This is a genomic window from Altererythrobacter sp. MTPC7 (assembly GCF_042851395.1).
Taxonomy (GTDB): domain Bacteria; phylum Pseudomonadota; class Alphaproteobacteria; order Sphingomonadales; family Sphingomonadaceae; genus CAJXSN01.
Genome location: NZ_BTGS01000004.1, coordinates 1 through 55335 on the forward strand (window position 1 = coordinate 1; position 55335 = coordinate 55335).

General features: G+C 64.3%; 53 protein-coding genes (1 of these 53 only partly in view). 31 read left to right on the top strand and 22 right to left on the bottom strand.

The features are described 5' to 3' along the window. Positions 1–114: 114 nt before the first annotated feature. Positions 115–918, bottom strand: a complete 804-nt coding sequence (locus tag ACGHJ7_RS04425) for a metallophosphoesterase family protein (RefSeq protein WP_390474811.1) — start codon at positions 916–918, stop codon at positions 115–117. 264 nt (positions 919–1182) lie between these two features. Between ACGHJ7_RS04425 and ACGHJ7_RS04430 the strand changes: the two genes are divergently transcribed. Next, complete coding sequence (locus tag ACGHJ7_RS04430) at positions 1183–1959, top strand: TorF family putative porin (RefSeq protein ID WP_390474813.1); 777 nt, start codon at positions 1183–1185, stop codon at positions 1957–1959. A gap of 71 nt (positions 1960–2030) precedes the next feature. Continuing rightward, positions 2031–2468, top strand: coding sequence for a VOC family protein (locus tag ACGHJ7_RS04435; RefSeq protein WP_390474814.1), 438 nt, complete (start codon positions 2031–2033; stop codon positions 2466–2468). A gap of 39 nt (positions 2469–2507) precedes the next feature. Here the strand turns inward: ACGHJ7_RS04435 and nhaA are convergent, their stop codons facing one another. Next, on the bottom strand, positions 2508–3722 hold the full coding sequence (nhaA, locus tag ACGHJ7_RS04440; RefSeq protein ID WP_390474816.1) for a Na+/H+ antiporter NhaA: 1215 nt from the start codon (positions 3720–3722) through the stop codon (positions 2508–2510). 88 nt (positions 3723–3810) lie between these two features. Between nhaA and ACGHJ7_RS04445 the strand changes: the two genes are divergently transcribed. The 5 genes from ACGHJ7_RS04445 to ACGHJ7_RS04465 all read left to right on the top strand — a co-directional run bounded on the left by ACGHJ7_RS04445 (position 3811) and on the right by ACGHJ7_RS04465 (position 9917). After that, positions 3811–5223 (top strand): glycosyl transferase family protein, encoded by a 1413-nt coding sequence (locus ACGHJ7_RS04445; RefSeq protein WP_390474818.1) that lies wholly within the window; start codon positions 3811–3813, stop codon positions 5221–5223. Between the two features lie 251 nt (positions 5224–5474). Continuing rightward, entirely contained in the window at positions 5475–6377 is a 903-nt protein-coding gene (locus ACGHJ7_RS04450) for a hypothetical protein (protein ID WP_390474820.1), read from the top strand. Between the two features lie 101 nt (positions 6378–6478). Continuing rightward, entirely contained in the window at positions 6479–7393 is a 915-nt protein-coding gene (locus ACGHJ7_RS04455; RefSeq protein ID WP_390474823.1) for a sulfite exporter TauE/SafE family protein, read from the top strand. Beyond that, positions 7393–8157 carry a TIGR02186 family protein gene (locus ACGHJ7_RS04460; RefSeq protein WP_390474825.1) on the top strand — a complete coding sequence of 255 codons (765 nt, stop codon included), beginning with the start codon at positions 7393–7395 and terminating at the stop codon, positions 8155–8157. Before ACGHJ7_RS04455 ends, ACGHJ7_RS04460 begins: the two co-directional genes overlap by 1 nt. A gap of 77 nt (positions 8158–8234) precedes the next feature. Continuing rightward, the gene (locus tag ACGHJ7_RS04465) at positions 8235–9917 is read left to right on the top strand and encodes an ATP-binding protein (protein ID WP_390474827.1); all 1683 of its coding nucleotides are present in this window, start codon (positions 8235–8237) and stop codon (positions 9915–9917) included. Positions 9918–10176: 259 nt separating this feature from the next. Here the strand turns inward: ACGHJ7_RS04465 and ACGHJ7_RS04470 are convergent, their stop codons facing one another. After that, positions 10177–10914, bottom strand: a complete 738-nt coding sequence (locus ACGHJ7_RS04470; protein ID WP_390474829.1) for a 7-carboxy-7-deazaguanine synthase QueE — start codon at positions 10912–10914, stop codon at positions 10177–10179. A 1-nt stretch (position 10915) separates the two neighbouring features. Beyond that, positions 10916–13687: a valine--tRNA ligase gene (locus ACGHJ7_RS04475; protein ID WP_390474831.1), complete on the bottom strand. Its 2772-nt coding sequence runs from the start codon at positions 13685–13687 to the stop codon at positions 10916–10918. A 152-nt stretch (positions 13688–13839) separates the two neighbouring features. Between ACGHJ7_RS04475 and ACGHJ7_RS04480 the strand changes: the two genes are divergently transcribed. From ACGHJ7_RS04480 to ACGHJ7_RS04495, 4 genes are read left to right on the top strand one after another with little or no spacing between them, the layout of a single operon-like run. Further along, positions 13840–14952 carry an MlaE family lipid ABC transporter permease subunit gene (locus ACGHJ7_RS04480; protein WP_390474833.1) on the top strand — a complete coding sequence of 371 codons (1113 nt, stop codon included), beginning with the start codon at positions 13840–13842 and terminating at the stop codon, positions 14950–14952. Positions 14953–14978: 26 nt separating this feature from the next. After that, positions 14979–15794 carry an ABC transporter ATP-binding protein gene (locus ACGHJ7_RS04485; protein WP_390475192.1) on the top strand — a complete coding sequence of 272 codons (816 nt, stop codon included), beginning with the start codon at positions 14979–14981 and terminating at the stop codon, positions 15792–15794. Between the two features lie 59 nt (positions 15795–15853). Further along, positions 15854–16828, top strand: coding sequence for an MlaD family protein (locus ACGHJ7_RS04490; protein ID WP_390474835.1), 975 nt, complete (start codon positions 15854–15856; stop codon positions 16826–16828). An 8-nt stretch (positions 16829–16836) separates the two neighbouring features. Continuing rightward, positions 16837–17466: an ABC-type transport auxiliary lipoprotein family protein gene (locus ACGHJ7_RS04495; protein WP_390475194.1), complete on the top strand. Its 630-nt coding sequence runs from the start codon at positions 16837–16839 to the stop codon at positions 17464–17466. A gap of 45 nt (positions 17467–17511) precedes the next feature. Here the strand turns inward: ACGHJ7_RS04495 and ACGHJ7_RS04500 are convergent, their stop codons facing one another. Genes ACGHJ7_RS04500 through ACGHJ7_RS04520 form a run of 5 tightly spaced genes read right to left on the bottom strand, consistent with a single transcriptional unit; the run spans position 17512 to position 20738 of the window. After that, on the bottom strand, positions 17512–18207 hold the full coding sequence (locus tag ACGHJ7_RS04500) for an ATP12 family chaperone protein (RefSeq protein WP_390474837.1): 696 nt from the start codon (positions 18205–18207) through the stop codon (positions 17512–17514). Next, on the bottom strand, positions 18204–18413 hold the full coding sequence (locus ACGHJ7_RS04505) for a hypothetical protein (RefSeq protein ID WP_390474839.1): 210 nt from the start codon (positions 18411–18413) through the stop codon (positions 18204–18206). Before ACGHJ7_RS04505 ends, ACGHJ7_RS04500 begins: the two co-directional genes overlap by 4 nt. Further along, a complete protein-coding gene (locus ACGHJ7_RS04510) occupies positions 18410–19087 on the bottom strand; it encodes an HAD-IA family hydrolase (RefSeq protein WP_390474841.1) in 678 nt (225 codons plus the stop codon). The genes ACGHJ7_RS04505 and ACGHJ7_RS04510 overlap by 4 nt, the downstream gene beginning before the upstream one ends. Then, positions 19084–20322, bottom strand: a complete 1239-nt coding sequence (locus ACGHJ7_RS04515) for an RluA family pseudouridine synthase (protein WP_390475196.1) — start codon at positions 20320–20322, stop codon at positions 19084–19086. Before ACGHJ7_RS04515 ends, ACGHJ7_RS04510 begins: the two co-directional genes overlap by 4 nt. Next, on the bottom strand, positions 20316–20738 hold the full coding sequence (locus tag ACGHJ7_RS04520; protein ID WP_390474842.1) for a CrcB family protein: 423 nt from the start codon (positions 20736–20738) through the stop codon (positions 20316–20318). The genes ACGHJ7_RS04515 and ACGHJ7_RS04520 overlap by 7 nt, the downstream gene beginning before the upstream one ends. Before the next feature lie 249 nt (positions 20739–20987). On the opposite strand from ACGHJ7_RS04520, the gene rpsU reads away from it, so the two are divergent. The 7 genes from rpsU (at position 20988) to ACGHJ7_RS04555 (ending at position 25898) form a co-directional block, all read left to right on the top strand. Further along, complete coding sequence (rpsU, locus tag ACGHJ7_RS04525) at positions 20988–21194, top strand: 30S ribosomal protein S21 (RefSeq protein WP_006834591.1); 207 nt, start codon at positions 20988–20990, stop codon at positions 21192–21194. A gap of 129 nt (positions 21195–21323) precedes the next feature. Next, positions 21324–21902, top strand: coding sequence for an FKBP-type peptidyl-prolyl cis-trans isomerase (locus ACGHJ7_RS04530; protein WP_390474844.1), 579 nt, complete (start codon positions 21324–21326; stop codon positions 21900–21902). 8 nt (positions 21903–21910) lie between these two features. Next, positions 21911–22213: an Asp-tRNA(Asn)/Glu-tRNA(Gln) amidotransferase subunit GatC gene (gene gatC, locus ACGHJ7_RS04535; RefSeq protein ID WP_390474845.1), complete on the top strand. Its 303-nt coding sequence runs from the start codon at positions 21911–21913 to the stop codon at positions 22211–22213. A gap of 60 nt (positions 22214–22273) precedes the next feature. Next, the gene (gene gatA, locus ACGHJ7_RS04540) at positions 22274–23758 is read left to right on the top strand and encodes an Asp-tRNA(Asn)/Glu-tRNA(Gln) amidotransferase subunit GatA (RefSeq protein ID WP_390474847.1); all 1485 of its coding nucleotides are present in this window, start codon (positions 22274–22276) and stop codon (positions 23756–23758) included. Then, positions 23755–24024, top strand: a complete 270-nt coding sequence (locus ACGHJ7_RS04545) for a hypothetical protein (RefSeq protein ID WP_390474849.1) — start codon at positions 23755–23757, stop codon at positions 24022–24024. The genes gatA and ACGHJ7_RS04545 overlap by 4 nt, the downstream gene beginning before the upstream one ends. Further along, positions 24024–25520, top strand: coding sequence for an Asp-tRNA(Asn)/Glu-tRNA(Gln) amidotransferase subunit GatB (gene gatB, locus ACGHJ7_RS04550; protein ID WP_390474851.1), 1497 nt, complete (start codon positions 24024–24026; stop codon positions 25518–25520). The genes ACGHJ7_RS04545 and gatB overlap by 1 nt, the downstream gene beginning before the upstream one ends. Positions 25521–25532: 12 nt before the next feature. Next, positions 25533–25898, top strand: a complete 366-nt coding sequence (locus tag ACGHJ7_RS04555; protein ID WP_390474852.1) for a helix-hairpin-helix domain-containing protein — start codon at positions 25533–25535, stop codon at positions 25896–25898. Between the two features lie 105 nt (positions 25899–26003). Here the strand turns inward: ACGHJ7_RS04555 and ACGHJ7_RS04560 are convergent, their stop codons facing one another. Together ACGHJ7_RS04560 and ACGHJ7_RS04565 are read right to left on the bottom strand one after the other, a co-directional pair. Beyond that, positions 26004–26309, bottom strand: a complete 306-nt coding sequence (locus tag ACGHJ7_RS04560; protein ID WP_390474854.1) for a hypothetical protein — start codon at positions 26307–26309, stop codon at positions 26004–26006. Between the two features lie 124 nt (positions 26310–26433). Further along, complete coding sequence (locus ACGHJ7_RS04565; protein WP_390474855.1) at positions 26434–28683, bottom strand: acylase; 2250 nt, start codon at positions 28681–28683, stop codon at positions 26434–26436. Between the two features lie 236 nt (positions 28684–28919). On the opposite strand from ACGHJ7_RS04565, the gene clpB reads away from it, so the two are divergent. The 3 genes from clpB (at position 28920) to ACGHJ7_RS04580 (ending at position 34296) form a co-directional block, all read left to right on the top strand. Then, positions 28920–31502: an ATP-dependent chaperone ClpB gene (clpB, locus tag ACGHJ7_RS04570; protein WP_390474857.1), complete on the top strand. Its 2583-nt coding sequence runs from the start codon at positions 28920–28922 to the stop codon at positions 31500–31502. Between the two features lie 88 nt (positions 31503–31590). Then, positions 31591–32457 carry a methyltransferase domain-containing protein gene (locus ACGHJ7_RS04575; protein WP_390474859.1) on the top strand — a complete coding sequence of 289 codons (867 nt, stop codon included), beginning with the start codon at positions 31591–31593 and terminating at the stop codon, positions 32455–32457. Between the two features lie 15 nt (positions 32458–32472). Then, entirely contained in the window at positions 32473–34296 is a 1824-nt protein-coding gene (locus ACGHJ7_RS04580; RefSeq protein WP_390474861.1) for a tetratricopeptide repeat protein, read from the top strand. A gap of 218 nt (positions 34297–34514) precedes the next feature. Here ACGHJ7_RS04580 and ACGHJ7_RS04585 read toward each other — a convergent pair whose 3' ends face one another. Further along, positions 34515–37427, bottom strand: coding sequence for a TonB-dependent receptor domain-containing protein (locus tag ACGHJ7_RS04585; protein ID WP_390474863.1), 2913 nt, complete (start codon positions 37425–37427; stop codon positions 34515–34517). A gap of 397 nt (positions 37428–37824) precedes the next feature. Between ACGHJ7_RS04585 and ACGHJ7_RS04590 the strand changes: the two genes are divergently transcribed. The 5 genes from ACGHJ7_RS04590 to ACGHJ7_RS04610 all read left to right on the top strand — a co-directional run bounded on the left by ACGHJ7_RS04590 (position 37825) and on the right by ACGHJ7_RS04610 (position 42120). After that, a complete protein-coding gene (locus tag ACGHJ7_RS04590) occupies positions 37825–38997 on the top strand; it encodes an acetyl-CoA C-acetyltransferase (RefSeq protein ID WP_390474865.1) in 1173 nt (390 codons plus the stop codon). 31 nt (positions 38998–39028) lie between these two features. Beyond that, a complete protein-coding gene (locus tag ACGHJ7_RS04595; RefSeq protein ID WP_390474867.1) occupies positions 39029–39814 on the top strand; it encodes an SDR family NAD(P)-dependent oxidoreductase in 786 nt (261 codons plus the stop codon). 61 nt (positions 39815–39875) lie between these two features. After that, complete coding sequence (locus tag ACGHJ7_RS04600; RefSeq protein WP_390474869.1) at positions 39876–40748, top strand: crotonase/enoyl-CoA hydratase family protein; 873 nt, start codon at positions 39876–39878, stop codon at positions 40746–40748. 10 nt (positions 40749–40758) lie between these two features. Continuing rightward, complete coding sequence (locus ACGHJ7_RS04605) at positions 40759–41637, top strand: S-methyl-5'-thioadenosine phosphorylase (protein ID WP_390474871.1); 879 nt, start codon at positions 40759–40761, stop codon at positions 41635–41637. A 6-nt stretch (positions 41638–41643) separates the two neighbouring features. Further along, a complete protein-coding gene (locus tag ACGHJ7_RS04610; protein WP_390474873.1) occupies positions 41644–42120 on the top strand; it encodes a MarR family winged helix-turn-helix transcriptional regulator in 477 nt (158 codons plus the stop codon). Between the two features lie 48 nt (positions 42121–42168). Here ACGHJ7_RS04610 and ACGHJ7_RS04615 read toward each other — a convergent pair whose 3' ends face one another. The 7 genes from ACGHJ7_RS04615 to ACGHJ7_RS04645 all read right to left on the bottom strand — a co-directional run bounded on the left by ACGHJ7_RS04615 (position 42169) and on the right by ACGHJ7_RS04645 (position 49525). Beyond that, positions 42169–43191: a type II secretion system F family protein gene (locus ACGHJ7_RS04615; RefSeq protein WP_390474874.1), complete on the bottom strand. Its 1023-nt coding sequence runs from the start codon at positions 43189–43191 to the stop codon at positions 42169–42171. An 18-nt stretch (positions 43192–43209) separates the two neighbouring features. After that, on the bottom strand, positions 43210–44181 hold the full coding sequence (locus ACGHJ7_RS04620) for a type II secretion system F family protein (protein ID WP_390474876.1): 972 nt from the start codon (positions 44179–44181) through the stop codon (positions 43210–43212). Between the two features lie 93 nt (positions 44182–44274). Then, positions 44275–45561 (bottom strand): pilus assembly protein CpaE, encoded by a 1287-nt coding sequence (locus ACGHJ7_RS04625; RefSeq protein ID WP_390474878.1) that lies wholly within the window; start codon positions 45559–45561, stop codon positions 44275–44277. Between the two features lie 2 nt (positions 45562–45563). After that, positions 45564–46217: a CpaD family pilus assembly protein gene (locus tag ACGHJ7_RS04630; RefSeq protein ID WP_390474880.1), complete on the bottom strand. Its 654-nt coding sequence runs from the start codon at positions 46215–46217 to the stop codon at positions 45564–45566. Positions 46218–46231: 14 nt separating this feature from the next. After that, a complete protein-coding gene (locus ACGHJ7_RS04635) occupies positions 46232–47758 on the bottom strand; it encodes a type II and III secretion system protein family protein (RefSeq protein ID WP_390474881.1) in 1527 nt (508 codons plus the stop codon). Between the two features lie 115 nt (positions 47759–47873). After that, positions 47874–48905, bottom strand: a complete 1032-nt coding sequence (gene cpaB, locus ACGHJ7_RS04640) for a Flp pilus assembly protein CpaB (RefSeq protein WP_390474883.1) — start codon at positions 48903–48905, stop codon at positions 47874–47876. A 134-nt stretch (positions 48906–49039) separates the two neighbouring features. Then, positions 49040–49525: a prepilin peptidase gene (locus ACGHJ7_RS04645; RefSeq protein ID WP_390474884.1), complete on the bottom strand. Its 486-nt coding sequence runs from the start codon at positions 49523–49525 to the stop codon at positions 49040–49042. Positions 49526–49530: 5 nt separating this feature from the next. On the opposite strand from ACGHJ7_RS04645, the gene ACGHJ7_RS04650 reads away from it, so the two are divergent. The 3 genes from ACGHJ7_RS04650 (at position 49531) to ACGHJ7_RS04660 (ending at position 51984) form a co-directional block, all read left to right on the top strand. Beyond that, complete coding sequence (locus ACGHJ7_RS04650) at positions 49531–50592, top strand: alpha/beta fold hydrolase (RefSeq protein WP_390474886.1); 1062 nt, start codon at positions 49531–49533, stop codon at positions 50590–50592. A gap of 17 nt (positions 50593–50609) precedes the next feature. Then, positions 50610–51743: an NAD(P)/FAD-dependent oxidoreductase gene (locus ACGHJ7_RS04655; RefSeq protein WP_390474888.1), complete on the top strand. Its 1134-nt coding sequence runs from the start codon at positions 50610–50612 to the stop codon at positions 51741–51743. 64 nt (positions 51744–51807) lie between these two features. Next, positions 51808–51984 (top strand): YegP family protein, encoded by a 177-nt coding sequence (locus ACGHJ7_RS04660; protein WP_390474890.1) that lies wholly within the window; start codon positions 51808–51810, stop codon positions 51982–51984. An 18-nt stretch (positions 51985–52002) separates the two neighbouring features. On the opposite strand, the gene rnhA is transcribed toward ACGHJ7_RS04660, so the two are convergent. From rnhA to ispH, 3 genes are read right to left on the bottom strand one after another with little or no spacing between them, the layout of a single operon-like run. Further along, a complete protein-coding gene (gene rnhA / locus ACGHJ7_RS04665) occupies positions 52003–52446 on the bottom strand; it encodes a ribonuclease HI (RefSeq protein WP_390474892.1) in 444 nt (147 codons plus the stop codon). A gap of 29 nt (positions 52447–52475) precedes the next feature. Beyond that, the gene (thrB, locus tag ACGHJ7_RS04670) at positions 52476–53444 is read right to left on the bottom strand and encodes a homoserine kinase (protein ID WP_390474894.1); all 969 of its coding nucleotides are present in this window, start codon (positions 53442–53444) and stop codon (positions 52476–52478) included. 10 nt (positions 53445–53454) lie between these two features. Further along, positions 53455–54459 carry a 4-hydroxy-3-methylbut-2-enyl diphosphate reductase gene (gene ispH, locus ACGHJ7_RS04675; RefSeq protein ID WP_390474896.1) on the bottom strand — a complete coding sequence of 335 codons (1005 nt, stop codon included), beginning with the start codon at positions 54457–54459 and terminating at the stop codon, positions 53455–53457. Positions 54460–54545: 86 nt separating this feature from the next. On the opposite strand from ispH, the gene ACGHJ7_RS04680 reads away from it, so the two are divergent. Beyond that, positions 54546–55196 (top strand): hypothetical protein, encoded by a 651-nt coding sequence (locus tag ACGHJ7_RS04680; RefSeq protein WP_390474897.1) that lies wholly within the window; start codon positions 54546–54548, stop codon positions 55194–55196. 91 nt (positions 55197–55287) lie between these two features. Next, positions 55288–55335, top strand: partial view of an arginine--tRNA ligase gene (gene argS / locus ACGHJ7_RS04685; protein ID WP_390474899.1) — the 5' end (the start) only. The gene runs 1713 nt beyond the window's last position; 48 of the gene's 1761 nt are visible here — the first part of the coding sequence; the start codon lies at positions 55288–55290; its stop codon lies off the right edge, out of view.

The window sequence follows — 55335 nt, forward strand, 5'->3', positions numbered from 1 at the left end:
TGCGCCCGATACCAGACCGACATAGCCGCTGCCCACCATAGCGATCTTCATTGCCGGGGTCCCTTGCTGGAAGTCTTTCGATTGATCATGACGCGGCCCATTGGCACGCGGATGTTAAGTTAGCGTGTCGCGGTGCTCGATGGAAATCTCGCCATCCTGTTCGACTGCCTGGATATAACGCCGCGTTTCGCCCTCCAGGACGACAGCGGTAAGACGTCCGAACCGGAAGGCGCCCGTATCGATCCCGATCCGGTTGGGACGCTCGTCCACATCCTCGAAAATGGTATGGCCGTGGACAATGATGTGCGGATGCGGTGCGTCATGGGCAAGGAAACGTTCCCTGATCCACAGCAGGTCGCGCCGCTTCTGCTCTTCCAGCGGGACGCCGGGCGTAATGCCGGCATGCACGAACGCAAAGTCGCCCGCGACCACGAATTCCTCGAAGCCCTGCATGAATTTGCGATGCTTCTTGGGGACCAGTTCGTGCAGCCGCTTCTGCAGACTGGAGATCGAGGCGTCGTTATATTCCTTCTTCGGAATACCGTAGCTCAGGATCGTCTCGCGTCCGCCATGTTTTAGGAAATGGCGCAGGACAGCCTTGTCTTCGAAACTCTCAAGGAACATTTCCTCGTGATTGCCGGCCAGTATGCGGACATTGCGTGATTTCTGCCACTGGCGTGCGCCCTCTATGACCTTGCGGCTGTCGGGTCCGCGATCGACCAGGTCGCCCAGCAGGACGACGGTGGTTTCGGCAGGTCCGCTCGCCTTGTCGTCTTCCTCGATGGCTTCGGCGAGCGCTTCGAACAGGTCGTTGCAGCCATGGATGTCACCGATGGCGTACCAGCGCGTCCCTTCGGGGACACTGGCACCCTTCGCGCGTTCGCGGGGGCGGAATAGGGCTTTGAGAGGTTTGATCATGAATTTCGATGCCAGCGCGGTCACGGGCGCTGATAGGCATTGGCGACCTAGAGCGCAAACGCTGTGCAGAGCCTGAACAACGCAGCTGTCACAAAAAAGCAACGGTTCGCCAGCGAGGAGAAAAGCTGTGCACCGAAATCTTGTGCGGCGCAGCAAACCTGTGCACAAAAGCAACGTCTCGAGTGAGAATCACGCACTAATAAACCGCGTGGCCGCTCGTACGCAGGTGGGACGAAGCACAACCCCAAGCTCCAGGAGCGAGTCATGCTTACGTCCATTCGCGGTTTTTCCGCATCGTCCGCAATCGCGGCAACTCTTTTTCTCGCCGCGCCTTCGATGGCGCAGTCCGTCGTCAATCCGGCCGAAGAGGTCGATGAAGGCAGCAGCAGCGGTCTGTCCGTCTCGGCAAATGTCGCGCTGACCAGCGAATACCGGTTCCGCGGCGTCGACCTTTCCGGCGGCGAACTGGCGATCCAGGGCGGCGTCGATGTCGCCCATGACAGCGGCTTCTATGTCGGTACGTGGGCATCCAGCCTCGACGAGCAGACGGTCGGCTACGGCAGCACCGAACTCGACGTCTATGGTGGATGGTCGGGCAACCTGACCGACGGCCTTGCCGCGGATGTCGGTGTGATCGGTTACCTCTATCCCGACGCCGGCCCGGGCGATTTCGATTACATCGAGGTCTACGGCTCGCTCGGCTACACGCTCGGCCCTGCCGAAACGACTGTCGGCATCGCCTATGCGCCCGAGCAGGATTCGCTCGGCGGCGACGACAATTTCTACATCTATGGCGATGTGGGCGTGGGAATCCCGAACACGCCGATCACACTGACCGGCCATCTTGGCTATACCGATGGTTTCCTGACCTTCACCAATGACGGGAAAGCGTTCGACTGGTCGATCGGGGCCGAAGCCGCGATTGCGGGCACCCCGCTGACGGTGGGCGCAGCCTATGTCGGCGCGGAAGGCGACATTCCGGCAGGTGCGTATGATTTCGTCGACGACGCTTTCGTCGTCACGCTGAGCGCCAGCTTCTAAACGAAGCCAGCGATACTTTCCGGATGGGCGGTCTCTTGTGAAAGGGGCCGCCCCTTCTTTATGGCGCTTCCATGGCCAGATTTCTCCACACCATGATCCGCGTCGCCGATCCCGATGCCGCGGTCCAATTCTTCCGGCTGATCGGCCTGGAAGAAACCCGCCGTTCCGATAGCGAGGGCGGACGCTACACGCTGATCTTCATGGCTGCCCCGGGGCAGGAGGGCGTGGCGGAACTGGAGCTGACCTATAACTGGCCGCCGGAAGACGGAAGCGAGCCCGAGGTCTATGACGGTGGCCGCAATTTCGGCCATCTCGCCTACCGGGTGGAGAATATCTACGAGACCTGCCAGCGCCTGATGGATGCGGGCGTCACGATCAACCGTCCGCCGCGCGACGGGCACATGGCCTTCGTCCGCTCGCCCGACGGGATTTCCATCGAACTGCTGCAGGAAGGCTACCTGGATCCCCAGGAGCCGTGGTCCAGCATGGAAAACACCGGCAGCTGGTAAGACCGACCGTATCGCGGCATTCGCTCCGGGGTTTGTCGCCTACGGTTCGACGAACTCGGTCGGCTCTTCGGGATGCGTCGTGGTCAGGCGCAGGACGGTATAGCCCACGATGGCGGAGATGATCGATCCGCCAAGAATGCCGATCTTCGCCTCGTCGATGAACGTCCTGTTCCCGTCGAACGCCAGGCCGCTGATGAACAGCGACATGGTGAAACCGATGCCGCACAGGATGGTGATACCCCAGATTTCCACCCAGTTCGCACCCTCCGGCGCCTTGGCGATCTTCAGCTTCACCGCTGCAAAGATGATGCCGAAAATGCCGATCTGCTTGCCCAGGAAAAGGCCAGCGGCAATCGCGATGGGTAGCGGGGCGAGGATTTCCTCCATGCCCATGCCAGACAGGTTCACGCCTGCATTGGCGAAACCGAAGATCGGAACGACGAGATAGGCGCTCCAGGGGGCGAGGCCGTGCTCCATCTTCTCCAGCATGGAATGCCCGGTCTTGTCGCGCATGGGAATGGTCAGAGCGGCGACAACGCCCGCGATGGTCGCGTGAACGCCCGAGAACAGGACGGCCACCCAGAGAACGAGCGAGACGAGAACGAAGGGCCACATCCGGCTGACGCCGAAGCGGTTCATGGCGACCATTACCCCGAAAACGACCACCGAGATGGCCAGCCACATTACCTTGATATTGGCGGTGTAGAAGGCGGCGATGACCAGAACCGCGCCGATGTCGTCGACGATTGCGACCGTCAGCAGGAACAGGCGAAGCGAGGCCGGCACCCTGCTTCCCAGGAGGCCGAGGACGCCCATTGCAAACGCGATGTCCGTTGCTGCCGGAATGGCCCAGCCGCGCAGGAGCTGCGCGTCGCCGCCGATCAAACCGACATAGACCAGTGCCGGCACGGCCATGCCGGCCGCAGCCGCCATGATCGGCAGGCGCCGCTGTTCGGGCGAAGCCAGCTGTCCGCAGATCAGCTCGCGCTTCACCTCCAGCCCGACGACGAAGAAGAAAATCGCCATCAGGCCGTCATTGATCCACAGGTGCAGATCGTCGAGCTTCGGGATCGGCGTCCAGGACAGCTTGCCGTAGAAAAGCTGTTCATAGGCCCCGGCCAGCGGGGAATTCGCCACCAGCATGGCTGCCGCCGCGACCAGGATCAGGAGAACACCCGCAGAGGCGTCGCTGACGAACAGTGCGCGGACGGGTGCGAAGGCACGGGCGATAGGTTTGCGGATCGGTCTCAACATCGTTGCTGCCTTTTCCGCAAAGTTACCGGCGTTGCAAGGGCGACCTCGTCTGGTTAGCGTCGTTGCGGGATATAAAGGGGGTCGCACTATGGAACTTGCCGGCTACACGGCCGGGCAATGGCTCGTGCTGGTGCAGCACGAGTTGCTGCTGTTCACGGGTCTGATGTTCCTTGCCGGAGCGATCGACGAATGGGCGGTCGACCTCCTCTGGCTATGGAAAAAGGCGACGGGGAAACTCGATACGCCGCGACTTTCCCACGGTTTCGAAAAATCGTCCGACGCGGCTCGCGGTGCCGCAGTCTTCATTCCCGCCTGGGCGGAGGCAGACGTCATCGGCCTGACCATCCGGCACATGCTGGCTGTCTGGCCTCATCCCTCGCTGAGAATTTACGTCGGTTGCTATCCCAACGATCCCGATACGCTGGCCGCGGCGTCGCAGGCCGCCGGGCGCGATCCGCGAGTTCGGCTCGTGCTGACGGAAGAGCCGGGCCCCAGCACGAAGGCATCGTGTCTCAACCGCCTGTACCGCGCGCTGCTGGATGACGAGAGGCGCGGCGCTGCCCCGGCGGCGTGCATCATCCTGCACGATGCCGAAGACATGGTGGACCGGGCCGCGCTTCCTCTTATCCAGGCTGCGATGGGCGGCGCGGATTTCGTGCAACTGCCCGTGCTGCCCGCGCCGCAACCCGTCTCCCGCTGGATCGGCAGTCATTATTGCGAGGAATTTGCCGAGGCACATGCCAAATCGATGCCTGTCCGCGATGCTCTCGGGGCGTCCATTCCCTCGGCAGGCGTGGGATGCGGGATTGACCGCAAATGGCTTGGCCGACTGGCGGCGCAGCGCGGAAATAGCCTACCGTTTGCAGCGGACAGCCTGACGGAGGATTACGAACTCGGTCTGACCCTGCACGAGTTGGGGGCCGAATGCCGTTTCCTGCGCGTACGTTCGGCGAGTGGTCACCTCGTTGCCACGCGCGCCTGCTTTCCCGCCAACCTCTTGGCCGCCGTTCGGCAGAAGACGCGGTGGGTCAACGGTATCGCCCTGCATGGCTGGGACCGCACGGGCTGGGGACGTTCCCCGTCGGAGATCTGGATGCGCGTTCGGGATCGCCGGGGGCCGATGACGGCTTTCGTGACCGCGCTGGCATATCTCCTTTTGATCCTGGTAGCGGCAGGCCAGATGGCGGCATGGGCCGGTTATGGAGAGCCGTTGCAACTGACCCCGGTGCTGCGATGGCTCCTGCTGGTAAACGCGGCGGCGCTTGCGTGGCGTGCGGTGTTCCGGTTCGCGTTTACCGCGCGCGAATATGGTGTGCTGGAAGGGATGAGGGCGGTGGGCCGCATTCCTTTATCAAATATCATCGCGATCATGGCAGGCCGGCGGGCATGTTTTGCATACTGGCGCGCTCTTCGCGGCGCAGGGGTCGTGTGGGACAAGACGGACCATGCCGGGCACCCCAGCATGGATGACGAAGGCCGCTTCGCACGAGGCGCAGCATGAGGACTGCGGCCTCGGCGCGCAGCGGTCGTCCATTGATGGCGCTGGCGGTCCTGCTGTGTCTGTGGACTGCCGTGAGGGCGTCTCTCTGGCAGTCCCCGTTCCCTGTCTCCTTGCCCGACCTGCCTGTGCGCGGCCTGGACCTTCCGGACCTGATCGCGGCGAAATCCCCTGTTTCCACTTCCGCGAGAAAAGTTGAAGTCTTTGCCGAAAGCGCCGCTGAGCCTTTCCGTTTCGCGACGGCAGGAGACGTGTTGGGGGGTTGGCAAGCGGATGGATTGGCCGGTTCTGACAGTGATTACGTGGCCGAAGCGGATCGAGGCGGGCTGAGCAACGCGTTGCTCGCGGCATCCGCGAACCATCAGATCCTGTTTGCAGCCGGGCTTTCCCGGATTCCTTCGACTACGGACCTGCTGGGCATGCTGGCGAGCCGGAAAGAAGCACGCGCGTGGATTCCTGCCGCAGATCTTCGGTCGGCTGCAACGCGGAAGCGCTGGAGCCTGGACGGATGGGCCCTGTGGCGCGGAAATTCGGCGAGCGAGACGACAATAGCCGGTCCGCGTCCCAGCTACGGCGCCAGCCAGGTGGGGGCCGTCCTGCGTTACAGACTAGCCTCTGCCAGTGACCATGAACCCGCCGCTTTCCTTCGCGCGACTCGTGCGCTTTTCGCCGAAGGCGAGACCGAATTGGCCGCCGGGCTGAGTGCGAAGCCCGCCGCGCGATTGCCCTTGAGGGCACATGCCGAAATCCGCACGACTGTTCGCGCAAGAAGCACGGAAATCCGTCCCGCGGTCTTCCTGACCACCCAGATTGCGCCCATCAGGCTACCGGGGAAGATGAAGGCCACGCTCTATGCCCAGGGTGGGTATGTCGGAGGCGACTTCGCAACGCCGTTCGCCGATGGACAGGCAAGGGTCGATCGTTCGGTCGCTCGTTTCGACCTGGGGAAGGTCAGCGCCGGCGAAGTGAGGATCGGTGCAGGCGCATGGGGAGGCGCCCAGAAAGGGGCGGCGCGGCTCGACGTCGGTCCTTCCGCGACGATAACGCTCGATAGCGCTCCCGTGCCTGCCAGCCTTTCGCTGGACTACAGGGTACGGGTGGCAGGGGATGCAGAGCCGGGTTCAGGTCTCGCGGTCACGCTTGCGACCAGCTTCTGATCGACGGCTGGTCGGGCAGGAATGCCGAACGAATTACCCGGATACGAAGGCGTGAACGCTTCCCACCGCATCATGGCTAAGCTAGTCACGTCGCTGAGCTCATGGATGTCTACCTCCCTATCGCCAATCTCTCGGTCGACGGCATTGTCATCGTCGCGCTTGGCGCGCTGACGGGGATATTGTCGGGCCTGTTCGGTGTTGGCGGAGGCTTCCTGACGACGCCGCTGCTGATCTTCTACGGCATCCCGCCAACGGTCGCCGCGGCCTCCGCCGCCACACAGGTCACCGGCGCCAGCGTTTCGGGCGTTCTTGCCCATGCGCGGCATGACGGAGTGGATTACCGGATGGGCGCGGTCCTTGTCGGGGGCGGTATCCTGGGCGCGGTCTTCGGCGCGCTCCTGTTCCGCTTCTTCCAGTCGGTCGGACAGATCGATGTCGTCATCAACGTGCTCTACGTCCTCATGCTTGGCACGATCGGCGGGCTGATGCTGCGGGAATCGCTCGAATCGATCGTCGCCAGAAGGCAGGGGCAGAAGCCTGTCGCCCGCCGCCGCCGCCACCACCCGCTGGTTGCAGCCTTGCCCTATCGCTGGCGGTTCTATCGCTCGGGCCTGTACATCTCGCCACTAGCGCCGCTTATCCTCGGGACGCTCATCGGCATCCTGACAATGCTGATGGGTGTGGGAGGCGGTTTCATGCTGGTCCCTGCCATGCTCTACATTCTGGGGATGAGCGGGCAGGTCGTCGTGGGCACCAGCCTCTACAACATCCTGTTCGTAACCATCGCCACCACCATGATCCACGCGCTGACGACCAAGGCGGTCGACCTGGTGCTGGCCGCATTGCTGCTGCTGGGATCGGTGCTGGGCGCGCAGTTCGGGACGCGCATCGCCTTTCGCCTGAAACCGGACCTGCTGCGCGTCGTCCTGTCGACCATCGTGCTGCTCGTTGCGCTGCGGATGCTCTACGGGCTGGGCGTGCAGCCGGACGAGATCTATTCCGTGGTGCCGCTATAATGCGCTTGCTGGCGATCATACTCGCGGTTCTTGCCTTCGCCGCCCCTGCCTCGGCGCAGCGCGACCCGATCCTGGTCCCCGAAGTGTCGCAGGACGAGGTACAGGTACGGCAGGGGTTCACCGGGACCGAATTGCTGCTGTTCGGCGCGGTGCTCGACCCTTCCGGCATGCGGGCGGCACGCGATTACGATATCGTGGTCGTCCTGAAAGGGCCGTCCTTCCCCATCCGGGTGCGCGAGAAAGAGCAGATCGGCGGTATCTGGATCAATGCGGAGGACACCGCATTCCGCTCCGCACCGAGCTATTTCGCAGTGGCATCCTCGTCGCCCATCGGTTCCATCGTGGACGAGCGAACGGCCGCCATCTTCGAATTCGGAACGGACTTCATCCAGCTTTCGCCTACCGGCGTCATCGACCCGGCAGAACAGATGCGTTTCCGCGACGGGCTGGTCGACCTGCGCACGCGGCAGGGCCTGTTCAGCCAGGACAGCGGCGGCGTCGAGGTGCGCGAGGGCGTGCTTTACCAGGCGAGGATCGACCTGCCCTCGAGCGTGCAGACCGGCATCTATACCGCGGAAACCTTCGCAGTGACCGACGGCCGCGTCGTTGCCTCGGCGGTCGCCCGGGTAGAGGTTCGCAAGGTCGGCTTCGAGCGGCTGGTCGAGACATTCTCCCAGGCTCAGCCTTTCTTCTACGGTCTGGTGGCCATCTTCCTGTCGGTCGGAATGGGCTGGCTGGCCGGGCGACTGTTCTCGAACAGCTAGGGCCGGATTGCCTTCGTTGACGCAATCTTAACCCTGAACGTCATAGCTCGTCCTGCACATTACTACGGGGCGCAAAGATGACGGACATGGCCAGACACGAGTTCGCAAGCGACGACACGGCCGCACATTCTGGCGGGGAAGCTGCACCTTCTCCCGGCAATGCGATGCAGCCGATCGGTGTCGTTCTGGAAATTGCCGGTTCCGGCTCGCAGATCGCGCTCGATCTCCAGCGGCTCAACGAATGCATGGCGGACGACGATCCGTCCATCGCGCTGGCCGGACAGGTCGGCAGCCAGATCAAGATCCGCGTCGGTAACAGCTGGCTGCTGGCCAGCGTCCGCAACCAGCGACAGGACCGGCGGCAGGGCGGCGGCGTCCTCGCCAACATCGATTTCCTGGGCGAAGGGCTGGAGGAGAAGCTGACCGGCCGCATCCATTCGTTCCGGCGCGGCGTCACGCGGTATCCCGTCCCGGGCGCGCTGATCTATCCCGCGACGACCGCCGATCTTCGCCAGATCTACGCCAGCGATGGCCGTTCCAACATCCAGATCGGCACGGTCTATCCGACCAAGGACATTCGCGCGGGCATCTATATCGACGCCATGCTGGGCAAGCACTTCGCTCTGCTCGGGTCGACCGGTACCGGCAAGTCGACCAGTGCCGCGCTGATCCTGCACCGCATCTGCGAAGCCGCGCCGCAAGGTCATGTCCTGATGATCGACCCGCACGGCGAATATTCCGCTGCGTTCAAGAATACGGGCGTCATCCTCGACGTGTCGAACCTGCAGATGCCGTACTGGCTGCTGAATTTCGAGGAACACTGCGAAGTGCTCCTGACGAGCCAGGGCAACGAACGACAGGTCGATGCCGATATCTTGGCGAAATGCCTGCTGAAGGCGCGGTACAAGAACCGCCTGGCCGAACAGATGGGCAAGATTACCGTCGATTCGCCGATCCCCTATCTCCTGTCCGATCTCTCAGCCGCGATCGCGGACGAAATGGGCAAGCTGGACAAGGCCACCGACACCGCGCCATTCATGCGCCTGCGGACCAAGCTGGACGAACTTAAAAGCGATCCGCGTTACCAGTTCATGTTCTCCGGCATGCTGGTCGGCGACACGATGGCCGAATTCATTTCCAGGATTTTCCGCATGCCCGGCGATGGCAAGCCGATCGCGATCATCGACGTTTCAGGCGTTCCGTCCGACATCACCTCGACCGTGGTCGCGGTGCTCAGCCGGCTGGTGTTCGACTTCGCCATCTGGGGCCGCGAGGAACAGACCCGGCCCATCCTGCTGGTGTGCGAGGAAGCCCATCGTTACGTGCCGAACGAGGCCAATGCCGATGGCTCCAGTGTCGGCAACATCCTGTCGCGCATCGCGAAGGAGGGCCGGAAATACGGAATCTCGCTGGGCCTCATTACCCAGCGTCCCTCCGACCTTGCCGAAGGGGTCCTGTCGCAGTGCGGCACGATCATCTCGATGCGTCTGAACAACGACCGGGACCAGGCCTTCGTGAAAGCCGCCATGCCGGAAGGCGCGCGTGGTTTCCTCGATTCCATTCCGGCGCTCCGCAACCGCGAATGCATCATCTGCGGTGAAGGCGTTGCGATTCCGATCCGCGTGGCTTTCGACAATCTGGAGGAATCCAAGCGACCCGCTTCGGAAGATCCCAGCTTCGTCGAGCTCTGGCGCGACCGGGGCGAGGGCGAAGAGGCCGTGCGCCGCGTCGTCAATCGCTGGCGTTCGCAGGGAAGTTGACCTTGTCTTGACCCTGCGGGCGGGCACGTCCGTGCCCCTTGCTTCCTCGCTCATGCGCCCTAACGGGCACATCGCTGTGGACGCGCGGTCGAGCTTGCGGGCCCTTGCTGCCCCGAATGATTGCAGGCCATCGGACCAACGCTCTGTTCCGACGTGCGACCAGCGCGCCGCGAGGGCGACCGCCCGCCCCGAGATGCTCGGCGCGAAGCGTCGAAACGGCATCGAGGACGAACCGACGGAGGTCGGTTCGACAGATAAACTAAGTGCCGCGTGTGTCGCCGAACAGGTGAATGTGCAGTCGATCGCTCAGCCGGTATCCGTGCTTCAGGCATAGCGGCACGAGCCATTCTTCCCGCTCGCGCAGGGTGCGGCTGTCCGTGCCTTCCGGCATCAGGAAGATGCGTCCCGGCGGAATGGCATGGGCACGCTGGAGGGCTGCCACCTCGACCAGGTCGTCCGGCTGCGCGATCACGAACTTGAAGAAAGCGCGCGGGTCCAGCGCATAGGCATCCAGCCGCTCGGCAATCAGGGCAAGTTCAGCCGGGTTGCCGGAATGGGCCAGCTTGGGGCTAACATTGTACTGGTCGATATGGATGTCGAGCCGGGCAGGGGCGGCGATCGTGCCGTTCGTTTCGATCTCGAACGTCATGTCCGGCAGCGATTCGGCCAGCCCGGCCAGTGCCGGGGCCTGCAGCAACGGTTCGCCGCCGGTAACGACCAGTCGTTTCTGACCGAGTGCCATGATCCGTTCGGCCACCTCTGCGATGGCCAGCGTCCGCTGGTTGGCCTTCCGATCGAACACCCTGCCATCGCGGTGCGGCCTCCCGTCGCCTTCGAAATGCCAGGTATAGGCCGTGTCGCACCATTTGCAGGCGAGGTTGCAGCGCGACAGGCGCATGAACGCGACAGGCATGCCTGCGCTGGGCCCTTCGCCCTGCACGCTGGCGAAGATTTCCGGCCTGCCATCATCGTCGGTGGCAAGGACTAGCTGCGGCATCTCACCCCAGCCGCGCCAGTGCGGCGGTCAGGCGCTGGACCTCGCCCGCGTGATGGGCATGGTCGGCGCGCGCTTTCTCGACCGCCTCCGGTTTCGCGCGGTCGACGAAGTTTGGATTGCCCAGCCGCTTGTCGAGGCTGGCAACTTCCTTTTCGCTCGCTTCCAGCGCCTTGGCGATGCGGGCCTTTTCCGCGTCGATGTCGATGACGCCTTCCAACGGTACGGTCAGGACATCGCTGCCGGCGGTCACCTGCATGGCCGGACCGTCGGGGGCGGGGCCGGCGGTGACGGGCACCAGGCGGGCCAGCCGTTCGATGGCGGCGCTGCTGCGCTCCAGCACGCCTGCCGCAGTTTCGGTAGGATTGTCGATGAAGGCGGGCAGTTTCGTGCCCGGCGAAATGCCCAGTTCGTTCTTCGCGCTGCGAACGGCCGTGGTCAGGTCGATCACCCAGTCGATGGCATCGGTCGCCTGTTTGCTGACGCTGGCGTTCGGCTCGGGCCACTTGGCGGTAATCAGCGGATAATCTGCGCGGTCGCGGCCGTTGACCTCGCCCTGTTTCGACCACAGCTCTTCGGTGATAAAGGGCATGAAGGGGTGCAGCATGACCAGGATCTGGTCCAGCGCCCAACCGGCGACGGCGCGCGTTTCGGTGGCTGCATCTTCGCTTGCACCTTCTGCGAACACGGGCTTGATCAGTTCCAGGTACCAGTCGCAGAACCGGTCCCATACGAAGTGGTAGATCGTGTTGGCAGCGGCATCGAAGCGCAGGTCCGCCATGGCCTCGTCCAGCTTGCGGACGGTTTCGGAAACCTCACCGATGATCCACTGGTTGGCGGCAAGCCGGGCCTGCGGAGCCTCCAGCGTGTCGCTCGCACCGATGCCGTTGGACTGGCAGAAGCGGGTGGCGTTCCACAATTTCGTCGCGAAGTTGCGGTAGCCCTCGACCCGCTTGTCATCCATCTTGATGTCGCGGCCCTGGCTTTCCATCGCCGCCATGAAGAAGCGCAGCGCGTCGGCACCATACTGGTCGATCAGGCCCAGCGGGTCGACGACATTGCCCTTGGACTTGCTCATCTTCGAGCCGTCTGCCGCACGCACCAGTCCATGCAGGTAGAGGCGCGGCCATGGTGCCTGCCCGGTGTTGTAATTGCCCATCATCATCATGCGGGCATCCCAGAAGAACAGGATGTCGAAGCCGGAGACGAGCAGGCTGTTGGGATAGTGCTTTTCGGCAAGCGCGGTCTTCTCCGGCCAGCCGAGCGTGGCGGAGGGCCACAGCGCGCTGGAGAACCACGTGTCGAGCACGTCGGAGTCCTGCGTAAGAGCGACGCCTTCGCCGGCCTGAGCCTGCGCGTCGGCTTCGGACAACGCGACATAAACTTCGCCATCGTCGCCATACCAGGCCGGGATCCGGTGCCCCCACCAAAGCTGGCGGCTGACGCACCACGGCTGGATGTTCTCCATCCAGTTGAAGAACGTCTTCTCCCAAGTCTTGGGGACGATCTCGACCTCGTCCGATTTCACCTGCGCGATCGGTTTCTCAGCGAGCTTCGCGGCATCGACATACCACTGGTCGGTCAGCCAGGGTTCGATCACCACGCCGCCGCGGTCGCCGAAGGGCGTCGCGATCTGGCGCGGCTCGGCGTCGAGTTCGACGTCTTCGCCCTTCTTCGTCTTCGCCTTGTGCGGGATGAGGTGGCCGCTTTCCTTCAGGCGCTTGACCACCAGTTCGCGGGCGCCCCCCTCACTATTGGCGCCTTCGCCGGCAATTTTCTCGGCGCGGAAACGGTGCAGGCCGATGAATTCGTCCGGCACCAGACCGTCGGCGGTCTGGCAGACATTGGCCTCGCTATCGAGCATGTTCAGCATGTCGGCAGGCGCGATACCGGCGCGCTTGCCGACCTCGAAATCGTTGAAATCGTGCCCCGGCGTGATCTTCACCGCGCCGCTGCCGAGTTCGGGATCGGCGTGTTCGTCCGCCACGATGGGCACGCGGCGGCCGGTAATGGGCAGGATCACGTGCTTGCCCACCACGCTGGCATAGCGTTCGTCTGTCGGATGCACGGCCACCGCCATGTCGGCCAGCATCGTCTCGGGCCGAGTGGTCGCGACCTCTATGTAATCGCGCCCATCTGCCAGCGTGACGCCGTCTTCCAGCGGATAGCGCAAGTGCCAGAAACTGCCGGCAATCGTCTGCGTCTCGACTTCCAGGTCGGATATCGCGGTCTTCAGCTTGGGGTCCCAGTTCACCAGCCGCTTGTCGCGGTAGATGAGCCCGTCATTATAGAGATCGACGAAGGTCTTCAGCACCGCGTTCGAGAAGTGCTCGTCCATGGTGAACTGTTCGCGCGACCAGTCCATCGAACAGCCCAGGCGGCGCAGCTGGCGCGTGATCGTGCCGCCGCTTTCCTCCTTCCATTCCCAGACTTTCTTCACGAAGTCTTCGCGGCTGTAATTCGTGCGCTTGTCCCCTTTGGCCTCCAGCTGGCGCTCGACCACCATTTGCGTGGCGATGCCGGCATGGTCGGTCCCCACGACCCACAGCGCGTCCTTGCCCCGCATCCGTTCGTAACGGATCACGATGTCCTGCAACGTATTATCGAGCGCATGGCCGATATGGAGCGAGCCGGTTACGTTCGGCGGAGGATTGACGATCGTATAGGGTTCCGCGTCCGGGCGGTCCGGGCGGAAGAGGCCGTTTTCTTCCCAATGGGAATACCAGCGCGCCTCGATGGACGCGGGATCGAACGTGGTGGGCAGGGATGATGTCATGTGTGTCGGGCTCGCTGATGCTCGCTGTCGGGACCGGAACCGGAATTGGATGGCGCGGCTTTGCCAGCGCCCGATAACGGGTGCAAGCACAACGGTTTTCTGTGCCAATTCCCCTTGTGGCAGCGAGAGAATGGAAGCATAGATTCCCGAAGATGCGGGAATGGGCACAACTTCAGGTCGATACGGGCGATGACGGGGCGCAGCGCGTGGCCGTATCGGGCCCGCTGACGATTTCCTCCATCGCCCTGATCGACAGCCAGTTCCGCGCTCTGGAAGGCGACGTCGCCTCCATCGACCTGTCGGGCGTGACCGATATGGACACGATCGGTGCCTGGACCGTGCACCGCGCGTGCAAGCGGCTGGGAACGGAAATCATCGGCCCCAGCGACAAGGCAAGCAATCTCATCGAAACGGTGGCTTCCGCCGCCAGCGACGCCCCCATGGCGCCAGAACGCCTGCCGGTGGTGGAGCGGGTGCTGGTCGAAGTGGGCGACAAGACGCGCAATGCGTGGGCCGGCACGAAGTCGGTCGTCGGGTTCCTTGGCGTGGTCCTTATCGCGATGAAAGACATTCTTCGCCACCCCAGCCGTTTCCGCACGAAAGCGGTGGTGCACCAGCTGGAACTGGTGGGCGTATCCTCGCTCCCCATCATCGGGCTGATGAGCTTCCTGATCGGTATCGTCGTCGCCCAGCAGGGCGCCGCTCAGCTCGCCCAGTTCGGGGCGGAAACGCTGACGATCAACCTGACGGGCCGTCTCGCCACCCGCGAGCTAGGTGTGCTGATGACCGCCATTATGGTCGCGGGCCGCTCGGGCAGCGCGTTTGCCGCGCAGATCGGCACAATGAACCTGACCGAAGAAATCGACGCCATGCGCACCATCGGGGTCGATCCGGTCGAAGCGCTGGTGATCCCGCGTATCCTGGCCGCCGTGTTCATGATGCTGCTGCTGGGCTTCTTCTCGATCGTCCTGGTGATCGTGGGCGGTGCGACCATCTCCTCCGTGACGCTGGGCATCCCGTTCTTCACCTTCCTCGAGAGAATCCAGGAAGTCGTGCCGACCTACGATCTGTGGGTCGCGCTGATCAAGGCTCCGGTCTTCGGCCTGATCGTGGCGATGGCAGGCTGTTACCAGGGCATGCAGGTCGAAGGGAATTCGGAAGAAGTCGGCACCCGCACGACCAAGGCGGTGGTGCAGGCGATCTTCGCAGTCATCGTGCTCGATGCGTTCTTCGCCGTCTTCTTCACCGAGCTGGGCTGGGCGTGATGTCGGACGAACGCAGCATCGAGGAAATGGACGAAGCCGCCCTCGACGTCATTCCCGAGCTTTACCAGGGCGAACATCCCATCGTCGTCGAAGGGCTGGTGAACCAGTTCGGCGACTTCCGCATCCACGACGAGCTGGACCTGAAGGTCAATCGCGGTGAAATCCTTGGCGTCGTCGGGGGATCGGGCACGGGCAAGTCTGTCCTTATGCGCTCGATAATCGGGTTGCAGACCCCGCGCGCCGGGCGGATCGAGGTGCTGGGGACGGATGTCACCGCCGCAGAGGACGACGAGGATATCGATATCCGCAGCCGCTGGGGCGTCCTGTTCCAGAGCGGGGCGCTGTTCAGCACGCTGACGGTGGGCGAGAATGTCGAGGTTCCTCTGAAGCAGTTCTATCCCGAATTGCGGCCCGAACTTCGCAAGCAGATCGCCCGCTACAAGGTGCTTCTGTCGGGCCTGCCGGAAGAAGCCACCAGCAAATATCCTAGCGAACTGTCCGGCGGGATGAAGAAACGCGCCGGGCTTGCCCGGGCACTGGCGCTCGACCCGCAGCTCCTGTTCCTGGACGAGCCTACGGCCGGCCTCGATCCCGTCGGTGCAGCAAAGTTCGACCGGTTGACGCGCGAACTGGCCGATACGCTTGGCCTGACGGTGTTCCTCATCACCCACGACCTTGATACGCTGCACGCCATATGCGACCGGGTCGCCGTGCTGGCGGACAAGAAAGTGATCGCGGTGGACTCGATCCCCAATCTGATCGCGCTCGACCATCCGTGGATCCAGGAATATTTCAACGGACCGCGTGGCCGGGCAGCTGCCGGCGGGTACGAGAAATCGTGACTAACATCATGAAACAGCACAATTGCCAGACCGGCGAGGGACGGGCATAGCGGGGAACGATGGAAACGCGGGCAAATCATCTGTGGGTCGGGGCGGTTACCTTGCTGCTCCTCGCCGCGCTCGCTGCCGGGATCGTCTGGCTCGCGCGGCTGAACGAAACCAGCCGGCAGGAATATGAAATCCTGTTCGAACAGTCGGTCGAGGGTCTCGCCAGGGGCTCAACCGTGACCTATGCCGGCGTGCCTGTGGGACAGGTACGGGACATCTATCTCGAACCGGCCTCCGACGACCGCAGGGACCGTGTGGGCGTCCTGATCGAGATCAACGAGAGCGTGCGGATCTTCTCCGACACGGCGGCCACGCTCAGGGCCAGCCTGACGGGCGTATCGACCATCCAGCTCGAACGCCTGACGCGTGAGGAAGCGCGCGATGCCGGGGTTACGGCGATCTATGTCCTGAACCCGGAAGAGAGCGAGGAACCGCCGCAGATCATCGCCCGAGAAGGCGGTATCGGAGCGATCCTGGCCAGCGTGCCCGACATCCTCGACAAGACGGAAACTACGGTGGAGCGGCTGAACCAGTTGCTGGCGGTGGAGAACCAGGACCGGATCATGGGCCTGGTCGACAATACCAGCCGCCTGTCCAACAACCTTGCCGACAGCGCGCCGGAACTGCAACGCACCCTGCGCCAGATGCAGGGCACGCTGCGAGAGGCGGAAGGCGCGCTCGCCCAGTTCGAGAATACGCTGGCTTCGGCGGACAGCCTGCTGGGGCAGGAAGGCACCGCGCTGGCGCAGGACCTGCGCACGACGCTTGGCAGCGCGAGAACGGCAGCGGACAGCCTGTCGTCCACGCTGGAACAGGCCAATCCCGCGATCGAGCAACTCAACAGCTCTACCTTGCCGGCAGCCAACGCCACCTTGCGCGATCTCCAGTCGACCAGCCGCGCCCTGCGCCAGGTGACCGAACGGATCGAAAGCGAAGGCGCGACCAGCATCATCGGATCGCCCAAATTGCCGGATTACGAACCGTGAGAGTGACCATGACATCCACCCAGACGCAGCAGCAACGTGGTTTGCGCTCGGCAGTATGCGGCTCGCGCGCCCTTCTTGCGGGACTCGCCGCCCTGTCGCTCTCGGGCTGCATCAGCATTGGCGGGGAAGCGCCGGAAATGCTGCTGACCCTGACGCCGCAAAGCACGCTTGCCGCGGGCCCCGGCCCCAGCGGGCAGGCGGCCAGCGCTCTCCTGATCGAGGAACCCGATGCCGAGCAGCGCATCGCGGTTACCCGCGTGCCCGTGCAGGTCGATGGCTCCAGCGTCGCCTATCTGACCGGTGCGGAATGGGTGGAGCGGCCTGCCCGGCTGTTCCGCCGCCTGCTGGCGGAAACCGTGCGCGCACGCTCGGGCAGGCTGGTGATGGAGCGCGACGATTCCTCCGTTGTCCCGGGCGAAACGCTGCGCGGAACGCTGCGCCAGTTCGGATATGATGCCGCTGGCCGCAGTGTCACCGTTACCTTCGACGCAGTGCGCCGGACCCGGGACGGCACGCTGCAGACCCGCCGCTTCACCGCGACGGAGCAGAATGTGGAGCCGGAAGGCATTGTCGCCGGGGCGGCGCTCAACCGTTCTGCGAACCGGGTGGCACAAGAGGTGGCGGACTGGATCGGCTGACGTAAGCTGGACCGGTTCCTGCGAACAGGGCGGGGCTTGTCGCCCTTATGCCTTCAGGAGTTCGAGGAAGCGGAAGGCGGTCAGGAACGCCTGTTTCTTTTCCTCGCGCACTGCCTCTGCCTCTGCATCGCGGCCCCAGATTTCCGCCTGCATGTCTTCTTCAAGATTGGCTGCATGCCACAGCGCGGCCGGATCGGCCCCGTCCTCCAGAGCAGTCAGCGCCACGCACAGCGATGCGGCCAGCGAGGCGAGCGTGAGGGTGGCGGCTAGCGTAAATGGGTCCAGTTCATCGAGCCGGCGGCGCAGCGCCGCCATCGTCGCATCAGGCTGGCGGGCATGGACGATGCCGGCCACGCGTTCGAATGCGATATTTTCTCTCGATTCAAGCGCCGTGACCAACGGTTCCCAGATTGTATCCTGCCGCCGGGCCAGCGCTTCGCCCGGTGCGGCGCGATAGCAGAGCGTATCTGTCTCGGCGAAAGCCAGCGATTTCGAGACGGCATCTTCCTCTCCGCTCGCCACGCGGTCGATCGAGTAATCCGTCAGATCGCGAAGGGGGAAACTGCGAGGGTCGATTTCCTCACCCTGTGCGGACCATTCCGCTGCCATTGCTTCTGCCAGCGCCCGGCTGGGGACGATCTGCGGCTTCAGGGCCTGCGTCTTGACGGCTCGCCCGTCGAGCGTGACCTGCCAGCCGCCTCCGGCCCGCAGCACATCCGTTTCGCGCCAGAAACGCTTCATGAATCCATTTTCTTCCACTGACGCGTCAGGACCCACGGCAGGGCGAAGAATTCGGCAGCGCCGAGGACCACCAGCGCATACCCGATCAATGGTTCGTCGATCAGGCGCCCCGATACGATCGTGACGCCGAGCAACACCATGACGACCGCGATCACGCGGATGCCGGTCAGTTGGAAATGGCGGCGGCGGGCTTCGTCCTCGGTCACTTCCCCGCTCCGCAAATCAGTCGGTACAATTGACCGGCGTCCCCCGCGATGTCCGACGCGCCAGCGTCCAGCAGAGTGGCGGTGTCGTGATAGCCCCAGGATACGCCTATGGCCCGTACATCGGCCGCGCAGGCCATCTCCATGTCATAGAGGGTGTCGCCGATCATTACCGTGTTTTCCGACTCGGCAAGCGTTTCCTCCATGGCCGTGCGCAGCATGGTGGGATCGGGCTTGGACGGATGCCCGTCTGCGGTCTGCAGGCTGTCGAAGCTGTCTGTCAGGCCGTGCGTCTGAAGACAGTGCTTCAGACCGCGCCGGGACTTGCCGGTCGCGACCGCCAGGCTCCAGCCCTCGGCCCTGAGCCGCTCCACCAGTTCGGCGATGCCTGCAAAAAGCGGCTCCGCCACTTCGCCGCGTTCGCGCGCTTCGCGGAAAGACGTCTTGTAGCTTTCGACGATGTCCGCGACTTTGCTCTCGGCCAGGCTGGGCGCAAGATGGCGCACGGCATGGGGCAGGCTCAGCCCGACGATCTGGCGGATGCTCTGGCGGGAAGGCGGGGCGATTCCGGCGGCTCCGAAGGCGGTTTCCATCGCATCGCAGACAGGGGCCTGCCCGTCGACCAGTGTACCGTCGCAATCGAACACGGCGAGGCGGACGGGCGCATCGCTGCTCACCGCTTGCGACCTTTCGGACCCGCGCCGGGCTTGCCGCCCGCTTTCGCCGGTCTGCCGCCGCTCTTCTTGCCGAGTTTTCGCTGGGGTGCCGCTTTGCCCGTATCCTTGCCGGTTCTGCGGGCACGGCGTTCGCCGCGCTGGCTCTTGCGGTACTGCTTGGCATGGGCCTTGGCGGCCTGCTTCTTCTCTGCCGGGGTGCGTTCCGTGATGTCTTCGCGCAGAGGGGCTGCATCGCTCAGCGCGATGTCGAAGCCCAGCTGCTCCATCGTGGCGGCAAAATGTTCCGGCAGGTCGGCCGTCACATCCAGCTTTCCGCCGCGTCCGCCCTTCTGTCCGCCGCTGCCCTGTCCCGGCTCGGAAATGATCAGGCGGCGCGCATGGAGATGCATCTTGCGGCTGACGCTGCCGGTCAGGAAAGCATCCTGCCCGCCATACTTGCCGTCGCCCACGATGGGATGGCCCATGGCCGCCATGTGGACGCGCAGCTGGTGCGTGCGGCCCGTCAGCGGTTCCAGTTCGACCCAGCACGCCTTGTTGCCGGCCTTCTCCACGACGCGGTACCGGGTCTTGGCAGGCTGGCCGTTTTCCTCGTCCACATGCATCTTCTCGCCGCCGGTGCCCGGCTGCTTTGCCAGTGGCGCGTCGATCTCGCCCTCTTTGAGTTCCGGCACGCCGACGACCAGAGCCCAGTAGACCTTCTTCGCGCTGCGGCCCGAAAACCGCTTGGAATAACTCGCCGCCGCACCCGGTGTGCGGGCGATCAGCAGGACGCCGCTGGTATCCTTGTCCAGCCGGTGGACCAGGCGGGGGCGGATGTCGTCGTCTTCGGGCGCAAAGGCATCCAGCAGGCCGTCCACGTGCCGCGTCGTCTTGCTGCCGCCCTGCGTCGCCAGGCCGGGCGGCTTGTTAAGGACGATGGCGGTCTTCGTCTCACGGATGACCATCGCTTTAGCCTGCTCGATGTCGGCGGCGGAGAGGGGGCGTTTCTCGCGCGGCTTGCGGCCTGTATCCTCGCCACCCGGGGGGACGCGCAGGACTTGCCCGGCGGTCAGGCGGTCGTCGGGTTTCGCCCGCGCTCCATCAACACGGACCTGTCCGGTGCGGGCCCAGCGCGACACGGTGTTGAAGCCGACCTGCGGCAGGTTGCGCTTGAACCAACGGTCGAGACGGATGCCGTCATCGTCTTCGCCAACGGTGAACTGGCGGACCTGGTCGGAGGATTTGCTGGTCACGATACGGCCCTCATCACGGTCAACCCGAACAGCAGGCCGCTGATGCCGAGCGAGAAGGACAGAACGGCATATAGCCCCGCAATAGCGAACTGTCCGCGCTCTATCAGCAGGACCATTTCCAGGCTGAAAGCGCTGAAAGTGGTGAAGCCGCCCAGCAATCCAACGCCCAGCAGAAGGCGCAAATTCTCGGCATTCGTCCCGCCGGCGCCTGCCCCGCTGCGGGCCAGCCAGCCTGCAAGCAGGCCCATCGCCACGCTGCCGGCGGCGTTCACCGCCAGCGTCGCCCACGGGAACACGCCCATCGCCTGCGGACCGAGCGCGCCGGTCATCCAGCGCCCCGTCATGTAACGAAGGACAGCACCCGCCGCCCCGCCAAGGGCGACGTGCAGGGTTGCGGCAAGGGTGGGAAGGGTCGACATTTGTGCAACGGCCCTTAACGTCTGTGCGGCCTGCTGGCCATGGAATTTCGCGCCACATGCCAGCGGGAAGGGAGGCTGAGGTCTCTAGGCCGAAATTCCTGCACCCTTGCCCCCGCACCCTGTTTTGGGTATAGAGCGCCGTGTTGTGTGCCGGTCCGTACGCGGATTCGGCGCTTTTCTATTTGAATTTGCGGCAAATCCCGCGCTGCACGCGGGCTCTGGCCGATGGCTTGGAAGGTTTTGATTTAAATGCAGATCATGGTTCGCGATAACAATGTCGATCAGGCTCTCCGCGCGCTCAAGAAGAAGCTGCAGCGGGAAGGCGTCTATCGCGAAATGAAGCTGCGTCGCCACTATGAAAAGCCGAGCGAGAAGCGCGCCCGTGAAAAGGCTGCTGCCGTTCGCCGCGCCCGCAAGCTGGAGCGCAAGCGTATGGAGCGCGACGGGATCAAGTAAGATTCCGGTGGCTTCGGGCAGGCTGGCGATGAATGGCCGCTTGAAGCAGACAGCGTGAACAGCCAAGAGGGCGTGGAAGCGATTCCGCGCCTTCTTGCTATCAGGTCGAACCCTCAGGATACCCGCCACATGACCGAGATTACCCGTGTCCCCCTCAAGCCTGTCGCCAAGGGCTCTTTGACGAAGCTGTGGCTGGGCGTGATCGTCGCCGCCCTGATCGGCGTCGGCGTGGCCTGGGCGGCCGTTCCGCAAACGACGTCCGTCCGCACCGTGGAGGCAGGCAGCGGCCCGGTCGCCAGCGATGGCGATGTGGTCTTCGTGGAATATACCGGCAAGCTGGCCGACGGCACGGTGTTCGACCAGAACGAAGGACAGGCTGCTCCGGTGCAGGGCGTCTTCCCCGACGGCGTCCCGTTCCCGATCGAGGAAGGTGCGGCGATCCCCGGCTTCCTGAAGGGTCTGCGCCAGGTCCAGAAGGGCGGCGAATACGTCTTCGAAATCCCGGCGGACGAGGCCTATGGCAGCGAACCGCCGGCCGGCTCCACCATTCCCGCCGATGCCGACCTGACCTTCGAGATCCGGGTCGTCGACTTCATGAGCCGCCAGGACTTCGAGCGCCGCCTGCAGGCATTGCAGCAGGTGATGCAGGCGCAGCAGGGCGCAGGCCCGGGCGCGGAAGGCGCGGCCGGACCCGCACCGCAGAACTGAGGCACGCCATGTCCGTAACGAAGGAACAGGTCGCGAAGATCGCCAGCCTCGCCCGGATCGAGATGGGTGATGCGGAGCTGCAGCGCATGGTGCCAGAACTCAACAACATCCTCGAATGGGTGGAGCAGCTGGGCGAGGTCGATACCTCCGGTGTCGAGCCGATGACCGCCGTCATGCCCATGGCCCAGCGACTGCGCGACGACGAGATCGATGCCGACCCGCTGACAGGCGGCGGCGTGCGCGACAAGGTGTTGGCGAATGCACCGGCGGCCGAACACGGCTTTTTCGGCGTCCCCAAGGTGATCGAATAGGCGCGGGGCGGCGATTGGCCCTGCACGATGTAATATTGCTCTTGCCGAGCGGAGTTTCGAGTGACTGACTTTACCGATCTGGGCGTTCGCGAAATCCGCGACGGTGTCGCAAAAGGCGACTTCACCGCCCGCGAAGTGGCCGAAGGGTTCAACACCGCGGTCGAGGCCGCGGGCGAGCTCAATGCCTTCATCGTCACCACGCCGGACAAGGCGCTGGACGCGGCCGATGCCGTGGATGCCGCGCGGGCCAAGGGCGAGGCGCTTGGCAAGATGGCCGGCGTGCCGATCGGCATGAAGGATCTGTTCTGCACCAACGGCACGCAGACCACCGCTGCCAGTCATATGCTGGAAGGATTCGTGCCCCAGTATGAAAGTACCGTTTCCGCCAATCTGTGGAAAGCGGGCGCAGGTATGCTGGGCAAGCTCAATCTCGACCAGTTCGCGATGGGCTCCTCCAACGAAACGTCCTATTTTGGCCCGGTGAAAAGCCCGTGGCGCCGCAATGACGGCGGCAATGCGGCGCTGACCGCAGGCGGTTCCTCGGGCGGGTCGAGCGCAGCCATTGCCGCGCGCCTGTGCCCTGCGGCGACCGGCACCGACACGGGCGGCTCCATCCGCCAGCCCGCAGCCGTGACCGGCACGGTCGGTATCAAGCCGACCTATGGCCGCTGTTCGCGCTGGGGCGTGGTGGCGTTTGCCAGCAGCCTCGACCAGGCGGGCCCGATGGCGCGCAGCGTCGAGGACTGCGCGATCATGCTGGGCGCCATGGCCGGTTTCGATCCGAAGGATTCGACCTCGCTCGACATGCCCGTGCCCGATTGGGAAGACGCCCTGAATGCAGACCTGAAGGGTAAGAAGGTCGGCATCCCCCGCGAATACCGCATGGAAGGCACGCCGCAGGACATCCTCGACAGCTGGAAGCGCGGCGAGGAATGGTTGAAGGACGCAGGGGCCGAGATCGTCGAGATCAGCCTGCCGCATACCAAGTATGCGCTGCCCGCCTATTACATCATAGCGCCCGCAGAAGCTTCGTCGAACCTCGCCCGCTATGACGGCGTGCGCTACGGCCAGCGAGAACTGCCCGAAGGGGCAGGGCTGCAGGACATGTATGCCGCGACCCGCGCCGACGGCTTCGGCGACGAGGTGAAGCGCCGCATCCTGATCGGGACCTATGTGCTGAGCGCAGGCTTCTACGACGCCTATTACACGCAAGCGCAGAAAATCCGCACGCTGGTGGCGCAGGACTTCGAGAAAGCCTGGGATGAATGCGACGTCATCCTCGCGCCGACGACGCCCAACGCGGCGTTCGGCCTCGGCGAGATGCAGTCCGATCCGCTGGCGATGTATCTGAACGACGTGTTCGCCGTGCCCGCATCGCTCGCTGGCCTGCCGGCGATGAGCGTGCCCGCGGGGCTGAACTCGCAAGGATTGCCCCTCGGCCTCCAGATCGTCGGCAAGCCTTTCGACGAGCAGGGCGTGCTGAACGCAGGCCTCGCGATCGAGCAGCGCGCAGGTTTCGACGCGAAGGCGGAGAGGTGGTGGTGAGCCTGTTCGGCGAAAGCGACACCGACAAGCGCGATTTCAGCATGGGGCTCGCGGGCCTACTGGCAGGTATCCAGTCGCTTCGCATCCTCGCCGAACGCGGCATCGCTTCGGTCGAGGATATACGCACCGCGCAAAAGGGCGTGGGCGACGTCATTGCAACCAATCCGGCAGGCGAAATGTCGACTGCACACCGGGAGCAGATCGACGAGATGTTCGACAAGATCGCGGCGACTGCCGCCATTACCTTCGGTCCGAGGAAGAACTGATGAGCACCTACCGCATCCAGGGCGCAACCGGCGAGTGGGAGGTCGTGATCGGCCTCGAGGTTCATGCGCAGGTCACCAGCAACGCCAAGCTGTTCAGCGGTGCCTCCACCGAATTCGGGGCAGAGCCGAATACCCAGGTGTCGCTGGTCGATGCGGCGATGCCGGGCATGCTGCCCGTTCCCAACCGCGAATGCATCCGGCAGGCGGTGCGCACCGGTATGGCGATCGAGGCGCAGATCAATGCGTGGAGCCGGTTCGACCGCAAGAACTACTTCTATGCCGACCTGCCGCAGGGCTACCAGATCAGCCAGCTCTATCATCCGATCGTGGGCGAGGGGCAACTGCTGATCGAGGCTGACGAGAAGGCCGGGATCGCCGAGGACAAGGTCATCGGGATCGAGCGCATTCACGTGGAGCAGGACGCGGGCAAGCTGATGCATGACCAGCATCCGACCATGTCCTATGTCGACCTCAACCGCAGCGGGGTCGCGCTGATGGAAATCGTTTCCAAGGCCGACATGCGCAGTCCCGCAGAGGCGGGGGCGTATGTGCGCAAGCTGCGCTCGATCCTGCGCTATGTCGGGTCGTGCGACGGCAATATGGAGCAGGGCTCCATGCGCGCCGACGTCAACGTATCGGTCCGCCGTCCGGGTGAGGAACTGGGTACGCGCACGGAAACGAAGAACGTCAACTCGGTCCGCTTCGTCATGGCGGTGATCGAGGGCGAGGCGCGCCGGCAGGTAGACCTGATCGAGGATGGCGGCACGGTGGTGCAGGAAACGCGCCTCTACGATCCCGACCACAACGAAACGCGCTCGATGCGGAGCAAGGAAGACGCGCATGATTACCGCTACTTCCCCGATCCCGACCTGCTGCCGGTCGAGCTGGACGAAGCGTTTCTCGCCGAATGCCGCGAAAGCCTGCCCGAACTTCCCGACGCCAAGCGCCAGCGTTACGAGGGCGAACTGAGCCTGACGCCCTACAATGCGCGTGAACTGACCGCCGAGGTCGAGACTTTTGCCCGATTCGAGACGCTGCTGGCCGAAACCGCCAGCGCGCTCGGCAAACCGGAAGGCAAGGTTGCGACGCAGGTCGCCAACTGGTCGCTTTCCGTCGCGCCCGGCGTCATGAAGTCGCTCGGTGACGAAGCTGATCCGGTCCATGCTACGGCCGCGCGTCAGGCCGCTATCCTGAAGATGCAGGATGCGGGCGAAATCAGCGGCGGACAGGCGAAGGAAATTTTCGAGATCGTCCTGAAGGAAGGCCGCGAGCCCGCCGAGATCGCGGAGGCCGAGGGCCTGAAACAGGTCAGCGACACCGGCGCCATCGAAGCCGCGATCGACGACATCCTGGCCAACAACCAGGACAAGGTCGAGCAGTACAAGGGCGGCAAGGACAAGCTGTTCGGCTTCTTCGTCGGCCAGACGATGAAAGCGATGCAGGGCAAGGCCAACCCGGCCGTCGTCAACCAGATTTTGAAGGACAAGCTGGGATAGGAGAGGGACACCATGCGCGATTTGCTGGATACGGGAAACAGGGACCAGACTGCTTTGCTGGGCGCGGGCTTGGGCGGCCTGATTCTGGCAGCAGCGGCAGGCGCGGCCTTCGTTCTATGGCAGCGTAGCGCGGAGAAAGCCGGAACGGGAGATGACGGCGATTCCGGCGCAGGTACGCACGACGATGATTTGACCCGGATCAACGGCATCGGTCCGGCCCTCGCTGCAAAGCTGCGCGATAACGGCGTTACCAGCTTCGCCCAGATCGCGGCATGGGATGCCGATGATATCGCAGCCTTCGATACGAAGCTGAAATTTGTCGGCCGGATCGAGCGCGACGACTGGACCGGGCAGGCGAAGACCCTGCAAGGGGCCTGACCCGAAAGAAGGTGCCGCGCGAATGCTGGGCGCCAGAGTAGGGCGCATGAAAAAGGGCCGCCGGATCGCTCCGGCGGCCCTTTTCGTGTCTGCTATAGAGAGCGCTTAGCTCTGGCGTTCGCCCGTCAGCGGCATCGCGCCGAATGCGCCGGCATTGACGTTGCCGGTCAACTGATCGCCGGCAACGGTAGCTTCGCATTCCAGCTTCATCGGCATCGGGACGGTCATGTTCATGTCCCAGGTCAGCTTGTCGCCGTCGATCTTGCCGTTTTCGACATCCATCGAACCCATGCCGCCCTGCATCGAGCCGGTGAAGGTCTGGCCATCATCGCCGGGAACGACGGTGAAAGTGCCCTTCTGGTCACCCATCGGGCTTTTGACGACGGTATCGTAGGAACCTGCAACGGACATGGTATTCTCCTTGGGTAGTATCGGTATTGACTGAACGCGGCTTTCGCCGCTGCTTACACTCGTGTCAACAAGCGAGGGTGGGCAATGTTCCGCCGCATGGCCGGATCGTATCAGGCATCATGATCTAGCGCGCGCTGGTGACAGTCTTGCGACTGGCAGCATGGGCCAGCACGTCCTCGCGCCAGAAATGCACCGGCTTCAGCTTGTGCTGGACAAACAGCGCGGCCTGGTCCGTGTAATGTGGGCTGTTCGGGCGGGTGGTGGCGGATCCGAAGGGCTGGATGGAACGGCTGGAGACGCGTTCGCCCGGCAGCCATTCGACCCACTGGATGAAGCTGTCGCCATGGCGCACGGACAGGCGACCATCGTCGTCCACGTCCCACAGGGTCGAGGCGCGCAGCGTGTCCGAACCGCCGTCCAGAGGCAGGTCCACGCCGTTCTCGCCTTCACCCTGCCGCAGGCGGAGCAGGTCGGACATGGGCGGATCGAGCCGGCCGAAATGTTCCATCAGGTGCTCGGTCGCCCGCTCCAGTTCCTCTTTTGCGTCGGGCCATTCGCCGTTCTGGTAGTCTGCCCCCATGAACGGGCGGATCATCAAAAGGGCCAGCGCGTCCGCTTCTCCGATGCCGTCGGCGGTGAAATCCCATTCCGACAGCATTCGGCGTGCCTTCTTGGCGTCGGGACTGCGCGGCTTCGACTGAGCGACCTCCATCAGCATTCGCGCGACATAACCGCCGCGGTCATAGCCGGTATCGTACTTGATCCGCTCCAGCGCAGCACGGTCCAGCCTTTCCGCCTCGCTCATCAGGCGCCAGCCGCGACTGCCGCGATTGGTATCCTTGATCTCGATGCCGAGCTCGGGAGCGAAATCGTCCTGCGACAGGTCGCTGCCGGGTCCCGCGTCCATGAACGGATTGTTGTTCGCCTCGAACACCCAGCCGCTGGCCGGGTTGGTGTACCGGGGAAGGGCTTCGTAATCGACCGGGCCGGGCCAGATCAGCCGGCTGTCGTCGCCCGGCAGGATACCGCGCCAGTTCACCGGCTTGCCGTCCAGCTCGGCCACGCGGTCGGGGATCGCGGCGTTGTAGATGTTCGCGATGTTGCCGGACTTGTCGCCATAGATGAAATTGGTCGACGGGATATCCATCCGGGCGAGGATGGACTGCCACTCGTCGAACGTGGTTGCCTTGTTGAGCCGGTAATAGGCGTCGAGCTGGCCTAGGTTCCCGATCCCGCCATAGCGGACCGCGAACGCGCCTTCATCGTTGACGATGACCGGGCCATGCACGCTGCGGTGCACGTCGCGCCTGACGGGCAAAACGATCGGGCCCAGCTTCACGGGCAGGGTGACCGTGCGTGTTTCGAGCTCCCTCCATTCGCCGTCGAGGCGATAGCGCGTGCCGCTTTCGTCCATTTCCAGCCGGTAGACGTCGACCATGTCGGGCGTATTGACCGTATTGGTCCAGCCCAGATGCTCGTTATGGCCGAGGAAGGGGAACGGGCTGCCGGGGAAATTGGCGCCAGCATAATGCCATCCTTCACCGCTCTCGACGACAAGTTCGTACCACGCGACGCCGCCGCGCCAGGGCTGGTGCGAATTGCTGATCAGGATAGTTGGCCCGCCGGATTTTTCCGGTGCGACGGCAAAGGCGTTGGAACCTGCATGCGCCGCATCTTCGCCCATCGGAATCGGCAGGGAAGCGACCGTAACCGAATCGGCGGCATCCACCGGCGAGACGGTGTCTTCTGCAGGTTTGGCTTCACCGTCCGGGGACACCCCCGGAATGGCCGGGCCCTGCTCTCGGTTCAGCGGCTCGCCAGCGACCAGCGGGCCTATGACGTTGGCAAGGCCGAAGAAGAAGGGCTGACGCAGGGCGAAACCGGCGGCAATGTCCTCTCCGTCGAGCGGGAAGAGACGGTCGAGTTTGACTTCGCCCGGATTGGCGGCAGCGTAGTCGTTCAGGCCGGTGGCATAGGCATCGAACAGCGCACGCGTATCGGCAGGCAGGCGCGGATATTCGCGCGCTGCGGTCTCGCGGCTGCCCAGCAGGTGATACATGAAATCGACCTGCGCGCCGTCCTGACCGGCGATCGCGCCGTACCGTCCGCGGGCCATGGCCGCGACATCCTGGAGGGTGAAGAAGTCGTCCTCAGCATGGGCGATGGCGACTCCGTAGGCGACATCGGCATCGGTCGCACCATAGATGTGGGGCACGCCGAAATCGTCGCGGATGATCTCTGCAGTATAGACGCGGCTCGATGCCGGCACCTGCCCCTCGCGCGCGGCGAAGGGTTCCCACACCATGCCCGCCACCAATACGCACAGGACCAGCACGAGCGCGCCCAGGCCGATCCGGCCCCAAATGGATTTCATTTCACAACTCTCCCTGCCCGGTGCCTAGCGCGCATGACCGGAGGCGGGAAGGGACGGGGCAGGGCCGACGACACATTTTTTGGAAGCTGCCCCTCGCAGCCACCGCCAATGGTCCTATATCGAGGTCTATTAGGTGACTAACACACCTGCCGTGAGCCAGATATGCGCCGGGCCCTTGTGCTGCAAAAATGCAACACTACATGCAGGCGGTAACCGAATGAGGGGTAATTGAACGTATGAATCTCGAAAAATTCACCGACCGCGCCAAGGGCTTCCTGCAGGCCGCGCAGACGGTTGCCATCCGCATGAACCACCAGCGCATCACGCCGTCACACCTTCTGAAGGCGATGATCGAGGATTCCGAAGGCATGGCCAGCGGCCTGATTGCGCGTGCCGGCGGCAATCCGCGCATGGTAGAAAGCGAAGTCGACGCCGCGCTCGCCAAGATTCCGGCCGTCAGCGGCGGCGGGGCGCAGGCGACGCCGGGCCTCGATAACGATGCCGTGCGCGTGCTCGACCAGGCAGAGCAGGTGTCCGAAAAATCGGGCGACAGCTATGTCACGGTCGAACGCCTGCTGGTCGCGCTGGCGCTGGCCACGACGACCGCCGCGGGCAAGGCGCTGGATGCTGCCGGGGCCGATCCGAAGGCGCTGGAGACGGCCATCACCGAACTGCGCGGCGGACGCACGGCGGACAGCGCGAATGCCGAAGAAGCCTATGACGCGATGAAGAAATATGCCCGCGACCTGACCGAGGCCGCGCGCGAGGGCAAGCTGGACCCGGTTATCGGCCGAGACGAGGAAATCCGCCGCACGGTGCAGATCCTTGCCCGCCGCACGAAGAACAATCCCGCCCTGATCGGCGAACCGGGCACGGGCAAGACCGCCATCGCCGAAGGGCTGGCCCTGCGTATCGCCAATGGCGACGTACCCGACAGCCTTAAGGGCCGCACGCTAATGAGCCTCGATATGGGCGCACTGATTGCGGGCGCGAAATATCGCGGCGAGTTCGAGGAGCGGCTGAAGGCCGTTCTAGATGAGGTGAAGGGCGCGGATGGGCAGATCATCCTGTTCATCGACGAGATGCACACGCTGATCGGCGCGGGCGCGAGCGAGGGCAGCATGGATGCCTCCAACCTGCTGAAGCCTGCGCTCAGCCGCGGGGAGCTCCACTGCATCGGCGCGACCACGCTGGATGAATACCAGAAATATGTCGAGAAGGACCCCGCGCTGCAGCGGCGGTTCCAGTCGGTCTATATCGACGAACCCAGCGTGGAGGATACCGTATCCATCCTGCGCGGGATCAAGGACAAGTACGAGCTGCATCACGGCGTGCGCATCACCGACGGCGCGATTGTCGCCGCGGCGCAGCTTTCCAATCGCTACATCCAGAACCGCTTCCTGCCCGACAAGGCCATCGACCTGATGGACGAGGCGGCGAGCCGTATCCGCATGGAAGTGGAATCGAAGCCGGAGGAAATCGAGAACCTGGACCGCCGGATCATCCAGCTGAAGATCGAGGAATCGGCGCTGGGCAAGGAAAGCGACGCGGCCAGCCGCGACCGCCTGGAAAACCTGCGCAAGGACCTCGCCGAACTGGAACAGCAGTCGAGCGAACTGACCACGCGCTGGCAGAACGAACGCGACAAGATCCATGCCGAGAGCCGCATCAAGGAGCAGCTGGATGCAGCGCGCATCGAGCTGGAACAGGCGCAGCGTGCAGGCGATCTCGCCAAGGCAGGCGAGCTGTCCTACGGCACGATCCCGGGGCTCGAGAAGCAACTGGAAGAAGCCGCCGGCGCGAACGAGAACGCGCTGCTGCGCGAGGAAGTGACCGAAGACGACATCGCCGGCGTCATCAGCCGCTGGACCGGTATCCCGGTCGACCGCATGCTGGAAGGAGAGCGCGAGAAGCTGCTGCAGATGGAGCAGATCCTCGGCAAGCGGGTGATCGGCCAGGAAAAGGCCGTGGTCAGCGTCAGCAAGGCCGTGCGCCGTGCACGTGCCGGGCTGAAGGACCCGAACCGTCCGCTCGGCAGCTTCCTGTTCCTCGGCCCCACCGGCGTCGGGAAGACCGAGTTGACCAAGGCGCTCGCCGGCTTCCTGTTCGACGACGACAGCGCGATGGTCCGCATCGACATGAGCGAGTTCATGGAGAAGCACGCGGTCGCCCGGCTGATCGGCGCGCCTCCGGGCTATGTCGGTTACGAGGAAGGCGGCGTTCTGACCGAGGCGGTGCGGCGGCGCCCTTATCAGGTGGTCCTGTTCGATGAGGTCGAGAAAGCGCACAGCGATGTCTTCAATGTGCTGCTGCAGGTGCTCGACGACGGGCGCCTGACCGATGGGCAGGGCCGCGTGGTGGATTTCAGTAACACGCTGATCATCCTAACCTCGAACCTCGGCAGCACGCATCTCGCCAACATGACGGACGACCAGAAGGTCGAGGATGTCGAACCGCAAGTGATGGACGTGGTACGCGGACATTTCCGCCCCGAATTCCTGAACCGGCTGGACGAAATCATCCTGTTCCATCGCCTGAGCATGGAGCACATGGCGCCGATCGTCGAAATCCAGGTGGGCCGCGTGCAGAAACTGCTGAAGGACCGGAAGATCACGCTCGACCTGACCGACGCCGCGCTCCGCTGGCTGGGACGGGTGGGTTACGACCCGGTCTATGGCGCGCGGCCGCTGAAACGCGCGGTCCAGCGCTACCTGCAGGACCCTCTTGCCGACAGGCTGTTGCAGGGCGAAGTGCCCGACGGTTCTACAGTCGGGATCGACGAGGGTGATGGCGAACTGCAAATGACCATCGCCGCCTGACGGTCGACACGCGCGCGCCCGCATGGCAGCAGGCTGCCTGCGCTGACCGGCATCGTCGCCGGACAGCGCGCCAGGCGAAAGGGAAGGCATGGGCGCGCGCGAGGACTGGAGCAGCTACTGGAACGCTGCGGATACCGGCTCTGCATGCCTGCCCGGTGCCGGTGGCAACGCGGAAGGCGTTCTCGCAGGCCGTTGGCAGGATTTCGCAGCCCGCCTGCCGGACGGGGCATCCGTGATGGACCTCGCCTGTGGCCGCGGTGCTGCTGGCGAGGCGATGCTCTCCGAGAGGCCGGACCTTGCCATGAGAGGCGTGGACTACGCCGACATTCCGAACGAAGGTGCAGCCGCCTTCCCCGTCGAGGGCGGGGTCGACCTCGCCGATCTTCCCCTGCCGGATGCCTCGATCGATGCCGCTATCAGCCAGTTCGGGTTCGAATATGCCGGAGATGCGGCGGCCGGTGAGCTTGCCCGGATACTGAAGCCGGGCGGGGCCTGCCGGTTGCTGGTGCATCATCGAGGCAGCGCAGTCGTTGCGGCAAATGCAGTGCGCGCGGACATCCTGTCCGCCTTGCTGTCCGGTCACGCCATCGCCTTCACCCGCACTCGCAACGCGCAGCGCCTGCAGGCGCTTTTCGATCCGCTGGTCCGCCATTTCGGGGAACACGCGCTGCTGCTCGAACTTGCCAGTGCGTGCCGTGACGCCCTGCGCCTGCCCGATGCCGAGCGCGCAGGGCGGTGCGAGGCTCTGGAGGGCGGGATGCAGCGGGAGGCGGGCCTGCTTCGCGCTCTCGCCCATGCCGCGATGGATGCTGGCGATATCGATCGCTTGCACAGCAGAACCGCCTCGGACATGGACTGGCACGAACCGGCCGTCATTCGCAGCGACGCAGGAAGCGGCTCCGCCGATGACGGGGCGATCCTGTGCTGGGAACTGGACGGCACGAAGAAAGCATAGGGAGCCGCAGACGCCATGACCGAATCGCCGCAGGTCCTCGCCCAGCGCGCCCAGCAAGCGATGCAGGAAGGGCGCTTCGACGACGCGCACCCCGTCCTCGCCACACTGCACGCCATGCTACCCGCCGATCCGATGGTGGTGTTGATGCAGGCCTATACCTACCGGGCACAGGGGCGCGGAGAGGAGGCACGCGCAGCGTTCGAAAAGGCCATCGCGTTGCAGCCCGAAGGCCCGGCCATTCGCGGCCCCTATGCCAGCTGGCTGGTCGACCTGGGCGAATACGAGGCGGCTGCCGCGCAATACGACGCGATCCTCGCGAGCGGGCAGGACCTGCCTGAAGTGCAGATCGACAGGCTCGTTGCGCTGGCACACACGGCGCGCCGCGATGAAGCGCTGGCTGATCTTGCCGCATTCGTGGAGCGTAATCCGGGTCTGGTGCGCGCGGCCAACAATCTCGCGCTGTTCCTGCGGGCAGATGACCGCATGGACGAGGCGGAACAGGTTGCAGCCGATGTGCTCGAGCGCGATCCCGGAAATGCGCGTGCGGCGCGGATCGTGGCGCAGTGCAGGCATGAGGCGGCACGCGATGCGGGCAATGCGCTACAGCAGGCTGCACGGCTCGCGCCCGAAGACCTGTCCTTGCAGGCCTCGCTGGCACAGGCCGCCGTGGACGACGGGCGCGCCGAGGAGGGTATTGCTCTTCTGGAAAAGGCCGTCGCCGCCAATCCGCTATGGCTGGAGGGGCACCGATCGCTGGCGGACATGAAGCGTCAGCATACCGGCGATCCCGATTTTGCCGCGCATTACGAAGAGGCAGTCCGGCAGGCCGGCGATAATCCGGCGCTGTGGGCGACCTGGTCCTCTCTCGTCGCGCGGGTGGAAGGGCACGAGGCGGCCCTGTCCATTATCGAGCGGGCTGAAAAAGCGCTGGGGTCGGCCGATGCCATGCTGCTGGCGAGGGCCAACAGCCTGTCCGAACTCGGGCGGTTTGCAGAAGCGGATGCCGCCTTTGCGCGGCTCGATCCGCGCGGCGATCTCGACCACGCAAAGGCCTATCTCCGGTTCCTGACGATGGCGAAGCGGTTCGAGGAAGCGCGCGACCTTGGCATGGCCCTGAGCGATGAAGGGCGCGCCGATGGCGAGACGTGGCCTTACACCGCGATAGCCCTGCGAAAGCTGGACGACGAACGATGGGCGTGGCTGGAAGGGCAGGAGAGCTTTATCCGGACGTTCGACCTGACCGACTTCAGAAGCCGCCTGCCCGAGCTTCGCGATGAGCTGGAGGCGCTGCACGTCTTTCGCCATCAGCCCATAGCACAATCGGTCAGGGGCGGGACGCAGACGGCCAATATCCTGTTCCGCAACCAGTCCCCCGTCATCCAGGACCTGGTAGCCAGCCTGCGTGACTGCGTGCGCGACTATATCGACGGATTGCCACCGCGCGATGCGACGCACCCGCTGCTGCGCCTGCCGCGCGCGGGTTTCCGCTTTTCGGGAAGCTGGTCGATCCGGCTGACCGGTGGTGGTTTCCATGCGAGCCATATCCATACGCATGGCGACATCAGTTCGGCTTTCTACGTGACGCTGCCGCCGTCGTTGCAAGACGGAGATGAGTCAGCGGCTTCGGGCCCGGACAAGGCCGACCATGAAGCTGGCTGGCTTGCGCTTGGGGAGCCGGCGGCAGAGCTGGACACCGGCCTTGGCCCTATTCGAACGATTCGTCCGCAGGAGGCGCGGCTGGCGCTTTTCCCGTCGACCATGTGGCACGGAACGCGCCCATTCGACGATGGCAAGCGTGTGACCTGCGCGTTCGACGTGGTGCTGAAGCCCTACGTTTGAACGGACGAGGGCGGGGCGCCTGGCCCCGCGGCGCGCGCGTTCTAGCCGATAGTTTCAATACACCTTCATGAAGCGTGGCCCCGTGCGAACGGGGCTGCAAACCTGCGCGTCTGCTCGCGGCGGGCGCAGCAACCATATTCGCGGACCGCACAAACAAAAACGGCGGGCCGAAGCCCGCCGTTTCCGTTGTCGCTATCGCGACGCTTTGAATTCAGAGATTAGAATTCAAGCGCGGCGCGAACGAAGATGTTGCGGCCCACCGGGTCGTAGATACCCGGGTAGGTGTTGCCGTTGCTCGGGCTGTAAGCCGAACCGACGATCGGCGGATCCTTGTCGAACAGGTTGTTGACACCGGCCGTGAAGGTGATGGTGTCGGCAACCGTGACCGAGCCGGACAGATCGAAGTAGCTGTAGCTGTCGATCTCGTTCAGTTCCTGAGCGTTGGTTTCGATCGGAGCGTCTGCCTCGACGGCACCGAAGTAACGCCAGCTCACGTTCACCGAGAAGCCGCTGTCCGCACGGTAGCCGACGCGGGCAACGTGTGCGTAATCCGGCTGCGGCGAACCACAGGTCGAACCGTAGAAGCCGGTGCACTCGATGAAGTCTTCACCCGGAAGGGGCTGGAACCGGTTGTTGATCGTGTAGGTACCGGCATAGTTGAAGTATGCAGCGCCTGCGGCGATCGGGTAGTTGAACCCGGCCGTGACGTCGACACCTTCGGTTTCCAGCGTACCGATGTTCTGCAGCGTGTTCACGACGAAGCCGTCGTTCGCGTCGCTGCCGATCCACAGGTCACCGGTTCCGGCATTACGGTTGATCAGGTCACAGAAGGCCGGATCGCCGCTCGACAGGCAGTTGTCGATAGCCGTCTGGGCACCGACGCCGCCGATCGTACCGTCGATCGAGATGTTGAAGTAGTCGACCGTCAGAGCGAAGCCGCGAAGGCCCAGCGCATCGGTTTCGAGAACCACACCGGCGGTGTAGCTGTCCGACTTCTCAACGTCGAGGTTCGGGTTACCACCGCTCAGCTGGTTGTACTGGCCAGCCGGGTTTGCCGGGATGTTGCCGTACTGGGCTGCCGTCACGCCGGTGTTGGCACACTGTGCCAGCGTAGCGGTCGGGGTTGCGGTTGCACACGGATCGGTACCGCCGAAGAGGCCGATGTTCTGCGGAGCGAACAGGCTGGTGACGTTCGGCGAGCGAACGGCACGGCTGTAAACACCACGGAACGAGAGCCACGGGGTCGGAGCAAGCGTTGCGCCGATCTTGTAGGTCTCGCTGCCACCCGACGTGTTGTAGTCGGAGTAGCGGAAGCCACCTTCGATTTCGAAACGGTCGATGAAACCGCCGTCGATGACCGGAACCACGAGTTCGGTGAAGAATTCGCGAACGCTGAACGAACCAGCGACCGGAGCGGTCGGGCCGCCCTGACCGGACAGGTTGCCCTGTGCGAAGTTCTCGTCGACGCGCAGTTCGTATTCTTCGCGGCGGTACTCGGTACCGAGCACGATGGCTGCATCGCCGGCGCCGAACAGGTCGAACAGCGGGCCGGTGACGTAACCCGAAGCCACCGAGGTGGTCAGGTCGGCGTTCTGCAGGGCAGGAACCGCGATGTATTCGAACGCAGCGCGCGTGACGCCGCCGATTTCGAAGACGTTGAGCGGAACACAGCCAGCCGGCTCACCTTCACCCGGGCAACCGTTGATCGCCGCGTTGATGCGGCTGACCGAAAGGTCGTTCAGGTAGGTGTTCTGGTAGATCGTCGTGCCACGCAGTGCGTAGACGTCGTAGCTCCAGTCGCCAAACAGGTCGCCGCGCATACCCAGCACACCGCGGTAGCTGGTGTGACGCAGGTCGTTCTGACGCGGGTCGCCTTCGACGAGACGCTTACCGATCAGGATGCCGACGCTGTCGTCGTCGCCGTCACAACCCAGGGCGTTTGCCTGCTGGGCGCTGAGCAGCGTGCTGCCGCAGGAAAGCGTACCCGGGCCGTTGAAGAACGTGCCGGAGAAAGCGATCTGCGCGACCGAACGGTCGTCCATGAACTGGAATTCAGCGTAGGGGTTCAGGTTGTCGTTGATTTCGTAATCAGCGAAGAAACCTGCGGTCCAACGGGTGTCGGGACGCTGGTAGTAGTTCGTCGGAGCGTAGTTGTACGTGTCTGCACCCGTGCCCGAGAAGGCCAGCGAGTCGCGGAACGTGTTGCCCGGACCGTTTTCGTCGAGCGTCAGGACGTTCGTACCGGTCAGGCCGTTGGCACCCGGCGAGGTCACGAAGAACGTGCCGTTCGGGGTGGTCGACGAACCGGCGCAGGTGAAGCCCGAAGGATCGGAAGGCGAGAACGACAGGGCGCAAGCGCTTTCGTCGTAGTTTGCCTGCACGATTTCGTCGATTTCACGATAGCCGACATAACCGGTGACGTGGCCGCGGCCGTCGTCGAAACCAGCGCCGAAGGTGGCGTTGATGTCATACGCGAAACCGGCGTTCTGCGAGTCGTTCGGAACCGGGTTGTTGGTACGACGCAGCAGGTCCTGCAGCGTGTCGTCCTTGTTGCTCGTGTTGTAGAACGAGACCTGGCCTTCGATGCCGAAACCTTCGTAGTCGCGGTCCATGATGAAGTTCACAACACCGGCAACGGCGTCGGCACCGTAGACGGACGATGCACCACCGGTCACCAGTTCCACGCGCTCGACGAGCTGGGCGGGGATCTGGTTGAGGTCGGGAGCGGTTGCAAACGGGTCACCCGACGGCATGCGACGGCCGTCGATCAGGACCAGCGTACGGGTCGAGCCGAGGTTACGCAGGTTGACGGTTGCGGTACCCGATGCGCCGTTCGAAACGAAGGCGGTCTGGCCGGCAACGGTCTGCGGCAGGTCGTTCAGGATGTCTTCGACGCGAACCGTACCGGTTTCGTCGATTGCTTCTGCACCGACGGTCGTAACCGGCGACACGCTCTCGACTTCGGGACGCACGATGCGCGAACCGGTAACGACGATCGGGGCACCCGTGGTGAGATCGTCTTCAGCGGCCGGCGCTTCCGCGGGCTGCTGAGCCATAGCGGGCTGTGCAACCAGTGCGACGCCAAGCGCCACCGGTGCAGTAGCCAGCTTGAGCTTGCTTTGCATTTTCATGTTTGATCAGTCCTTTGTACAATTTCGAAACCGAAACGCGCCCGGCTCCGAACACTCTCAGATCTGTAAAGACCGCTGCGGACAATAGATGTACGCCCCCCGCGGATGCTTCCGTTTGCACGAGGCGGCGGGACCAATGCAAAGCAATTGTCGCGGATTTTAACGTTCGATGACACTGTGTGGCAGTTTTGTCACAAGGGATTTTTGCGCGGAAAACCGTGCCCAATCGTGCAGCGATAGGTCTGGTGAGCCGGTCCGGAAGCGGCATGTCGGAACCGCCTTCGACACGGGGCCTGTCCGGCACGTCAATGTGCCTTTCGGGGGCCGATGCTCGGTTGACGCAAACGTAAGCCCCGCTTACCCAGTCTCGAAGAAAAACCTTCTGGAGAGAGAAGCCATGGCCACTGCCTATATCGTCGACGCCGTACGTACCGCTGGGGGGCGCCGGGGCGGGCGTCTGGCGGGGGTGCATCCGGTCGACCTCGCCGCCAAATCGCTCGATGCGATCGTCGAACGCTCGGGAATCGATCCCGCTGCCGTCGACGACGTGATCATGGGCTGTGTCAGTCAGGGCGGCGAGCAGGCGATGCAGGTCGGACGCAATGCCGTACTCGCCACGAAGCACCTGGGCGAAAGCACGCCCGCGGTCACCATCGATCGCCAGTGCGGCTCCAGCCAGCAGGCAATCCAGTTCGCCGCGCAGGCTGTCATGTCGGGGACGCAGGACGTCGTCATCGCCAGCGGCGTGGAAAGCATGAGCCGCGTGCCGATGGGCAGCACGGCGATGTTCCACATGAAAGAGGGGCTGGGCAACTACAAGTCGCCGGGCCTCGAGGAGAAGTATCCCGGCATCCAGTGGTCCCAGTTCATGGGCGCCGAGATGATCGCGGAGAAGCACGGTTTCTCCAAGGACCAGCTCGACAGCTTCTCGCTCGGCAGCCACCAGAAAGCCATCAAGGCAACCGAGGCTGGTCTGTTCAAGGACGAGATCGTGCCGGTCGAGATCGAGACGCCCGAAGGCACGGAAATGCACGTCGTGGACGAGGGCATCCGCTTCGACGCAACGCTGGAAAGCATCGCCGGGGTCAAGCTGCTGAGCCCCGAAGGCAGGATTACCGCCGCCAGCGCCAGCCAGCTCTGTGACGGGTCGAGCGCTGTCCTGATCGTCAGCGAGGAAATGCTGAAAACGCATGGCCTGATGCCGATGGCCCGCATTCACAACCTGACCGTGACCGCAGGCGATCCGGTCATCATGCTGGAAGAGCCGCTGTTCGCCACCGACCGCGCGCTCCAGAGGGCAGGCATGAAGATCGACGACATCGACCTTTACGAGGTGAACGAGGCGTTTGCGCCGGTGCCGATGGCATGGCTGAAGCACACGGGCGCGGATCCCGACCGGCTCAACGTCAATGGCGGCGCCATCGCGCTCGGCCATCCGCTGGGCGCCAGCGGTACGAAGCTGATGGCGACGCTGGTTCATGAGCTGCGCGCGCGCGGCAAGAAATACGGACTGCAGACGATGTGCGAAGGCGGCGGCGTCGCCAATGTCACCATCGTCGAAGCCCTGTAGGAAACACTCCCCAATACGAGAGGATTATGTGATGGAAGTATCTGCAAACACCCCCGCCGTCGTCACCGGCGGTGCATCGGGTCTTGGCGAAGCGACGGCCCGCGCGCTCGCCGCCAAGGGCGCGAAGGTCGCCATTTTCGACATGAACGAGGAAAAGGGCGAAGCGGTCGCCAAGGATATCGGCGGCGTGTTCTGCAAGGTCAATGTGACCAGCGACGAGGACGTGGACGCTGGCTTTGCCAAGGCGCGCGAAGCCCATGGGCAGGAGCGCATCCTGGTCAATTGCGCCGGTATCGGCAACGCGATCAAGACCGCAAGCCGTGACAAGCAGACGGGCGAGATCAAGCACTTCCCGATCAGCGCGTTCGACTTCGTCATCCAGGTCAACCTGATCGGCACGTTCCGCTGCATCGCCAAATCGGCGGCCGGCATGATGAGCCTCGACCCGCTAAGCGACGAGGGGGACCGCGGCGCAATCGTGAACACGGCTTCGGTCGCGGCCGAAGACGGCCAGATGGGGCAGGCAGCGTATTCCGCATCCAAGGGCGGCGTCGTCGGCATGACCCTGCCGATCGCGCGCGACCTGATGAAGGAAGGCATCCGCGTAAACACCATCCTGCCGGGCATTTTCGAAACCCCGCTGATGAACGCCGCACCGCCGCAGGTGAAGGAAGCGCTGGCCCAGTCCGTGCCGTTCCCCAAGCGGCTCGGCAATCCGGGCGAGTATGCCAAACTTGCCATGTGCATGATCGAGACGGGCTATTTCAACGGCGAGGATGTCCGCCTCGACGGGGCCATCCGCATGTCGCCGCGCTGATCGGCAAAGCTAGGGGAAGGGCGGCCATCGAGCCGCCCTTTTCGTATCGGGAGAGAGACGCATGACAGACTTCGCGCAGATCACGCTGGACAAGGCCGATGGCATCGCGACCATTACGCTGAACCGGCCGGAGAAGATGAACGCCTATACCCGCACGATGGGGGCCGAAATCATGGCGGCCTTGGACGATACCGATGCCGACGACAGCGTGCGTGCGGTGATCTTCACCGGTGCCGGCGACCGGGCGTTTTGCGCCGGGGCCGACCTGACGCCCGAGGGCGGCGGGCACGTGTTTTCCGACCCGAACCAGGTCGATGACCTGTCCGACCCGCGCGTGCGTGACGGCGGGGGCCTGCTGACCCTGCGCCTGTTCGAATCGAAGAAGCCTCTCATCAGCGCGTGCAACGGCGTCGCGGTGGGCGTGGGCGCTACGATGCAGTGCGCGATGGATATCCGGCTGGCGGCGGACAATGCGCGTTTCGGTTTCGTCTTCGCGCGGCGCGGCATCGTGCCCGAAGCGGCCTCCAGCTGGTTTCTTCCGAAGATCGTCGGCATCCAGCAATCGCTGGAATGGTGCTTTACCGGAAGGATATTCGATGCGGCAGAAGCAAAGGAGGCAGGCTTCGTCCGCTCCCTCCACCCTGCAGGCGAACTGATGGGCGCGGCTCGCGCGCTGGGGAGAGAGATCGCGGACAACACCTCTGCCGTATCGGTCGCGATGACCCGCGCGATGCTGTACCGGCTGTCGACCGCCGACCACCCGATGGAGGCACACAGGATCGACAGCCGCAGCATCTATCGGCTCAGCCGCAGCAGCGATGCGAAGGAAGGCATCGCCAGTTTCCTGGAAAAGCGTCCGCCCGACTATCCCGACACGGTCAGTGGCGATATGCCGGACTTCTATCCCTGGTGGGAAGAAGCGGAATACAAGTGAGCATTGCAGGATGAGCAACTGGCATATCGGGGTACTGGGCGGCAGCGGCCTGTACGAAGGCATCGCGCTGGAAGACAGCCAGGAGATCGAGGTCGCCTCCCCCTTCGGTGCGCCGTCGGGCCCTGTCACGACGGGGCGCGCCAGGACTGCCGGTGGCGATGTGCGGGTGACGTTCCTTGCCCGGCACGGCGCAGGCCACCGATTGTCGCCCGACAGCGTGAACTACCGCGCCAATATCGACGTGCTGAAACGCTGCGGCGTGACCGACCTGCTCGCCGTTAGCGCCATCGGATCGTTGCGAGAGGAAATGGCGCCCGGACAGATGGTGGCTGTCGACCAGTTCATCGACCGGACCTGTTCACGGCCCCCCAGTTTCTTCGGCGAGGGGCTGGTGGCCCATGCAGGCCTGGCCGATCCGGTCTGCGCCCGCCTTTCCGCGTTGGCAGCCGATGCTGTCGAGGCGGCAGGCGGCGCGGTCCATCGCGGCGGAACCTATGTCGCGATCGAGGGACCGCAATTCTCGACCCGCGCGGAAAGCCGGATGTACCGCGCATGGGGCGGCGATGTCATCGGTATGACCGGCATGCCCGAGGCACGCCTCGCGCGCGAGGCGGAACTGCCATACGCGATGCTGGGGATGGTGACCGATTACGACAGCTGGCGCGATACCGAAGCCGGTGTGGAAGCGCACGACATCATGGCGACGCTGGCAGCGAATGCAGACCTTGCGCGCGCCACGCTGGCCGCCCTTCTGCAAGGTCTCCCCGCGATGCGTGAGGCCAGCCCGGTGGACACCGCGATGGAGCATGCGCTGATTACTTCGCCGGAGCGGCGCGATACGAACCTGGTTGCCCGCCTCGACGCGGTCGCCGGTCGCCTGCTCGGCTGATTGCGCATGTCCGGAACCGGCAACCCCTCTTCCGAGAGCGGCACCAGCACGCTTGCGGATTTCCTGCCTTACCGTCTCTCGGTCGCATCCAACGCGGTCAGTGCGCGTATCGCCGATCTTTATCGCAGCCGGTTCGGGCTGACGATCGGCGAATGGCGCATCATGGCGATGCTGGGTGAAGGCGAACCGCTGACCCAGCGCGAGCTCGTGACGGCCACGCTGATGGACAAGGTGGCGGTCAACCGCGCATGCAAGGTGCTGGAAAAGCGCGAACTGGTCTCCCGCACACCGCATCCCGATGACGGGCGTTCCCACCGGCTGGCGCTGACCGGCGCAGGGGAGGGGATCTACAACGAAGTCATGCCGCTGGCCCGCGAGATCGAACGCCAGTTGCTGGCAGGCTTCACGGAAGAAGAATACGAAACGATGCGCGGCCTGCTGGCACGGTTGCGCCAGCAGGCCGAACATATCGGATCGGGTTGACCCGGCCGAAGCGGAGCACCGTTTGCAGCGCGCCGCGGGCCGTCCCTGCTAGCCCCCTCCGCCGGCGAGGTCGTCACCGGCAAAGGCATCGCTGATGGAACAGGCCGCCGGGCCCAGGATGACGATGAACAGCGTCGGCAAGATGAACAGGATCAGCGGGACGGTCATGATGGCCGGAAGGCGCGCGGCCTTTTCCTCTGCCCGCATCATGCGCTCGTTGCGGAATTCCGCCGAAAGGACACGCAGGGCGGAGGCCAGCGGGGTACCGTAGCGCTCGGTCTGGACCATGGTCGTGACCACGCCCTTCACCGATTCCAGGTTCACGCGGTAAGCGAGGTTGTCGAACGCCTGCTTCCGTTCGCTGAGAAAGGATAGCTCGATCGCGGTCAGGGCGAATTCGTCGCCCAGTTCGGGATAGGCACGTCCCAGTTCCTTCGCCACGCGGTTGAATGCGGCGTCGACCGTCAGGCCGGCCTCCGCACAAATGACCAGCAGGTCGAGCGCGTCGGGCAAGCCCTTGCGAATGGCGTCGGTACGCTTGGTCGCCTTGTTCTTGAGGAAGAGCTCGGGCGCCTTGTAGGCGAACCCGACGGCACCGACCAGCACGCCGAGACGTTTCGTAGAGCCCCAGTCGGCGGGAAGCATGTCGGTTGCATAGATGATGATCGCGGCAATGATGCCGATCACGACCGGCAGGATGGCGCGGATACCGATGACCAGAACGGCCAGTTCCTGGTTCCGGTAACCGGCATGGGCCAGTTTCTGCCGGATATCGTCGACCTGGCTCTGCTGCAGGACCTTGAAGCTGTCGAGCGTGTCGCGGACCTTCTCGGTCGTCTCGGTCTTCTTGACCAGGCTCTGGCGCTTCTTGCCGGAGGCGGTGATGATACCGGCCTTCAGTTCTTCGCGGCGGCTGTTCAGAGCCTTGACCCGCTTGCTCATGGGGTCCTTCACGGTCACTGCGGCATATATCGCCAGCATGACAGCCATGGCGGCGACACCGGCCAGCAGTGTCCCGACCAGCAGGACATCGACTCCGAGGAGCGTGGGGCCTTGTGGGTTATCGAGCATGGTTCTCTTCTTCCCCGGTCAGATTTCGAAGCTGACCATCTTGGCCATGATGAATACGCCGATGGACATCCATACCAGGCCGCCGAGACCTGCGACGATGAGGCGGTCTTCGGAGAAGAAGCCGGCGACATATTCCGGATTGATCCACCAGATCAGGCCGAACACGATGAAGGGCAGCGAGCCCACGATGTAAGCGGAAGCCTTCGATTCAGAGCTCATGGCCTTGATCTTGAGCTTCATCTGCGTGCGTTTGCGCAGCACATCGCCCAGATTGCTGAGCGTTTCGGCCAAGTTACCGCCTGTCTCACGCTGAATCGCAAGGGTGATACAGAAAAAGTTGAATTCGGGGATGCCCAGGCGGTCGGCGGTTTCCTGAAGCGATTCCTCCATCGTGCGACCGATCCTGATACGCTCGACGATACCCTTGAATTCCACGCCCACGGGGCCGGGGATTTCCTGCGCTACCACGGCAAGCGTCTCTGTCACCGGCAAGCCCGAACGCAGGCCGCGGACCAGCAGGTCGATTGCGTCGGCAAACTTGACGTTGAACTGCGTGGTGCGCCGCTTGATGAAATGATTGACCACCATATGCGGCAGGCCGAGCCCGACGACGATACCGACCACGGCCGACAGGGCAAACGCGCCTGAGCGCAGGTAGACGAGAACGGCGACCGCGAGAAACAGACCAAGCGAGGAATAAAGATACTGCGAGACGGACCAGCCCTTACCGGTCCTCTGCAGGCGGATTTCCAGCGCTTCGAGCCGCGAACCGGACCCGGCCACCTTGTGTGCCCGCGGCTTGCGCGATGCGATGGCCTTTTTCAGCTGGCTTTCGACCTTCGTGTCGGTGCTTTCCGAATGCCGGAACCGAACGGCCTGCAGCCGCCGCGCGCTTTCCTTGCCGGCGGACGGACCGGAGACAGCCATGTAGCCCACGACGAGGAAGGCCATCAGGCCCATCGCGAATAGCAGGAGCTGGAATATGCTCATCGGTCAGTACTTCCGTTCAAATGCGCAGGGGTTCGGCAAGGCTTGGCTGGACCGGGACCGGCAGGGCTGCGAAGCGCCGCCGGTCCGATCCGGTCATTCCGCCGCTACGCTTTCCTTCGGTTCCTTGCTCTTCTTTTTAAGCAGGGACTTGATGTCGAAGCTTCCGAGCAGCGATTTCTTGGCTGCGGCATCGACCTCGCTTTCTTCGACGCTGGCCCCCACGACGCGGTCGGCCAGCTGCTTGATCGCGCTGGTCGCCTTGCTCGCCGGATTGGCATCGACGAACACCTGGCCCAGCTTGGCAGCGTTCGCCGCCGCTTTCGCGTCATAGGGCACGGTGATGTCGATCTTGCGCTCGATGGAGGCTTCGAAATCGGTCTTGCTGATCTCGGCAATGCCGGACTGTACCTTGTTGGCGACGATCAGCGGCTGCGCGTGCGGCGCATTGGTCTTCAGCCACGAAAGGATGCGGATCGTGTCGCGGGCCGAAGCCAGCGTCATGTCGGCCCCCAGCACGACGACGTTCACGTCGGCGAGCAGGTTGGGGAAGTTGATCAGCATGTTTCGCGGCATGTCGATGACGGTCATCTCGAATGCCTGGCGGAACTCTTCCTCCAGCTGGAGGAAAGCCGTGCCATCGGTCATCAGGGGCGAGTTGATCGGCGCCTCTGCCGACAGGATGGCCAGGTTGTCGTTCGCGCGGATCATGGCGCGTTCGATGAACAGGCCGTCGATACGGCTGGGATTGTCGATCGCGTCGGTCAGGCCGCGGCCCGGTTCGAGGTCGAGCGAAAGTGCGCCGGTCCCGAAATGGACATCGAGATCCAGAAGGGCGGTCGGCATCTTCATGTCGTCGCTGAAATGCCAGGCAAGCGAAGTCGCAAGCGTGGACGAACCGACACCGCCACGCGTTCCGACCACGGCGGTCGAGATATGGCGCCTGACGGTATCCGCGTCGTTGGCCTTGGGCTGCGCGAAAACGGCCTGTGCCTGCGTCAGGGAATCGCGAAGCTGTCCGGCCGAAAGCGGTTTCAGCAGGTAGTCGTGAATGCCGCTGGCCAGCAGGTCGCGGTAAAGGCGAACGTCGTTGACCTGACCCACCGCGATGACCACCGTCCCCGGTTCGCAGACCTCTGCCAGCGCGTTGATATCGTTCAGCGGATCGCCGCTTTCCGACAGGTCGACCATCAGGATGTTCGGGCTGGCCGAGACGCTGAGGGACTGGACCGCATTGCGCAGGCCACCCTTGTTGCACTTCTCCGGCTGCCAGCCCATCTCGATCACGACGGGGCGCAGGATGTCGAGCGCGGTATCGTCGCAGATATAGGCGGCGAAGGGATCACGATTGCCGGGCATGCCGGCGCTCCATGGCGCGTTCATCGTTATTGTCCTCCGTCTTCAGAGCCGAAGCCGCCGCCCTGCAGGCCGCCGGCGCCGGTCAAGGGTTGCTCGACATAGCCCTGGATGGCCTTGTTCGACGTGCGGATCACGGTCTCGCCGGAGCCGCGCTGACCTTCGATCAGGTCTTCGGGATTGGCGACCATCGCGGCCAGGTTGCTGTTGGCAGCGCAGCCGTAACCGGGCGACGTGCCGTTGGTGTAATTCATGTCGGTCGTAACCGACCAGTCGGGACATCCCGGCACGCTCGCGGTGGAGCGGGTGATGACCACGCGGGCATTGCCCGGGCCGACATTGCCGGCCGTCACGGGTGCGCCGTCGCTGATCAGGATGCCGTGGCGTCCCGCCAATGCAGCGACCGCGGCCCGCGTGGCCGGGCTGCGCATCGGATCGTCGATCGAGACGCGGTCGCCATAGCCAAGGTCCATCGTTTCGAACCAGCCGGCCAGGCGCTGCTGTTCGACTCCATTGAGGCCGGATGCGCCGCTGCGGACGTCGAAGACGTAATTGGTGCGTTCGACGACCGGCTGCTTCACACTGTAAAGGCTGCGGTTTTCCGGCATCCCGCCACAGGCGGAGAGGGCCAGACCGAGGGAAAGCGACACGGCGCCTGCGAAAATTCGTTTGGATTTCGTCATCGGTGGATCCTCTCTCACTTGAGGCTGAAGCCGGGAGCGGCCACGGCGGGCTTCTCGCTGCGCTTTGCTTTGGAACCGGTCTTCGCAACCTGTTCCGGAGCGCTGTTGCCCGGCGCCGGCAGGACCGTTTCCGGAGAGATGCGCGAAATGCCCGGCGTGCTGCCGGCAGACCGGTCGACCGCGGTCGGGCCGGGGCGCACTGCGCCGCTGACGCCGTCATTGTTGCGGTATTCGATCATCTGCTGGAATTCGTTCGCCGCGCGGTATCCGTCGGTCGGCAGCCTGATCTCGTTCGGGTTGACCGGTTCGACCAGGTAAGGCGTAACCACGATCACCAGCTCCGTTTCACCGCGGCGGAAGCTGCGGCTGCGGAACAGATTGCCAAGGATCGGAATGTCCCCGGCGCCCGGTGCCTTGTCGAGCGTGTTCTGCGCGTTGTTGCTCATCAGGCCGGCAATCATGAAGCTCTGCCCCGATCCCAGCTCGATCGTCGTTTCCGCGCGCCGGATGGTCAGCGCCGGAATCTGGAAGCCGTTGAGCGTGACCGCACCTTGCGAGGAAAGTTCGGACACTTCCGGACGGACCCGCATGGAGATGCGGCCATTCGCCAGCACGGTGGGCGTGTAGGCGAGGCTCACCCCGAACTTGCGATATTCGACGGCAGTCGCACCGAGCCCCTGGCTGATCGGGATGGGAAATTCGCCGCCCGCCAGGAAATTGGCCGTCTCGCCGGACAGTGCGGTCAGGTTCGGCTGCGAAAGCGTGGTCACCAGGCCGTTGCGCTCGGCCAGGTCGAGCGTGCCGGCAAGGTCGAGGCCGAGCAGACGGCCGAGCCCGGCGATCGTCGCGCCCTGGCCCGTGCCATCGATGACGGTGACACCTTCCGAACCTGCATTGACGCCGGTACCCGCCGGGGCGCCGGGGCTGTATTGCGGGAATGCGCCGCGCCCGGTGGTGACACCGAACTGGAAGCCGTCCGTGCTGTCGGCGGAGATCAGGTTGGCCCCGATATCGCGGACCAGCGAGCGGCTGACCTCGGCAAAGCGGACCTGCAAATTGACCTGCAGCGGTGTCGCCATGCGAAGGCGGCTGATGACATTGGTTTCCTCGCCCACGAAAGCGGAAACGAGGCGCTCTGCTTCCGCGGCGTCTTCCGGTGCGGCGACGGTCCCGGTCAAGAGAACGGTGTTGTTGCCCAGCGTCGAGCTGGCAATCTGCGCATCGGGCATGGCCAGCGTCAGCATCTGCGAGATGCTTCCGATGTTGGAGCCGACGGTCACATTGGCCGCCCAGATCACGTCGCCCGCGGCATTGCTGGCATAGACCGTGGTCTCGCCGCCTGCCTTGCCGAACAGGTAGAGCTGGTTGCGCGATTTCACCTGCACATCGGCGATGGCATCGTTCGCGACGAACACGTCCGCCATGGTGCCGGGGACGGTGATCAGCTCACCGCGACCCATCGAAAGGACGATGTCCTGCGAGGGGCGGGTGACGCCCTGCGCCTGTGCCTCTGCCGGGGCGAGGGACGCCAGGGGTGCCATCGCGAGCCCTGCGAGCAGCAGTGAAGCGATTGCCTTACGTGGTTCTGGCCGTTTCATGTTCGTGCCTTTCTGGCGAGCGAAAGAAAATGCGGGGTGTGCAGCGCGGATCGTCATGTCACTTGCTCACTTCGACTTCGGTGGTGGCCTTGCCGCGGGTGACGCGCACGACCGGGCCTTTCGGCTTTTCGGGCGCTGCCGCGACCGTACCGTTGCCGGCCGGCTGGTTCGCCACGGTGACGACGGTCTGCGGTGCAGCTTCGGTCTTGCGGCGCGGCATCGTCGAACGCTGGAAGCGCGAGACGTCGCCGCCGGTCTGGTAGGTGGTGGAACCTTCGCTCGGACGGCCCATCGCCTCGCGCAGAAGCTTTTCTTCCTCTTCCGGGCTGATATTTTCCGGAATGGTCACATCGCCCGAGGCAATGGCGCGTTCCAGTTCGGCCTGGTTGTCCGCGATCGAGCGGAGCGACAGGCTGAGCGTGCCGATCGTCTGTGCAACGGACACCTTTTCCGCGATCTTCGGCGTCACCTCGAGCGTGACGGTGCGGAAGGCGCGAACCACGGTGTCGCCCGCTTCGTTGGTTTCCTGCGTGGTCGACTGGTCGGTTGCCAGCACGCGCAGGTTGCGCAGGATGGTTTCGGTGGCGCGCAGCGCACCGCCATCATCGCCGCCCTCGACAGCCTGGGTCAGCATCAGGTCGACGCGGTCGCCCGGGAAGACGAAGCCGCCAACGCCGGTCTTGGCCGACACGGGAACCGTGATGGCCCGCATGCCCGGGCCGAGTGCTGCGGCAAGGAAGCCGCGGTCGCCGGGTGCCACGAGCGAACCCTGCGTGACAGGCTCGCCTGCAGTGACAGGGTGACGAACGACCGTGCCGAGCAGTTTGGAGATATCGGATTCGCCCTCGATGAAATAGGCTTGCTGAACGAGCTCTTCGGGCCATTGCTGGAAACCGATGGCGTCCGCCGTGATGATGGTGCCGGTCGGCAGCGCGCGCTGGGCCACCAGGACCTTGGGGCCCTGGGGTACGGGCGCCGCAGCCTCGACCTGCGGTGCAGCGGCGTCCGCAAACAGGCTGCGTGCGGCCAGAGCCGTGCCGACGGCGATGATCAGAGCTGCAAGCAGCAGTACAAGCTTCTTCCGGTCCATGGCTCTCAAAGCCCCCTATGTCGCACCCGGAAGACGTCCGGGTTTGCTATGGTTGTCGTCGATACGCGGCGATTGGTTAAAATCGGGTTCACCCCGATTGCAGCGTGCCGATAAATCGGTGAAATTCCCCGCGGTCACAGACCGATGGATGCGCCCGCCTGCGGCAGGTGATGGGTTCCCAGGACCCACAGTCCGCCAATGGCGATGGCCACGCCGTAGGGTATGGCCAGCCTGTCCTTCTGGCGGCGGATGATGTGCCAACCGCCCAGGACGATGCACAGGATGCCACCGGACACTGCCATGACGAACAGCAATTGCAGGAACAGCATGGGCTGAATCCACAGCGCCAGCGCCGTCAGCAGCTTTACGTCGCCGCCGCCCATCAGGCCGAAGGCGAACATCGTGGCAAGGATTGCGAAGGCGAGGAAGGCAATGCCGACCTGCATGGCAACGTCCGGCCACAGGCTCGCGCCACTGGCCCACCAGAACACCGGTGCGCCAAGGGCGATGCCAAGATTGAGCCAGTTGTCGATCTGGCGCCGCCTTATGTCGGTCAGCGCCGCAGTCACCAGCGCGATTGCAAGCGCAACCAGCAGTCCGTATTGGATGTAGTCGTGCATTTGAAATGCCCCCGAATTCCCAGTCGGAAACTGGTGCTACAGATTATCGCTTACCAAAAAGTAACCAACGGCAGAGGCAAGGCATTATCCATTCAGGCGACAGCACGACCGCACCGTTCGACAGGCGCGCAATCCCCGCAGCGGCGAGCGAAAGCCGGTGGGAAGCGAGCGATGGCCACCCCATTCGCCGCATAGACTGGCCGGGCGATGAGGCCGGGTCGGACGGCGCGGTGCGCGGATCGATTCTGTTCCTGCCCGGGCGCGGGGACCACTACGAGAAATACCTGGAAACGCTGGACGAATGGCACCGCGGCGGCTGGCGTGTCACGGCTGCCGACTGGCGCGGGCAGGGCGAATCCGGACGCCTGGGCAAGGACGACGTGACCGGCCATATTTCCGACTTCGCCATCTGGACCCACGACCTTGCCGAACTTTGGTCGCGCTGGACTGCGGAGACGCCCGGCCCGCACGTGCTGGCGGGTCACTCCATGGGCGGCCACCTGGTCCTGCGTTCGGTTGTAGAGGGCCGGACGAGGCCAGACGCGCTGGTCCTGGTCGCGCCGATGCTGGGCTTTAGCGACAGTTTCATCCCGATCGGCATCACCCATGCCGCGGCGAAACTGATGAACCGGGTCGGCGACCCGATGCGACCGGCATGGAAGTGGAGCGAAAAGCCGGGCGAGCCTGCCGCCGCGCGCCACGCCCTGCTGACCCATGACGCGGAACGCTACGCCGACGAACTGTGGTGGCGCGAGAACCGCCCGGGCCTAAGGATGGGTCCCGGTAGCTGGGGCTGGGTCGAACGCGCCATCGCCTCCATGCGCTGGCTGGGGCGCTCCGACACGCTGGAGAAGATCGACGTGCCCACCCTGATCGTCGCGACGAGCAACGACAAGCTGGTGTCGTGGAACGCGGTCGGTCACGCCGTGCGCCACTTGCCCAAGGGCGAACTGGCAGCCTTCGGTGACGAGGCGCATCACGAGATACTGCGCGAAGTCGATGCAGTCCGGGATCGCGCAATGGCCGCCATTGCGCGCTTCCTGGACCGGGTCGCCCCTCCGTCCTGAGCGGATCGGCGCACGCAATGGCTGCTTACGATATCGCTGTCATCGGCGCCGGGATTGCAGGTGCCAGCCTGGCCGCCGAACTGGCCGCGCAAACCGGGTCGGGCGAGGGGATCGTCCTGCTCGAGGCGGAAGACCAGCCGGGCTATCACACGACGGGCCGATCGGCCGCGTTCTGGTCGGAGACCTATGGAGGCCCCGGCATCGTGCCGCTGTCGCTCGCATCCGGCGACAGCTTGCGCGACATGGGATTCCTTCACCGCCGGGGCGCGCTGCACATGGTTCGCGGCGATGACATGGGTGCGCTCGATAGCTTCATGACGACCTATGCCGATACCGGAGCGAAGCTGGAGAAGGTCGGGCGGCAGGTGATGGAAGCGCACGTCCCGGGGCTGCGTCCGGAATGGCAGGGCGCCGTTTACGAACCGGAATGCTCCGATATCGATGTTGCCGGGCTCCACCAGCATTATCTGGGGGAGGCGGCCCGGGCGGGCGCCTCGCTGTTCTGCCGGGCGCGGGTCGTCTCCTGTCGGCGAACCGCAGGCGCGTGTCAGATTACCTGCGCCGACGGACGGAGCTTCGAAGCCGCGCTGCTGGTCAACGCTGCCGGAGCCTGGGCGGACGAGATCGCTCGGCTGGCAGGGGCCGCGCCGCTCGGCATTACGCCGTATCGCCGGACGGTCGTGCAACTCGCTTTGGGCAGGGTACCGCCACCGGACCTCCCGCTGGTCCTCGACATCGGTGGGACATTCTATTTCAAGCCGGAAAATGGGAGGCTCTGGCTCAGCCCGCATGACGAGGTTGCGGACCGCCCTGGCGACGTCGCGGCAGAAGAGATGGCCGTGGCCGAGGCGATCGACCGGTTCGAAAACGTCGTAGACTGGCCGGTAGACCGGGTGGAACGGCGCTGGGCGGGCCTGCGCAGTTTCGCGCCAGACCGGTTGCCTGTCTATGGATACGACCCCGACTGCGAAGGCTTTTTCTGGTGTGCGGGCCAGGGCGGCTTCGGCATCCAGACCGCGCCGGCCGCCGCGCGCATGGCGGCGCGGCTCGTCACCGGCGCTGCACCCGAGGAGGGCCAAACCGAAATAGACCCGGCGGCCTATCTACCGGGCCGTTTTCACGAGGTGCCAAGAGATGCCCCCGACGGGTAGATTCCGCGACCTGCGCTGCTAAGGGTGTGAACCCCATCAAATGATACAGACGGAAGGACGACGAATGGCCCACCATTTCGAGATCTACAAGGACAAGGCCGGCGAGTTTCGCGCGCGTTTCAGCTATAACAGCGAAGTGATGTTCTCGACGCAGGGCTATTCGTCGAAGGCCAGCGCGAAGAAGGCGATTGCCTCGATCCAGAAGAACGGTCCGGGGGCCGAGACGGTCGACAATTCCTGATAAATCGGTGTTCGGGCGCTATCCGCCCCGTGCGATCTGGTCGGCTGCCTCGGACGCGAGGGAGTCGACCCTTTCGTTTTCGGGATGGCCTGCATGGCCTTTGACCCAGTTCCATTCGATCTGGTGGCGGTCCGATACCTCGATCAATTCGTGCCACAGGTCGGCATTGCGAACCGGTTTCTTGCTGGCATTGACCCAGCCGCGCTTCTTCCAGCCGTGGACCCACTTGGTAATCCCGTCGAGCACGTATTTGCTGTCGGAATAGAGCGTCACGCTGCACGGTTCGATCAGCGCTTCCAGCGCGCGGATTACCGCGGTCATTTCCATGCGGTTATTGGTCGTGTCCGCCTCGCCGCCGCTCAGTTCCTTCTCGTGCTGTCCCATGCGCAGCAGCGCGCCCCAGCCGCCGGGGCCGGGATTGCCCTTGCAGGCGCCATCGGTGAAGATCTCGACATGTTTCATGGCAGACGCGTTGTGGCAGGCTCCGTTCGTCAGGCGAAGGCTTTCGGCCCCGCCTCGTCGTAGAATAGCAGCCGCTGGACGAATTCCATCGGGTCCTTGCGCGTTACCAGCGCATCGGCTGGTGTGAACAGCCAGTCATAGCTGCGTGTCGCAATGAAACGAAGGGCAGCTGCCTTGGCGAGGAAAGGCAGGGCGGCGCGTTCCTCGTCCGACAGGGGGCGCACGGTCTCGTATCCCTCAACCAGCGCGCGCCCGACATCGGGGCGGAACTGTCCCGTCCCGCGCTCGAACGACCAGGCGAGATGCGTGGTCGCAAGGTCGTAAGCCAGCGTTTCATGACAGGCGAAATAGAAGTCGATCATCGCATTGACGCGGTCGCCTTCGACCAGGACGTTGTCGGGAAACAGGTCGGTATGCGCGATGCCCTGCGGCAGGGTATCGGGCCAATTTCCCGCCAACTTCGGCATATGGTCCGCAACGAGGGCGGGCAGGGCAGGGTCGATCTCTCCCAAGCGCCCTTCGCAGGAATCGAACAGGGCCGCGACGCCTGCCGGGCCCAGCGTGTTGGCGCGGCGTCCCCCGTAATCGCGCGATGCCAGATGCATCCCGGCCAGTGCCTCGCCGGCAGAACGCGCCTGTGCCGGGGTCGGCGCGTCGACCGAGAGGCCGGGCAGGAACTCGATCAATGCAACCGTCTTGCCGCCGATCTTGCGCGACGCCGCGCCGCTGCGGTCGTGGATCGTTCGGGGGACGGGGCATCCGCGCGCCGCCAGATGGTCCAGAAGATCGAGGAAGAAAGGCAGGTCGGCAAGATCGATATGCCGTTCATACATGGTCAGGATGAAACGTGAGCCGGCTTCGCCGCCGGCCGTCTCGATCAGCCAGTTGCTGTTGGATACGCCCTCGGCAATCCCTTTCGCCGAGACGAGTTCGCCGACATCGTACTGGCCGATCAGGTCCGACAGGTCTTCGGCGGAAAGATGGGTATAGACCGCCATGCGCGCAGACTTACTCGGTCAGCTGGCGGGGCAGCTTGAAGACCATCTTTTCCTCTGCCGCGACCAGAGTGTGCTCTTCCACGGTGCGCCACTCGGCAATCTTGTCGACGACTTCGCGGACAAGCTTTTCAGGGGCGGAAGCCCCGGCGGTCAGCCCCAGCGTGCCGACGCCTTCCAGCCAGGCAGGGTCGATATCGTCCGCCCGCTGGATCAGTTTCGCATCGGTCCCGCAACGCTCCGCCACTTCGACGAGGCGCACCGAATTGGAGCTGTTGGGCGCGCCGATGACCAGCACGAGGTCGCTGCCTGGTGCGATTTCCTTCACCGAGGCCTGCCGGTTGGACGTGGCGTAACAAATGTCTTCCGCCTTGGGTCCGACGATATGCGGGAAACGGTCCTTCAGCGCGGCGATGATGTCGGCCGTGTCGTCCACCGAAAGCGTCGTCTGGGTCAGGAAGGACAGCGGCGTTTCGTCCGCGAAATCCAGTTTCGCGACGTCTTCCATCGTTTCGACCAGCGTCATCTGGTCGGGGTCGACCTGGCCCATCGTGCCGATGACCTCCGGATGGCCCTCATGGCCGACGAAGACGATGTGCTGCCCTTTTTCGATCTGGCGCTCCGCCTGGCGGTGAACCTTGCTGACCAGGGGGCAGGTCGCATCGACATACACCATGTTGCGCCGTTCCGCCTCTGCCGGGACCGATTTCGGCACGCCGTGCGCGCTGAACACAACCGGTGCATCGGTGGGCACTTCGTCCAGCTCCTCGACGAAAATGGCGCCCTTCGCCTTCAGCCCGTCGACGACATAGCGGTTGTGAACGATTTCGTGCCGGACATAGACCGGCTTGCCGTATTTCTCGAGCGCGCGCTCCACGATCTCGATCGCGCGGTCGACGCCGGCGCAAAAACCGCGCGGGGCCGCGATCAGCAGGACGAGGCCGGGCTTCTCCTGCGTTCCGGCGCCATTCGCCGCGGAAAGGGAATCGCTGTTGTGGATCGGCAAGGGGGCATTCATGCCACCGCCTCTAGCGCTTTGTCCGCGCCCTCGCTAGGGCCGCAGCATTCGAATTTGCCCGTCCAGAGCGAAGGACCCGATCCGCCATGCTTTCACGTCGCCAGCTTTCCTTGGCCACTCTTGCCGTTTTCGCCCTTGCCGGGTGCAGCCGTGAAGGCGAACTCGTCCTCAGCGAAGGCGTCGGCATCACCGCCGTGCGCTCTGCCTGTCCGGCGGTCGGCATTCCCGACTATACCGGCGACATCACGACATTCCGTGACGCGTCTTCGCAGCTGGCAAGCAATCTCGACATCACGGCTGCCATGACCGACGTCGAGAGCACCTGCGCGGAAGATGCAGGCCGTATCTACACCGCCGCCAGCTTCAACGTGGTTGCCCGCCGCAGCGACGTTCGCGGCGCGCGCACCGTCGAACTGCCCTATTTCTCGACCGTCCTTCGTGGCGGTTCGTCTGTCGTGAGCAAGCGCGTGGGCACGGTCACCCTGACCTTCGCCGACGGGCAGGAGCGCGCGATGGCAACCGGTCAGGCCGCCGCCTATGTCGACCGGGCCGCCGCAACGCTTCCCGAAGACGTGCGCGAGCGCATCACCCGCAAGCGCAAGCCCGGGGACCCCGACGCAGCGATCGATCCGCTGTCCGATCCCGAGGTGCGTCAGGCCCTGAACCGCGCGACCTTCGAATTGCTGGTCGGCTTCCAGCTGAGCGAAGCGCAGCTGGCCTACAACGCCACGCGCTGAGGCCGGCAGCCGGCATGGCTGCATGCGAGGCGAGAAGGTCGCTGCCGGGAACATCTTTGCGACCGGCCGGCGATAGGCTAGGCGCGCGCTCATGTCTGATACGCTTGCACAAACGACCACGATTCATGCCGCCTTCGCC

What these genes read in the sequence shown, in the direction of transcription:
- ACGHJ7_RS04425 (WP_390474811.1), bottom strand. Translation starts at nt 918, where the DNA reads ATGATCAAACCTCTCAAAGCCCTATTCCGCCCCCGCGAACGCGCGAAG.
- ACGHJ7_RS04430 (WP_390474813.1), top strand. Translation starts at nt 1,183, where the DNA reads ATGCTTACGTCCATTCGCGGTTTTTCCGCATCGTCCGCAATCGCGGCA.
- ACGHJ7_RS04435 (WP_390474814.1), top strand. Translation starts at nt 2,031, where the DNA reads ATGGCCAGATTTCTCCACACCATGATCCGCGTCGCCGATCCCGATGCC.
- nhaA (WP_390474816.1), bottom strand. Translation starts at nt 3,722, where the DNA reads ATGTTGAGACCGATCCGCAAACCTATCGCCCGTGCCTTCGCACCCGTC.
- ACGHJ7_RS04445 (WP_390474818.1), top strand. Translation starts at nt 3,811, where the DNA reads ATGGAACTTGCCGGCTACACGGCCGGGCAATGGCTCGTGCTGGTGCAG.
- ACGHJ7_RS04455 (WP_390474823.1), top strand. Translation starts at nt 6,479, where the DNA reads ATGGATGTCTACCTCCCTATCGCCAATCTCTCGGTCGACGGCATTGTC.
- ACGHJ7_RS04460 (WP_390474825.1), top strand. Translation starts at nt 7,393, where the DNA reads ATGCGCTTGCTGGCGATCATACTCGCGGTTCTTGCCTTCGCCGCCCCT.
- ACGHJ7_RS04465 (WP_390474827.1), top strand. Translation starts at nt 8,235, where the DNA reads ATGACGGACATGGCCAGACACGAGTTCGCAAGCGACGACACGGCCGCA.
- ACGHJ7_RS04470 (WP_390474829.1), bottom strand. Translation starts at nt 10,914, where the DNA reads ATGCCGCAGCTAGTCCTTGCCACCGACGATGATGGCAGGCCGGAAATC.
- ACGHJ7_RS04475 (WP_390474831.1), bottom strand. Translation starts at nt 13,687, where the DNA reads ATGACATCATCCCTGCCCACCACGTTCGATCCCGCGTCCATCGAGGCG.
- ACGHJ7_RS04480 (WP_390474833.1), top strand. Translation starts at nt 13,840, where the DNA reads ATGCGGGAATGGGCACAACTTCAGGTCGATACGGGCGATGACGGGGCG.
- ACGHJ7_RS04485 (WP_390475192.1), top strand. Translation starts at nt 14,979, where the DNA reads ATGGACGAAGCCGCCCTCGACGTCATTCCCGAGCTTTACCAGGGCGAA.
- ACGHJ7_RS04490 (WP_390474835.1), top strand. Translation starts at nt 15,854, where the DNA reads ATGGAAACGCGGGCAAATCATCTGTGGGTCGGGGCGGTTACCTTGCTG.
- ACGHJ7_RS04495 (WP_390475194.1), top strand. Translation starts at nt 16,837, where the DNA reads ATGACATCCACCCAGACGCAGCAGCAACGTGGTTTGCGCTCGGCAGTA.
- ACGHJ7_RS04500 (WP_390474837.1), bottom strand. Translation starts at nt 18,207, where the DNA reads ATGAAGCGTTTCTGGCGCGAAACGGATGTGCTGCGGGCCGGAGGCGGC.
- ACGHJ7_RS04520 (WP_390474842.1), bottom strand. Translation starts at nt 20,738, where the DNA reads ATGTCGACCCTTCCCACCCTTGCCGCAACCCTGCACGTCGCCCTTGGC.
- rpsU (WP_006834591.1), top strand. Translation starts at nt 20,988, where the DNA reads ATGCAGATCATGGTTCGCGATAACAATGTCGATCAGGCTCTCCGCGCG.
- ACGHJ7_RS04530 (WP_390474844.1), top strand. Translation starts at nt 21,324, where the DNA reads ATGACCGAGATTACCCGTGTCCCCCTCAAGCCTGTCGCCAAGGGCTCT.
- gatC (WP_390474845.1), top strand. Translation starts at nt 21,911, where the DNA reads ATGTCCGTAACGAAGGAACAGGTCGCGAAGATCGCCAGCCTCGCCCGG.
- gatB (WP_390474851.1), top strand. Translation starts at nt 24,024, where the DNA reads ATGAGCACCTACCGCATCCAGGGCGCAACCGGCGAGTGGGAGGTCGTG.
- ACGHJ7_RS04555 (WP_390474852.1), top strand. Translation starts at nt 25,533, where the DNA reads ATGCGCGATTTGCTGGATACGGGAAACAGGGACCAGACTGCTTTGCTG.
- ACGHJ7_RS04560 (WP_390474854.1), bottom strand. Translation starts at nt 26,309, where the DNA reads ATGTCCGTTGCAGGTTCCTACGATACCGTCGTCAAAAGCCCGATGGGT.
- ACGHJ7_RS04565 (WP_390474855.1), bottom strand. Translation starts at nt 28,683, where the DNA reads ATGAAATCCATTTGGGGCCGGATCGGCCTGGGCGCGCTCGTGCTGGTC.
- clpB (WP_390474857.1), top strand. Translation starts at nt 28,920, where the DNA reads ATGAATCTCGAAAAATTCACCGACCGCGCCAAGGGCTTCCTGCAGGCC.
- ACGHJ7_RS04575 (WP_390474859.1), top strand. Translation starts at nt 31,591, where the DNA reads ATGGGCGCGCGCGAGGACTGGAGCAGCTACTGGAACGCTGCGGATACC.
- ACGHJ7_RS04580 (WP_390474861.1), top strand. Translation starts at nt 32,473, where the DNA reads ATGACCGAATCGCCGCAGGTCCTCGCCCAGCGCGCCCAGCAAGCGATG.
- ACGHJ7_RS04585 (WP_390474863.1), bottom strand. Translation starts at nt 37,427, where the DNA reads ATGAAAATGCAAAGCAAGCTCAAGCTGGCTACTGCACCGGTGGCGCTT.
- ACGHJ7_RS04590 (WP_390474865.1), top strand. Translation starts at nt 37,825, where the DNA reads ATGGCCACTGCCTATATCGTCGACGCCGTACGTACCGCTGGGGGGCGC.
- ACGHJ7_RS04595 (WP_390474867.1), top strand. Translation starts at nt 39,029, where the DNA reads ATGGAAGTATCTGCAAACACCCCCGCCGTCGTCACCGGCGGTGCATCG.
- ACGHJ7_RS04600 (WP_390474869.1), top strand. Translation starts at nt 39,876, where the DNA reads ATGACAGACTTCGCGCAGATCACGCTGGACAAGGCCGATGGCATCGCG.
- ACGHJ7_RS04605 (WP_390474871.1), top strand. Translation starts at nt 40,759, where the DNA reads ATGAGCAACTGGCATATCGGGGTACTGGGCGGCAGCGGCCTGTACGAA.
- ACGHJ7_RS04610 (WP_390474873.1), top strand. Translation starts at nt 41,644, where the DNA reads ATGTCCGGAACCGGCAACCCCTCTTCCGAGAGCGGCACCAGCACGCTT.
- ACGHJ7_RS04615 (WP_390474874.1), bottom strand. Translation starts at nt 43,191, where the DNA reads ATGCTCGATAACCCACAAGGCCCCACGCTCCTCGGAGTCGATGTCCTG.
- ACGHJ7_RS04620 (WP_390474876.1), bottom strand. Translation starts at nt 44,181, where the DNA reads ATGAGCATATTCCAGCTCCTGCTATTCGCGATGGGCCTGATGGCCTTC.
- ACGHJ7_RS04625 (WP_390474878.1), bottom strand. Translation starts at nt 45,561, where the DNA reads ATGAACGCGCCATGGAGCGCCGGCATGCCCGGCAATCGTGATCCCTTC.
- ACGHJ7_RS04630 (WP_390474880.1), bottom strand. Translation starts at nt 46,217, where the DNA reads ATGACGAAATCCAAACGAATTTTCGCAGGCGCCGTGTCGCTTTCCCTC.
- ACGHJ7_RS04635 (WP_390474881.1), bottom strand. Translation starts at nt 47,758, where the DNA reads ATGGCACCCCTGGCGTCCCTCGCCCCGGCAGAGGCACAGGCGCAGGGC.
- cpaB (WP_390474883.1), bottom strand. Translation starts at nt 48,905, where the DNA reads ATGGACCGGAAGAAGCTTGTACTGCTGCTTGCAGCTCTGATCATCGCC.
- ACGHJ7_RS04645 (WP_390474884.1), bottom strand. Translation starts at nt 49,525, where the DNA reads ATGCACGACTACATCCAATACGGACTGCTGGTTGCGCTTGCAATCGCG.
- ACGHJ7_RS04650 (WP_390474886.1), top strand. Translation starts at nt 49,531, where the DNA reads ATGCCCCCGAATTCCCAGTCGGAAACTGGTGCTACAGATTATCGCTTA.
- ACGHJ7_RS04655 (WP_390474888.1), top strand. Translation starts at nt 50,610, where the DNA reads ATGGCTGCTTACGATATCGCTGTCATCGGCGCCGGGATTGCAGGTGCC.
- ACGHJ7_RS04660 (WP_390474890.1), top strand. Translation starts at nt 51,808, where the DNA reads ATGGCCCACCATTTCGAGATCTACAAGGACAAGGCCGGCGAGTTTCGC.
- rnhA (WP_390474892.1), bottom strand. Translation starts at nt 52,446, where the DNA reads ATGAAACATGTCGAGATCTTCACCGATGGCGCCTGCAAGGGCAATCCC.
- thrB (WP_390474894.1), bottom strand. Translation starts at nt 53,444, where the DNA reads ATGGCGGTCTATACCCATCTTTCCGCCGAAGACCTGTCGGACCTGATC.
- ispH (WP_390474896.1), bottom strand. Translation starts at nt 54,459, where the DNA reads ATGAATGCCCCCTTGCCGATCCACAACAGCGATTCCCTTTCCGCGGCG.
- ACGHJ7_RS04680 (WP_390474897.1), top strand. Translation starts at nt 54,546, where the DNA reads ATGCTTTCACGTCGCCAGCTTTCCTTGGCCACTCTTGCCGTTTTCGCC.